Origin of the sequence: Kitasatospora sp. NPDC002965 (genome assembly GCF_040611255.1) — a bacterium.
Taxonomy (GTDB): domain Bacteria; phylum Actinomycetota; class Actinomycetes; order Streptomycetales; family Streptomycetaceae; genus Kitasatospora.
The window spans coordinates 1-52,776 of record NZ_JBEXNT010000060.1; the positions used below are offsets into that span (position 1 = coordinate 1).

Here is a 52,776-nt window from a genome sequence, read left to right on the forward strand (position 1 = left end):
AACGGCAACGGCAACGCACCCGTCCTGCTGCTCACCGGAGGCACCCCCACCCCGTCGGCCGCACTCGTCGGCCCGCTCGCCGACCAGGCCATCAGATCCCTGCACACGGACACCCTGATCCTCGGCGCCCACGGCGTCTCCGAACGCGCCGGCCTCACCACCCCCAACCTCGCGGAGGCCCAGACCAACCGGACCCTGATCGCCTCGGCCCGCAGGGTGGTCGTCGTCGCCGACCACAGCAAGTGGGACGTCGTCGGCCTCAGCGCCTTCGCCACGCTCCCCGAGATCGACTGCTTCGTCACCGACACCGAACTCGCCCCCGCCGCACAGGCGGTGCTGAGCGAGACCACCGGGCGGCTCGTCCTCGTACGGACCTCGCCCCCGGCCCCGGCAACCTGAACAGAAGCGCCACCGCGCCCTTGATCCTTCCCGCTGCCGACGCGGTGCTAGGGTGCCCTGAATGAGGCAGTACAGCCCGTCCCGTCCTCCGTGGAAACTGCCGGTTCGATGGGAGCTGGGTGTGCACGACCTCGGTGGTGAACCGGCCCTCCCCGGGGCACGGGAGTCCTCCTTCGCAGGACGCGCCGCGGAACTGCGGACGCTGCTCGGCGCGGTGTCCGACGTACGCCCGGCGGTGGTCCTGGTGGAGGGGGAGGCCGGGATCGGCAAGTCGCGGCTGGTCGCGGAGGCCACGTCGGTCCTCGCCGACCGCGGCCTGCGAGTCCTGACGGGCGGCTGCCATCCACTGCGCGAGCCGCTGGCGTACGGGCCGGTGATCGACGCGCTGCGCCGGGTCGGACCGTGGCTGCCGCCGGCCGAGCGACTGGGCGCGTCGACGGGCGCCCTCGCACCGCTGCTGCCGGACCTCGCCGGCGCCCTGCCCCCGGAGCCGCCACGAGTGGAGGCCGGGACCTCCGGAGCCGGTGTGCAGCGGTTCCGGGTGGTGTCGGGGGTACGGACCCTGCTGGAGGCGGTGGCACCGGCGGTCCTCGTGGTCGAGGACGTCCACTGGGCGGACGAGGCCACCCGGGAACTGCTGCTCCTCCTCGCGATGGACATGCCGACGGACTCGGCGCTGGTGATGACCTACCGGGCGGAGGAGCTCCCGGCCGGCCGGCCGGTGCTGGGGGCACCGTTCCGCCGCCCACCCGGGACGGGCGGCGCGGAGATCCGGCTCGGCCGACTGGGCGAGACCGAGCTGAGAACGATGGCCCGGGACCTGCTCGGCGGCGAGCCCGCGCCGGAGCTGGTGCGAACCCTGCTCGAACGCAGCGGCGGCCTGCCGCTGGTGATCGAGGAGGACCTGCTCACCCTCACGGACTCGCCGGCCGGCACCGACCCGGGCGCGCTGCGGGTGCCGCGAAGCCTCAACGAGGTACTCGCCGAACGACGAGCCCGGCTGGGCCCGGACGCGACCGCCCTGGTGGACGCCGCCGCGGTCCTGGCCGTTCCCGCCGGGGAGTCACTGCTCGCCCTGTCGGCGGGCCTGGACGAGGACCGCACCGCCGCCGCCCTGCAAGCCGCGACGGCCGCCGCCGTGCTGCGTCAGACCGGCCCGGACACCTACACGTTCGCGCACGTCCTCGCCCAGGAGGCGGTCTACGACTCCCTCCCCGGACCGGTCCGCCACCGGAACCACCGGCGGGTCCTGGCGGCACTGCAGACGCTCGACCCACCGCCGCTGGTGCAGATCTCCCACCACGCCCGCGCCCTGGGCGACCGGGCGGCCTGGCTGCCCCGGGCCCAGGAGGCCGCCGACCAGGCCCTCGCGGTCGGCGACCACGGCACCGCCGCCGCACTGCTCCAGGAGATCCTCGACCAGCCCGGCCTCACCCCCGAACAGCTCAGCCGCGCGGCGACCGCCCTGGCCTTCTCGGTCTCCGCCGGCACGCAGTACACCGCCACCACCGCCGCCCTGCGCCGGATCATGCGGCTGCCCGGCCTGAGCGCGCCGGTCCGCGCAACGATCCGGACGAGTCTGGGCGCCATCATGATCTACCGGGGCGGTGAATTCTCCGGCGAGGAGGAAGTGCTGGCCGCCCTGACGGAGGCGGGGGACAGCGATCCGATCGCCGCCGCCAGGCGGCTGGCCCTGCTGGCCCTGTCGGAGACGGGACGGTTCGCCCTCGCGGAACAGCGGGCCATGGTCGAACGGGGCCGCTCCCTCCTGGCCGCTCACGAGGACCGCCAGGCCCGGGCGATGCTCGACCTCGCGCAGATGTCCCTGCTGAGCACCGCCGCCGACCCCGCGGTCCCCGCGCTGCTGGCGGCGCTGCCCCGCGAGAGCACCGACCTGCAGGTACTCCAGAGCACCGCGATGATCGTCTGCGGCTCCGCCGGCCGCTCGATCGCGGTCGGGAACGACGCCCGGGCCGCCGCCGCCATCACCGGGGCGAGAGCCATGGCGCCGGGCAGTCGGCTACCCATGGTGGAGCTCTACCTGGACTGCCATCAGATCATGGCCGACTGGCAAGCCGGGCGCTGGGACGACGCGGAACGTGGCCTCACGGCCTTCCAGAAGCGCTACCCCCAGAGCCAGGTGGGCTCCGGCGGGCTGTCGGCCACCGTGCGCGGCCTCACCGCCGCCGCCCGTGGGCGCACCGCCCAGGCCGCCGCCGAGTTCGACGAGGTGCTCACCCGGGGTCTGCACCTGGACTCGCTCGCCGCCGCCGCCGGCGCCGCCCGCCTCCACCTCAACCGCAACGACCCCCACGCCGCCTGGCGGGCTCTGACCGACCCGCACGACTTCCTGACCTTCCTCGACCGCAAGGAGGCCTGGGCCCACGCCTGGGACCTCGTCCCCACCGCCGTCGAAACCCTCCTCGCCCTCGACCGCACCGACGAGGCCGAGGCCCTGACCGCGCGCCACACCACCGGGACCGAGGGCCGCGACGCGCCCGGCGCCGCCGCCGAACACCACCTGTGCCACGGCCTGCTCCTGCAAGCCCACGACCCCGACGCCGCGATGGCCGCCTTCGACCTCGCGGCCGCACGGTGGACCGCCATCGGCCGCCCCTACCCCGCCGCCCTCGCCGCCGAACGCGCCGCCCGCACCCGCACCGACCTCGACGACGTCTCCACCCACCTCACCGCACCGATCGCCACCTTCGAACACCTCGGCGCCACCTCCGACGCCGCCCGCTGCCACCGCACGCTGCGGGAACTCGGCAAAGTGACCTCCAACCCCCGCGGCCGGGCCGGCTACGGCGACCGCCTCTCCCCCCGCGAAGAACAGATCCGCGACCTCCTCACCACCGGCGCCACCAACAAGGACATCGCCGCCGCACTCTTCCTCTCCACCCGCACCGTCGAGAACCACGTCGCCCGCATCCTCGCCAAACTCCGCACCACCCGCGCCGACCTCACCCGGACGAGCGGCGAGAGGGACTGACGTCCGGTCCACCACCTGGGAGGTGGGCCCGGGTCGTCGAGGCGAGCGCTGCGGCGAGCCGGCCAGGACGTCCAGCGCCTGACGGCGGGCCGCTGTCCGCGGCGGAACCGATCGGGATCGACCCACCGGCCGGTGACCCGGCAGGGACGCCGGCTGTCCCGACGAGGGTGCCGGCCCGCGCGGCACCGGGCAGACCAACGGCAGCCCCGGCCCCGACCGGCCTGATCACGGTTGCGTAACGCGACGGGCTCCCGCCCCGGCTTCCGGCTCCTTTCCAGCGAAGCGGTGCACACCCGTGGAACACCCGGCGCAGCCACCCGCCCCGGGCCTCCGCCGTCCGTCGGGCCGCCGCCCGCCCGGCGGTCCGAACCGTTCACGAACCGCCCCGGAACGACGCACCGGCAGCGCAGCCGGCGGCAAGGAACCGTCAACCGTCCCGAAGGAACAGCATGCCGCTCCGCCCGAGTCCGACGACCGCCCGCAACGCCCGACGGCTGGCCGGCGCCGTGCCCCTTGCCCTCCTCACCCTCGGCGCGACCATCGCCCCGGCCGCCGCGGACGACTCCAGGTCGTACGACTTCGAGAGCATCGCCGCCAAGGAATGGCCGTTCAGGGCCGTCAACGGCTACGGCGCCGTGGCCACCGCTCCCGCGCCCGGGCGGGCCGGCACCGCGGCGAGGTTCAACGTGCCCGACGACGGGAAGTCGTTCCGCTCCGAACTCGCCCTCAAGGGCCTGAGTGCGGGGACTCACCGCTTCGGCTTCTCCCACTACCTTCCGAACGAGTGGAAGCAGGTCGACGACGACATCATCGTCGCCCAGTGGTTCAGCACCCAGCCGGACAGCGAAGGGGTCAAGCCGGTCGTCGCGCTGGCGGTCCACGGCGGCGAGTGGCGGCTCAAGGTGCACTGGCTCAAGGACCTGGCCACCTTCGAGGAGTACGAGTCGGTGCTCCCGCTCGGCACGGTGCAGCTCGGGCACTGGAACCGCTGGGCCCTGGACATCACCTGGTCCACCCCGTCCACGCCCGGCTCGATCACCGTCACCCGGGACGGTGTCCAGGTCGGCGCCCATCGCGGCGACAACAACTACCACCGCGGCGAGCCGCCGCACTTCAGGACCGGCGTCTACCGTCCGGCCTGGCGGCCGGAGAAGCCGAAGCACCCGACCGGCGGACCGGACATCGTGCTGTTCGTCGACGACATCGTCATCACCTCGGGGCCGGCGGGCGCCCCGGCCCCGGCGGTACCGACCCCGGCGGTCCCCGTGGCCCCCACGACACCGGCGGCGTCGGCTCCGGCCTCCGGCGCCGCGCGCACGAGCCCCGCCGCCCCCGTGTCCGGCCCCGCCTCGTCGGCACCCGCCGCAGCAACACCCACCGCGTCCGCACCGGCCGCGACCACGTCCGTGAGGTCCACGCCCCCCACCCCGACGGCCACCGGGACCACGGCCGCCGCGGCCCCGGCCGGCACCGCCTCGTCGGCTCCGGCGGACGCGGCCCCCGCAGGGCCGTCGACCGAGTCCGGCCCGGCGACCTCCTCCCCCGAGCTCTCCAGCACCGGGGCGAGTACGGACATCGCGCTCGTGGGGGGAAGCGTCGCCGTCGTCGTCGGCACCTTCCTGCTTCGCCGCCGCAAGCAGGCGGGCCGTCATCGGTGAGGCCCCACCGCCCCGATCGGCCGAGTGCGGGCCACCCAGGCACGGGGCCCGGGCGGCCGGCGGGACCGGCGGGACGCACTCCGGGCCCGCGGAGGGCCCGCTCATCCCGATGAACGGACCGGGAGAGATCGGCCGGCCGGCTCAGCCGTCGGGTCGAGCGCGTCGCGCAGCATGGTGCGTGAGGTAATGCCGAGCCGCTCGTAGATCTGGTACAGGTGCGCTCCGACGGTCCGGTGTGAGAGGAAGAGGCGCTCGGCGATCTGCTTGTTGGTGAGTCCGGACGCGGCGAGGCGGGCGATCTGCAGCTTCTGCGAGGTCAGTCCGTGGATGCCCGGGGCCGCGGGCCTCGACCTCCGGGAGCCCGTCGCCCGAAGCTCGTTCATCGCGCGTTCGGCCCACGGCCGCGCGCCCAGCTCCTCGAAGGTCGCCAGCGCGGCGCGCAGTTGGGTTCTGGACTCGGAGGTCGTGCGGGCGCGGCGCATCCGTTCGCCGTAGGCGAGTCGGACCCGGGCGTGGTCGAAGCGCCACCGGTCGCCCCCGGGGGTGTCCACCGCCAGGGCGAAGAGACGCAGGGCCTGCTCGTCGTCGTCGGTGCACAGGGCGGCCGAGGCCTCCGTCAGCATGGCGTGGCGGGAGGACACGGTGGTGATGCCGGCCTCGCGCATGGCCCGGACGTGTGCGGCGGCCTCCTCGCGCCGGTTGATCCGGACGGCGGCTTCCACGAGGTTGGCGGCCACCCACAGGGCGTGGGGGGTGTGCGAGGCCAGGGTTCCGGCCGGGCTCACCGCGTCGGCGTGGTCGTAGGCGAGCGTGAAGTCCCCGCGGCCCAGGGCCGCGACGGCGGCGGCGTGGTGGGCGTAGTGGGCGGCGCAGGGCGCACCGTGGTCCGTGGCCCAGCCGATGATGACGTCGGCCGTCGCGAGACTCTCGTCCGCGTGGCCCCGGGCGCCGAGGACGACGGACCTGATGTAGAGGAAGTACCAGGCGAAGGCGCTGTATCCGTGCTCCTCGCACGCCTGCAGGCCCTCGTCGGCGAGGTCCAGGGCCTCGTCCCACAGTCCGGTGAGGTAGTCGTCCAGGCACAGGTGGATGAGCGCGGAGATGTAGCGCCTGGCCGGGCCGCCCTCGCGTCCCGCCCGCACCACCTGCCAGGCCGGTTCGCGGACCTCGCCGAGGCGGTCGAGGTAGAGGGCGCCCGTGCCGACGCGGGTGATCCGCACCGGGTCGGGCTCACCGGCCAGGGAGGCCACGAGGACGTCGAGTTGTCCGTGCGCCGCAGCCCCGGTGCGGGCGGGGTCGGAGAACGTCCGTCCCAGGACGGCCAGGATGGGGGGCGGCTGGGGGGTGAGGCGTCCCACCGCCCGGTAGTAGACCTGCCACAGGTCGTGCCGGGCGCCGAAGAAGCAGACCACGGCCAGGACGTGCAGCGCGTCGACGAGCGCCTTGTCGCCGGCGCGGTACCGGTGGGTGCCGGCCGCGGACTCGATTGCCTCGCTCAGCAGCCGGTGGGCCGTGGCCACGTCGCCGTTCCCGTTGAGGAGGAGCAGGGCCGAGGCGGTGGCGGAGTGGAGGGAGTCCTCGCCCTCCGGGGCGGCCTGGCGGGCGTCGTCCAGGAGGCGTCGGGCGCTGGAGAGGGCTCCGGTGGACTCCGCTCCCAGGTAGGCGGCTTCGGCGAGGCGACGGCTGCGGTTCGGCCCTTCGGGAGAGAGCGAGGCCGAGCGGATCAGCGTCCGCATGGCCCCGGCGGCGTCCCCGCGACGCAGGGTGAGGCCCGCGGCGTGCTCCAGGAGCGCGGCGACCTCCTCGTCGGGCTCCAGGGTGGCCTCGCCCAGGTGCCAGGCTCGGCGCTCCGGCCGGTCGGCCAGCACGTGGGCCAGCGCCGCGTGCGCGGCGCGCCGTTCACCGCTCAGCGCCTGCCCGACCACGGCGGAGCGGATCAGCGGATGGCGGAACCCCAGCCGCTGCCCGCCCTCCTCGATGTGCACCAGCCGCTCGCGCTCGACCGGCGCGAGGTGCTCCAGGCCGTGCCCGGCCGTGGCCCGGCGGGCGGCTGCCTGCAGTACGCCGAGGTCGCCGGTCCCTTCCAGGGCCGCGAGCAGGAGGAGGCTCCGGGAGGGGGCCGGCAGCCCTGCGACCCGGGAACCGAACAGCGTCTCCAGTCGCCGGGTGAGGGGCAGCACGGCGGGCGAGTCGGCAGCCGCGGGCCGCAGCACGGCCGGCAGTTCCAGGAGCGCCAACGGATTGCCGCCCGCCTCGGCCAGCAGTCGGCGACGCGCACCGCGGGCGAGCCCCGGGAACCGGCTGCCGAGCAGCCGGGCCGCCGACTCGTCGTCGAGGGGCGGGAGGTCGTACGCGGGAAGGCCACCGGTCTCGTGCGGATGCGCGTCGCCGGTGCGCGCCGCCGCCACGAGGCTGACGCCCAGACCGCCCAGACCACTGAGCCGCCGGGCGACGAAGCCGAGCACCGCGGCACTGGCACGGTCGACCCAGGGAAGGTCGTCGACGACGATCAGCAGCGGCCTCCCGTCGGCCACCGTCTGAAGGAGCCGCACCACGGCGTTGGAGACGAGCAGCTGGTCCGGCGGATCCCCGTTCTCGAAGCCGAGCGCCACGCGCAGCGCGCGGCGCAGGTCCGCGTCCAGGTCCTCCAGTGCACCCAGGGCCGGGAAGAGGAGCTGGTTGAGGCACGAGTAGCCGCAGTCGGCCTCGAATTCCAGGCCCGCCGCCCTGAGCACCGCGACACCGTCCGCACCCGCGGAGCCGGCGAGCGCGTCCAGCACGGCGCTCTTCCCCACACCGGCCTCCCCGGCCAGCAGCAGCGCACCACCGCCCGCCCCGAGGCGCAGCCGCTCTCGCACCCGTCGCAGGTCGGCGTCCCGGCCGACCAGCGGATCCCCGACGCCGGGCGCGCCGGGCACATACCCATCCCCCATAACCGCCCCTCCCCAGGACCGACCCCGCCGCTCGTGCGCCGGAACGGATCTCCGTCGAGGAGCATCGTCCGCGCGGCCGTGAGCACCCGGGCCGCGTCCAGTATGCCGGACCAAGATCGCGGACGCGGCCGGGAGGACGCGGAGACGGACCCGGGGGTCCGGCCGCTCCCCGGGGTCTCCGACCGACGTCGTGCGCACTCACCGGCGGGCTTCCACCGGACTGTGGCACGTCATCGGCCGACAATCAACTCGCCCTCTGATCAGCATCTTTGGACTTGCCGGTCCATTTTCTGCCGCCTAACGTGCTGATCGATCCCCCGCGACGAACCCGCACTGGAAGGTGTCATCCCATGCACGCGATCCGTATCGAGGAACACGGTGGCCCCGAGGTCATGCGCTGGACCGAACTGCCGGACCCGGTGCCCGGCCCCGGCGAGGCACTGGTCCGGCTCGGTGCCGCCGGCGTGAACTACATGGACGTCGGCGCCCGGGCCGGGGGCGGCCCCGGCTGGGCGGCCCCCGCCGTCCTCGGCGCCGAGGGAATGGGCTACGTCACCGCCCTCGGGGACGGGGTGCGGGACCTGGCCGTCGGTGACCGGGTGGCCTGGTTCTACCACCCCGGCAGCTACGCCGAGCTGCTCGCCGTGCCCGCGGACACGCTCGTCAAGGTGCCCGACGGCATCGACGACGAGATCGCCGCCGCCGTGATGATGCAGGGCCTCACAGCCAGCCACCTGAGCACCGAGACCTACCCGATCGGCGCCGACGACACCGCCGTGGTGCACGCCGCGGCGGGCGGCGTCGGCCTGCTGCTCACGCAGATGATCAAGTCCCGTGGCGGCCGGGTGATCGGTCTGGTCTCCCGGGAGGAGAAGGTACCCGCCGCCGAGGAGGCCGGCGCCGACCACGTCCTCGTCCACTCCGGCGCCGGATTCGAGGACCGGATCAGGGAGCTCACCGGCGGGCGCGGCGCGGACGTCGTCTACGACGGCGGCGGCGCGGGAACGTTCCACTCCTCCCAGGCGGCCCTGCGCCCGCACGGCGTGCACGCCTACTACGGCCCCTTCATGGGCGTCCCGACACTGCGGCCCACCGACCTGCCCGACAGCATCCTGCTCACCTACCCCGTCGTGCACCACCACGTCGCCACGCGCGAGGCCCTGGTGCGGCGCACCGGCGAGGTGTTCGACCTGGTCCTGGACGGGCGGCTCACCCCCCGGATCACCGGCCGCTACCCGCTCGCGGACGCCGCCCGCGCCCACGCGGACATAGAGTCCCGCCGTACCACCGGCAAGCTTCTGCTCCTGCCCTGACCGCCCGCCACCCGCTCCGGCCCGCGCCCCGCGCCCTGTGCCCGCGCCGCCGCCGGCCCGCTTCGACGGAACACACCAGCCCGCCCCGGGAGGATCCATGACACTGACCCGCAAGGGCGCCGCGACCAGGCAGCGCATCGTCGACGGCGCGGCCGAGCAGATCCGCGAACAGGGAGTGTTCGCGGTGCGGTTGGAGGACGTCATGGCCCGTACCGCGACCAGCAAGAGCCAGCTCTTCCACTACTTCCCCGGCGGGAAGGACGACCTGCTCCTCGCCGTGGCGCGCCACGAGGCGGACCAGGTCATCACCGACCAGCAGCCCGAACTCGGCTCCCTCACCTCCTGGACCGCCTGGGACGAGTGGCGCGGCAAGGTCCTCGCCCGCTACCGCGGCCGGGGCAGTGACTGCCCCCTCCACACCGCGCTGGCGCAGCTCGGCGGCACCACGGACGCCGCCAGGGTCGTAGCCGGCGAACTGCTCGACCGGTGGCAGCACCAGCTCGCCACCGGCATCCGCCACATGCAGTCCCACGGCGGAATCGCGCCTGAACTGGACGCCGACCGGGAGGCGGCGGCTCTGCTCGCCGGCATTCAGGGCGGCGTACTGATCCTCATGACCACGGGCAGCTCCGCCCACCTTGAGGCGGCCCTCGACTCCGGCATCGCCCACCTGCGCGCCTCCGCCCGCCGGCACCGCTGACCACTCACCGCCCGGTGCCGCCACGGACCGGCCCACCTGCCCGGCTCACGCAGGCGCGGCCGGGGGTGGGCAGCCGCCGGGCCCGGGCAGGAGGGCCGAAGGTGCGGCGGGCGCACGGTGGGGGCACCGTGTACCCGCCGCGACGGGTCAGTCGATGGCGTCGAGGACCTTGCCGAGGTCGACGAACTTGAAGCCGGTCGCCTCACGGTCGCCGTCGGCAGGGGTCTCCTGGCCGTCCTGGACGACCAGCAGGCCGTGGGGGTAGCGCGCGCCGAGAGGTGCGTTGAGGGCGGCGGCGCCGTCGCAGACCTCGGAGCCGTCGAGGGTGGTGGAGGCCGCAGTGATGCGGAAGGCGCCCTCGAACTCGTTGTCGTCGTCACGCTCACGGTCGTAGGCGACGAAGGTGTTGTCACCCTGGCTGGAGGCGAGGAGATAGCCGTCGCCGTCCGGCTCGGTGATCAGGGTGAGCCCCTCGACGTCGGCCGTCAGGCGCTTGCCGCCGTAGCCCGGGTCGGCGCCCGGGGTGCACTCCTCGGTCTCCGCGTCGTACGTGCCGGGCACACCGTACTCGCGCACCTTGTCGATCAGCGTCGGCGTGCCGGTGAGGCCCGCGTCGATGCGCCAGATGCCGACGTCCTCCTGTCCCGCGTACAGGGTGCCGTCCGCGGGGTCGACGACCATGCCCTCGACCTGGGGCAGTTCGCCCGGCTCGGCACAGGGCGTCCAGGAGGTGCCGTTCGGCAGACGGAAGGAGGACGGCAGGTCGATGGTGCGCACCTGGCGGTAGTCCACCGTGCCGTTCGGGGTGGCGATCAGCTCCAGCAGGGCGAGGCGGGTGCGGTTGCGCTGGCTGACCACCGCGTAGGAGCGGCCGGTGTTGCGGTCCGTCCAGGTGGCCAGGCCGTAGGCGGTCTTCTGGTCGTTGATCTCGGCCTGGTCGGCGGAGAAGACCGGGCGTACGGCGGGGTCGGTGACGTCGGTGAGCGGGCCACCGGGCTTGTCCCGGTCGATGCGGTAGATCCGCAGCCGGTCGTTGCCGCGGTCGCTGACCACCGCGACGTCGGCGCGGCTGCCGGCCAGGCGCAGGCCCTGCACCAGGTCGACGTTGTTGAAGCGGCCGGGGGCGTCGTCGGCGCCCGGACCGGCGGGGGCGGGGATCGACTGCACCTGGCGGGCGTCCAGGTCGTAGACCCGCAGGCCGCCCTGCTTGGCGGTGGCGACGACCAGGCTGCGGCCCGGGTCGGCGTTGTTGCGCCAGATCGCCGGGTCGTCCGCGTTGGCGTCGCCGCCGGCCTCGTCGTCGTACAGCGGGGCGGTCTCGGCCTTGGGCCGGATGCTGCTGATCGAGGAGGCCTGCGCCGGGAGGGCGACGGAGACCGCGAGGGCTGTGCAGAGCACGAGCGTGGAAGCGCGAGCGGCCAGACGTATCGTCATGTTTCTTCCTTGATGAGGGGTTTGCCCTGACAAGGAAGACGCTCGCGGGCCCATCTGCCATCCCCGCGACCAAATGGTATCCGATAGCTGAACACGTTGCGAAGCCCTGGGAGTCACTCTCCGCCACCCTGCGGACCCCGGAGGCACCTCCCAGGTGACGAAGCATCAGAGCCTCAACCGACCAGGGGCTCCAGTACGAAGACGGGGATCACCCGGTCGGTCTTCTTCTGATAGTCGGCGTACGGCGGGTACGCGGCGACCGCGCGATCCCACCACTCGGCCTTCTCGTCGCCGGTGACCTCACGGACCGTCATGTCCCGTCGCACGGCGCCGTCCTGGAGCTCGACGTGCGGGTCGGACTTGACGTTGAAGTACCAGACCGGGTGACGCGGGAAGCCGCCGTTCGAGGCCACGGCCGCGTACCGCCCCTCGTGCTCCACGCGCATCAACGGGGTCTTGCGGATCTTGCCGCTCTTCGCGCCGCGCGTCGTCAGAATGACGACGGGCAGGCCCGTGTCCCAGAGCGTCGCTCCCTGCCTGCCGTCCGAACTCTCGTACAACTCGACCTGATCGGCCACCCACTGCACCGGACCCGGCTCGTACTCGCCTTCAAGAGGCATCGCGTTCACCCCATCGTCACGTCATGAAGTGCGGTGTCCGACAGGCGGTCAGGTACGACGCAAAGTGCCCACGACCAGCAAGAAGAAGAATTGTCGAGGCCGCTGCTTCCACCCCGGTCGGAGTCACCTCCCAGGTGGGGAAGCATATCGGGTACCACCCGCGTGTGGTATCGGGTGCTTACCCGTGTGTTCGCGGCGCCGGCCTCCGAAGTGCGTCCGGAGGTGGCGGTCCGCCGACTGCCGACCCGCGTCGAAGGCGACACCTCGCGTGACCGGTCCCGGGCCAAACCCGGTGACATGCGGGTGCTGTCCAGGGAGACTGGCGACAGACGTGTACGAGCAGTCGAAGGCCGAAGGGCAACGAGTGGCACTGGCGAAGAAGGGTTCCCGCCGCATCGTCGTCGACGGCGTCGAGTACCGCTGGCGAGTGAGCAGGAAGCCGTGCTGCGACTACGACGGCATCACCTTGGGCTACATGGTGGAGGACGCGGCCTGTCCCGGAACGACGCTCGTCGTGGAGACCGGGCGGCCGGCCGTGCTCGAACCGAACATGCTGCCGTCCGAGGTGGTCCTGCCGCGCGAAGTCGCCGCAGGCATTCGGGCCGCGCGGTCGAACGGCTGGACGCCCAGCTCCAACGGTTCGCCGTTCAAGCTGCACCTTTCCGCTGCCTGACCGGGCCGTGCCGAAAGAGGCACGGCAGCACGGGCGGGCAACCGGTCTCCCACGGGATCCCGGTGCGCCGGTCCACCAGCCGACAGATCACCACCTCCCGGGCGTCAGCCGACTACGCCGGGGCCCGGGCCCGTGCCCCGCTGCCGCTCAGGCACCCGTGGGGGCGTCAGACCCTCCCGGGGGTGCCACCGGCCGCGGCAGACAGGTGGGAGTTCCGGACGGGCCGGGTGTGGCGGTGGCGCACGGGTCCGGATACATCGGCCCGATCAGTGAGATGCGGCTGATCCGGTACGGCCCCTGCCCGTACCAGCCGTGGAAGTGGACGGTCACTTCGTGGGAGTTCCCGATGGCGACGTTGGCCCGCAGACCGGTCCAGTCCGCCGCCCCGTCGGCCCAGAGCTGGACCTCGCCCGTGCCCGTACCGGTGCCGGTGATGCGCACGAAGGCGTACGCGCCGGACACGTACGCGGAGAAGTCGTAGCTGGTACCGGCCACGACGGCGACCTTCTGGAAGCAGCCGGCGTAGTCGTGGCTGCCGGGCCGGCCCTCGACGCCCCGGGCGAGTTGGACGACGTCGCCGTCGCAGGACCAGCCCTGGGCCAGGGGGCTCCCGAAGTCACCGTTCCTCATCCACTCCAGGGGTGCCGGCTGGGCGGACGCGGAGCTGCCTGCGGCGAAGGCCGCCGCCCCGGCGAGGACGAGGGCGCCGAGGGCGGCGCCGATCGGGCTTCCGCCATGGGCGTGGCGACTGCGGCTACGACTACGGTTGCGACTGGACGAACGCATGGCGTCTCCGATGTGGGGGGTGTCCGGACGGTGCGGGAGCGGGAGCGGGGGTCCTCGGGCGGTCAGGGAATGTAGGTGCGCGAGCAACTCGCGCCGGGCGAGGGAGACCCCGGGCCGGGGCTCGCCGTCTGCGGGTCCGGCTCGCCGCACGGGCTCGGGGTGACGCCGGGACCGACGAAGGACACCCCGCGCACGCTGTAGGGGGCTTGCTCGTACCAGCCGTGGAAGTAGACCGTCAGCTCGGTGGTGTCCGGACCGGTGGCGACCTCCACCGTCAGGGTGTTCCACTCGCTCTCGTTCGACCAGGTGGCGGCGCTCTCGCCACCCGTGCCGGAGGCGCCCACGAAAGCGTACGATCCGCGCACCGAGGCGTTCAGGGTGTACCGGGAGTCGGGCTGGACCCGGACCTTCTGCGTACAGCCCGCGTAGCTGGTGGCGGTCGGCCGGCCGGTGATGTGGTGCTGGTGCGGGACGGTGCTCCGCGAGGCGTTCGGCTCGCAGTCCCAGATCCACGGGTAGGAGTCGAAACGCCCGTTGACGATCAGCTCGACGTTCGGCAGGGGCGACGCCGCCGAGGCGGCCGGCGCGAGGGTGGAGCCGCCGAGGGCGAGTGCGGCCGCGAGGCCGAGGAACAGGCCGACACGGCCGGTACGGCGGATCGGGCGGGTGGATGCGCGCATGCCGTCTCCGGATGGGGAGTGCCAATGGGGCGGCGGTGCGAGGGAGTTGCCCACACCCTGGTGGATTCCGACCACCTCCGTCAAGGGGAGGCAAAGAAGGCGAGGTTGTCCCCCTGCCCCGCCGCCGGGCGACAGTGCCTGCGAGACGGCCATGCGGACGCCGAAGCGCTCCGCCCTTCCACAGACGCGGGTATGCCGCCGGTCATTCCTGACCGGCGGCATACCCACCCACGGCGTCACCCGGCTCCCACCCCTACCGGGTACGCTCTCTCGGCCGCCGCGCGGAACCGGGCGCCCGGGGTGATCACCTGCCCGCGTGTCCGGGCCTCGCGTGAACCGCCCTACGCGCGGGAGACCGTGAAGCCCACCGCCGCATTGTTGCCGCTGCCACCGCTGCGGACACAGGAGTAGTAGACGGGGACGGTGCAGGAGTAGCTGTTGGAGCCCGCGTACGGGTTGTTCCAGTGCACCGTCACGGCGCCGACTCCGGCGAGGTTGTACTGGACCTCGCCCTCCGTGCCGGTCAGGAAGCCGTCCGACTCGCTCTGCCAGCTGCCGCTGTGCCACGCCGGGATGTCACCCGGAGGCAGCTGGTTGGCGCTCCAGATACCGCGGCTGAGGCTGTCGTACGTGCGGGTCAGCTGGTGGCCCGTGTTGTTGCCGAGCGTGACGTGCGTGCTGCGCGCGGCCTGGAGGGCGTCGGGTCCGTCGTCGTTCGCGTCGGCCGTCCCGGCGAGGGTGTTGCCGCCCTTGATCCGGAACGTGACCTCGGCGTTGTTGCCGCCGCCACCGGTGCGCTCGCAGGAGTAGCCGCCGGGGACGGTGCACGAGTAGCTGTTGGAGCCCAGGTACGGGTTGTTCCAGTGGATCGAGACACTTCCGCCGGCAACGACGTAGCCGACATCGCCCTCGGTGCCCGTCAGCGCCCCGCAGGACTCGCTGGCCCACGTGATGGACTGGCCGACGAACAGGTATGGGAGCGGAAGCTCCCCGTTGGTCCAGCACCCGTGGGAGAGGTTCTCCCAGCTCTGGACCATCTGGCTACCGCTCTGGTTCACCAACGTCACGCGGGTGCTGCGGGCCGCCTGCACCGCAGCCGGGGCGGCGGAAGGAGCAGCGGAAGGAGCAGCGGACGGGGCGGCTTCGGCGGCGTGCGCCGCCGGGACCGTGGCGAGGGTGCCGCCCAGCAGCAGGGCGGCACTCAGGACGGCCTTGGGGACGAAGGATCGGAGCGAGCGCTTCGTGGTCATCGGAACGGTCACCTTTCGGTCGGTGCGTACGAAATGACGGACGGGAGCAAGCGGTGTTCACGGCTCGCCGCGGCCGGAGGGCGTCCTCGTTGCCGAGAACTCCCGTACGAACGCGGCAGGCGAGCCGCCGCAGGCACGCTCGCGTACGCGGCCCCGGTCGCCGCGACGGGCGAGAGGAGGGACATCCGTCGGGACCCGTGCTCACCCGGCCCGGTGGAGGGCGGGTGTTCGGCATACCTGCACGAACCACTCTGCCGATCGACGGATTCGACAGCATCGTGGAAAACCACGAGTTGTCCCGAAGCCGTCAATTCGGACGCCCGCCGGCACCGTCCCGATCGCCCCCCGGCCGGCCCGTCAGCTGCGTGCTGCGGGTGCCGCCGAGGCGGCCCGGTGCGCGCCGGGTGCGACGGGCCTCCACCACAGCTCCGCTCCTCCGCACCTCCGATGTGGTCACGTCGTAAGAATCTTGGCCAGGCGGGCCGCCTCCGTTCGGACGCGGCCGGGTGCGGCGGGGCCGGCCAGGATGCCGAGGGCCGGGAGGGTCGTGCGGATGCCTTCGGCCGCCGCGCACTCGGCGGCGAGGGCGAGGACGTCGGCCAGCGCGCGCCGCCCGGGTTCGTCGACGGCCTCGGTGATCACGGCCACGAGCGTCGCCCATACCGCCGGACCCGCGCCGCTGCGCGCGGCATCGGCCAGCACCGGCAGGATCCGGTTCGGCTTCACCACGGACAGACGCCAGAGCGCCGCGAGCCATTCGCCGAGCACCTCCGGGCGGAGCCGACCGCGTGCGGTCGCCGTCAGCAGGAAGTCCAGCGCGGCGGTGCGGCTCTCCGCACGGGTGGCGGTCAGCCCGTAGGCGAGCAGGAGGTGACTCACCGGTCCGAACTCGCCCGGGGCCTCCGCGAACCGGGGCAACAGGGGGTCGGCTCCCCGCGGAGCGGACGGGTCCGCGCGGAACGCCACGGAGGGCAGGCCGTGCGCGGCGACGGCCTCCGGGTGCCAGGGTGCCAACCAGGCCAGGTGGAGGAGCTCGGCCGACGAGAGCGACGGCACGCCCACGAACCGGGCGTGCTCGGTGGGGTCCGGGACGGCCTGGAGGAGGTCGGTGACACCCTCGGGCACCGCCGCGTCGTCGGTGTGGGCAGGGGCGTCGGCGTCCGCCACGACGGCGCCGTCGACGGGCAACGGTGCGATGCGCGGGACGGTGGGAGGGCGCCGACCGTGCGGACCGACCGGTTCGGGCTGGAACGGGGACTGGACGTGGAACCGCTGCGGTGCGGGCGGCGCCGGGTCTGCGGGCAGATCGAAGCCGAGCCCGCCGGCGGCGGTGCGGACCGCCGCCAGCGCGTGCGGGGCCACCCGGAGCAGCGCTTGGGCCACGTCCTCGGGCCAGGGCCGGGCACCGGCGTTCCGGTACGCCGTGAGGCGCTCCACCAGCACGGCCCCGTCGATCGTGCCGTCGCCCGCGGTGGGCGTCGCGAGCAGGAACGGCACCGGCGCGGTGGTGATCCGGCGCGCCGCCTCGTGAATGCGCAACGCGGGCGCCACGGCCGGAGTCCTGACGTAGGCGGGCAGGCCCAGCAGGGTGGCGGTGTGCCGGTCCGACTCGTTCGCACGGCCGGTGAGGGCGTCGAGCAGGCAACCGAGCGCTGCCTCGATGCTGCGGATGCCCAACAGCCGGTTCGGGTCCCGGTCCCGCCGTTCGGCGAGGGGGGCGAGCGCGTCGCGAAGGGCGGCCTCGTCACGGTGGTGCTCCGCGACGAGGGCGGCGAGCACCGTCTCGAACTCCCCGAGATCGGGCAGGCGGGCGGCCATCACGGCACTCAGCCGCTCGGCGGCTTCCAGGGGGTCGGCGGGTGGGGCCGGCAGCGGGGCGGGACCCCCGTACGCCGCCACGACGGGCATGTCCTCGCTCGGCCCGGCGCTCGGGGCCGTGAGGGCCAGCAGACTGCGGGCGTCGCGCTGAAGGGCGGGGCCCAGGCCGTCGGCGGCGGCGCGCACGGCTTCGGCGGTGGCGGGCGTGACGTGCGGCAGGTAGCGCGCGACCAGGCGCAGGGCCTGCCCCTGGATCGCGGGCGCCGGGTGGGTGAAGGCGGTGACGGCGGCGGGCAGCAGGTCCTCGGCCTCGGCCGGGTCACGGCGCAGCGCGGCCTCGACCTGACCCAACTGGGCGGTCGCGAGGGCCTTTTCCGGTCGGGCCAGGACCCCGGCCGTGAGTTCGGCGAGCAGATCTCCCGGCAGCCGCGCGTTCACGGAGCCGAGTGCCGTCTGGGCGGCCTTCGCCGCACCCGGCGGACCGTCGACGGCCAGCTGGACGTGGTCACGGGCCCGGGCGAGGATCTCCTCCGCGTCGAGGGCCAGTGCCGTGTGGAGCTGGAGGAATCCGCGCAGGTTGCCGGGTCGGTCACCGCGCAGCAGCAGACCGAGGCACAGGTCGATCAACTCGGCGCGGTCGAACAGGCCCTCGCCCGCGAGTGCGGTGAGCGCCGTCGGCCACTGGTTCTGCGGGCCGTGAACGGCGGCGTACCGGTCGGCGAACTCGGTCCCGACGTCGGGGACTTCGAAGAGTCGACGGACGAACTCGCCGATCCGGGGCTGCGCACGCAGCCAGGAGAGCAGCGAGTCGTGGTGCGGCACCGGCTCGCGCAGGCCCTGGTCGGCGAACCACTCACCGACCTCGCGGTGGTGGTAGTGCATCAGGCCGCCCTCGCGCAGCCAGCCGATCACGTAGCCGTCGGTGGTGGGGACCTCGGCGCCGGACCAGACGGCGAGGCCGTGGGCGATGAGCCAGCGGTTGGCGTCGCCTCGCGCGGGCAGCCATTCGGCGAGCCGCACGGCGAGTTCACGGTGGAACGCCGCGTCGCGGTGCGGCACGAGCAGCGCCATCAGGACGACGTGGTGGTCGGGGCTGGTGGCGCCGCCGCCGGGCAGCGGCCAGGAGGCGTCGAGCAGGCGCCGGGAGGTAAGCCAGTCCAGGGCCTCGGCCGGGGTCGCGGCGGACAGGATCCCGGCGAACTGCAGGGCGGCGAGCTGGTCGTAGGCGGCACGGTACCGGCCGGGGTCGCCGGCCGTGAGCTCGCGCACCAGCTCGGTGCGGAGCTTGCGCAACGGCGCCCGCAGGTGACGCAGTTCGGCGGCGGGGACCGGGCCGAGCCGGTCGATCACCCCGTGCGGGAACCGGGCAGCCACGAGGGCGCGCACCTCGTCCCAGCTGATCGTCTCGTCTGCGCGGTCGGTCACGGCGCCCCCACTCGGTCCGGTTGATGATCACGAACCTAGCCCGCGCCACCGACAACCGCGTACGCGGGCGGACGTGCGACCAGCGGCGACGCTCCCGGGTGCCCGGGAGGGGCGGGGTGCCACGGGATCCGAGGACCACGTCGCCCACCGTCTCCGGCACGCCCACCGGGAAACGGACCGGCGGGCCGACCCCGTGAGGGGTCGGCCCGCCGATGGGTCGCGCTGCCGATGGGTCGCGCTGCCGAACGAGCCCGGACCGCCGGAGCGGTGCGGGCCCGGACGGCGGGAGGGGGGATTCTCGCCGTCCGGGCCCTGTCCTGACCGCCCCACCCCCTTCTCACCCCGATCCGGCGGGACAAACCCCCGACTCCGGGCAGCGACCAGCGACCGGCTTCGGCCAGGGCGCGGTGCGCCGGGGCCCGGCAGTCTCCGTGGTCGACCGCCGCGCGAACGGGCGGTCAGGATCGGCCGGTCAGGACGGGCCGGTACCGCGGCTCAGACGACGGCCCCGTTGGATTCGCGTGCGGGCGCGGCTCGGCCGGTACTCGGCCGAGCCGGGTCCTGCGGCCGGTCGGGGTACCGCTCCTGGAGCAGCACGGTCACCGGCATCGCGGTGAAGACCGTCGACGCGGTGCCCACCACCACCCCCGCCAGCAGCGCCACGGAGAAGTCGGTCAGCGAGTCCCCACCGAGGACCGCCAGGGCCACGAGGACGAACAGCGCGCCCATTCCGGTGTTCACCGTACGCGGCAGCGTCTGCGCCACCGCGCGGTCCGCGAGCTCCGGCCAGCTCGACGACCTGCCGCCGCGGCGCAGTTCACGCAGCCGGTCCAGGACCACGACCGTGTCGTTGACCGAGTACCCGACCACGGTGAGCAGCGCGGCGAGGAAGACACTGTCCACGGGCTTGCCCAGCCAGGCGAAGAGGCCGACGACGAGCAGCACGTCCTGCATCATCGCGGTCACCGCCGCCGCCGCGTACGTCCAGCGGAACCGGACGGTGAGGTAGAGGAGTTGGGCCGCGACCGCCACCCCGAGCGCGATCACGGCGTAGGTACGCAGTTCGCTGCCCAGACTCGGCCCGACCAGGTCGTCGCGTTCCACCGACACCTCCCCGGTGACGGCGGTCAGTGCCTCCCGGATCCGCTGCTGCTGGTCGTCGCCGGTCTCCTTGGTACGGACGGACACGCCCGTGTCGCCCGTGGTCTGCACCACCGCCTGTGGGAACCCGGCGTCGATCACCGCCGCACGGGCGGCGTCCGCGTCGATGTGCTTCGCGGCGGTGTACTGCGCCACCCGCCCGCCGGTGAACTCGACCCCGAACTCCAGGCCGCGCACGCCGATGCCGCTCAGGACCAGCAGCAGGAGCCCGGCGCAGACTCCGAGCCACCGCCGCCGGTGGCGCATCAGCCGCGGCGGTCGCCGGGTCAGGCGCACCCGCAGCCGGCCGACGGTCGCCAGTCCCGTCAGGGCCGGCCGCCGGGCGACGAAGGGCCGCCGTACGGCCCATTCGGCGAGCAACCGGGTGATCAGCATGGCCGAGACCATGGAGGCCAGCACGCCGATCGAGAGCGTCACTCCGAAGCCCTTGACCGGCCCGATCGCGAAGACGAAGAGCAGCCCGGCGGCCAGGAGCGTCGTCACGTTCGAGTCGGCCACGGCACTCCACGCCTTCGCGAACCCGGTCTGCAACGAGCGCCGCAGGTCGCGTTCCGGTCCGCGTTCCGGTCCGCGCTTCTGTCCACGGGACTGGGCGCCGAGCCTGGCGTACTCCTCCCTGGCCCTTTCGAAGACGAGCACGTTGGCGTCCACCGCGATGCCGACCGCGAGCACGAAGCCGGCCAGTCCCGGCAGCGTGAGGGTCGCGCCGAGCGCGACCACGGCGGCGTACGAGATCAGGCCGTAGAGGGCGAGCGCGATGGTGGCGAGTACGCCGAGCAGCCGGTAGACGGCAATGATGAAGATCGCGGTGCACAGCAGGCCGATGCCCGCGGCCAGAGCGCTGGCCCGGATCGCCTCGGCGCCGAGCGAGGGGCCGACGGTGCTCTGCTCGATCGCCTTCACCGGCACGGGCAGGGCGCCGCCCTCCACCAGCGCCGCGAGATCACGGGCCTCGTCGGCCGAGAACGCGCCGGTGATCTGTGCCGAACCGCCGGCGATCCCCCGGCCGCAGGGCACGCTGTCCTGCATGCCCGGCGCGGACACGATCCGGTCGTCGAGCACGATCGCCACCCGCCGGGCGGGGTCCGACGGCCCGGCGCAGGCCGCGTCACCGGTGAGGCGCGCCCAGGTGTCGGCGGCCGCCCCGCGGAAGGAGAGGTCGATGCCCCAGCCGCTGCCCGACCGGGTGTCGAGCACCGCCTGGGCGCTCTTGACCCCGTCGCCGGTCAGGGCCGGCGGGCCCAGGAGCAGTTGCCTGCCGGGTACGTCGGGATCGGCGAGGGCCCGCGAGCCGTCCGCCGCCGGGGCCCCGACCGGTCCGTCGGCGGCTGCGGTGGCGCCGGTGACGGCGTGGAAGGTGAGCTGCGCGGTGCGGCCGATGACCTCGGCGGCCTTGCGCGGGTCCTGGACTCCGGGAAGTTCGACGACGATACGGCGCTCCCCGGAGCGGGCGAGCGAGGGTTCGGCCACACCGAGGCCGTCGACCCGGCGGCGCAGCACCTCCAGCGCCCGGTCGGTGGCGGCGGCGTCGGCGCGCACGCCGGGCGCGTCCTGGGTCTCCAGGACGATACGGGTCCCGCCGCGCAGGTCGAGGCCGAGGCGGGCGGGTGTGGTCAGGGCGACGTAGAACGAGACGCCGACGACGGCGAGCGCGAGGAGCGCACGCCAGAACGTGGCACGACGAGAGGACATGGGTTCTCCACGGGCGGTCCGCGGGATCCGGGCATCGCCGACGGGCGGGTGCCGTTCCCGGGGACGGGCGGACGCAAGGGGACAACGCGCCGCAAGGAGCCTCCGGCGTCGAACGGCCGGATCCCTCTCGTTCCGGGCCGCGGGCATGCCGCGGCTCCCGGGACGGCGGGCGCGTGGAACGTCAGCTGCTCCGGGTGGAGGGAGGACCGCGGGTGAGCCGCGGGTCGTACGCGCCGTGGGGCGGTGCCCGTTCCTGTCGCGGCCCCGGGGCGGACGCCCCCGTCAGGGGCGCGGGACCGGCCGGGCACGCGCACGCGAGGACGGCCGGCGGCAGAACGGGCAACCGCGTGGCGGGTTCCGTGGCCGTCGTCCGTTGCAGGGCGGCGTCCGAGCCGCTGCGCTCCGGCCCGCGCCGGACCTCCGGACGTGCGGGGCCGACCGGCACGGGGGTGGCGGGTGCGGCCGAGGGGACCGCCGGCGCGGGGGCGGCCTGCGCGATCGGGGCCGTACCGAGCAGGACCAGGCACAGGGCCCAGACGGCGAGGAGTACGCACGGCAGCGCTACCGCCGTGCCCGGACGGACACGACGGCCCGACTCGGCCGCTCTCACCACCCGTTCCCTCACCACGCTCCTCCCGCGAGTGACTCACTGTAGGCGACGACGCCGTCCGACGGTGCAGCGGTCCGGTTCCTGTCCACCCGGCCGACGGTGAGTGCCCCTTCGGCCGGTGGCCGTGGGGGCCGCAGGGGCCATCACCGTGCGGGCCTGTTCCGCGGGCGCGTTCGGCGAACCCGAACCCGGCCGACACCGCCGTCCGTGACGAATGCCCCGCGTTGCAGCACGACGACCGCGCCGGACGGATCCCCGCACGTGGGGAGACTGCGTGCGCTCCGGAGCAGGCCCGGCACGTGCACGTCGGGGCGAGGACGACGGGTCCCCTCAGACGTGGGCCACCGTGCGGGCCCGGTACCAGGCGACCGTCGCAGCCGCGCCCTCCTGCGGCGTGGTGACCTCGGCGGGACCGAAGGTTCGGCGGTACAGCCCGTCGTCGACGGTCCAGGGGCGGTCGAACTGGTACCAGATGTCGACCAGTTCCCGGGCGGCGGGGTTGGACAGTCCGACCAGTCGCATGAGCGGCTTCGCGGTCGCGCGGACGCGGGCGCGGGTGCCGGCTGCCGCGGCGACCTCCTCGATGAACTGCCGCGGGGTGAGCGCCGGGGCGGCGGGGAGGACGAAGGCCCGCCCGTCCGCGGCGTCGCTCTCGCCGAGCCGGACCAGCGCGGCCGCGACGTCCGGCAGGTAGTGCAGGGTACGGGGGACGTCGAGGCGCCCGGGCCAGAGGACCGTCCGGTCCCCGAGTACGGCCGGCACCACTGCGGCGCCGATGACGCTGTTCGTGCCGCCGGGACCGTAGTAGTCGGCGGCCTGGCCGATGGTCACGCGAAGGCGTCCGCTGTCATGGGCCCGCAGGAGCCGGTCCGTCATCGCCTTGCGGACGGCGCCCTTGCGGCTGGTGGGTTGCTGGGGCGTCTCCTCGGACACCGGCCCGTCGATCGGTCCGTACCGGTAGAGGTTGTCGGCGAACACGAGCTTCGCGCCGGCCGCCGCGGCCCCTTCGACGATGGCGTCGGTGAGCCCGGGGAAGTCCTGCGGCCATCGGTGGTAGGCGGGTTGGGCGCAGTGGTACACGACGGCGGCGCCGGCGAAGGCGGCGCGGGCGCCCTCGGTGGTGGTCAGGTCGGCGGTGAGGGAGGTGACGCCGGCCGGCACGTCGATCGGCGTGCGCCCGACAGCGCGGGGGCGGTGGCCGCCGCGCACGAGTTCGCGGACGACGGCGGACCCGATGCCGCCGCCGGCGCCGAGGACGACGTGCAGAGGGGTGGGCATGGTGCGCTCCTTCGATGGGACGGCTGGGATACGACGGGTTCGGTGGTGGTGGCGTCGGCGGCGAGTTCGGCGGGGCGGGTCCCACCGCGCCGCCGGCCCCGAGGGGAGCCGCCGCCGGGGCTCCGAGGAGCGGCGAGGTCAGCGGGCCCGGCGCGCGAGAACGACGGCAGCGGCCAGGAACCACAGCTGGAGCAGGGCCGAACCGATCGAGGTGGCGGCGCCCGGATCGGCGCCGGCGAGTTCGACCAGCGGCAGGGCGAGACCTGCCGCGGTGAGGAGTGCCGCGATCAGCAGCCACCGCGGTGCGGTGCGGGCGCGCAGGGCGGCCACCGAGGCGCACACGAGCCAGCCCACCGCGAAGAGCGAGACGCCGAGGACTTCGCCGACGCCGCCGCCGAAGTCGTTCAGCACCTGGTACTGCACGGCGACCGCCTCGCGTGCGGCCGCGTCGGACGCTGCGCCGTAGGTCTCGGCGAGGCCGGGCATCGCCAGCAGCCAGCGCGAGATGCCGATCGTGCGGGCGAGGGTCGAGGCGACGGCGAACCCGACGGCCAGACGCGTGAGCAGGCTCTCCGTACCGCCGGTCAGGGCCCGGCCGGTCCACACCGCGACCGGCAGGAACAGGACCGAGTAGACCAGGTAGACGGCGTATCCGGCGCGGACGGCACCTTCGTTCTCCAGCAGCCGCGGCAGCGCGATGGCGGCAGGGTCGTCGAGGCTCGCGGGCCAACCGATCGCGGCTCCGAGCACCACGATCGGGACGATGAGGAGGAGGCCCTCGACGGCCAGCAGAACGGCGGCCGTGCGCCGGGGGTCGAAGGCGCGGGGCGGGACGCCGGACAGAGGGACCGGGTGATGGGTCACGGACATGGACACGAACTCCTTGCGAGTGGCGTTCACTGTGCGACTGGTGTTCGCACTTTAGCGAGCAGTGTTCGCAATGTAAACGGCAGTCGCACTTTGCTAGAGTGTTCGCATGCCCTCACCCACCCGCCGTGAACGGCTCCGCGCCGAGACCCTGGACGAGATCAAGGCCGTCGCCCTGCGCCAACTGCGCGAGGTCGGAGCCGCCCAGCTCTCCCTCCGCACGGTCGCGACCGACCTCGGCATGAGCCCCGCCGGGCTCTACCGCTACTTCGACAACCGCGACGCGCTGCTGACCACGCTGATCACCGACTCCTTCGACCGGCTCGGCGACGCCCTCGAACAGGCCCGCGACGCCGACCCGGACGCCGACGTGGCCGACCGGCTGCTCGCCGCACTCGCCGCCTACCGCCGATGGGCCGTCGAGCACCCCCAGGAGTTCGGCCTGATCTACGGCACCCCCGTCCCCGGCTACGCCGCCCCACCGGGCGGCCCGACCAGCACCGCCACCCGACGCGTCGGCGGGGCACTCGCGCCCCTGTTCGTCGAGGCCTGGCAGGAGGGCCGGCTACGCCTGCCCGACGACGTCGCACCCGACCCGGCCCTGGCCCGCTACGCCGCCGAACTGCACCCCGGCCTCCCGACCGCCGCCGCGGCCGCGATCCTCGGAGCCTGGACCCGGCTGCACGGGCTCGTCATCCTTGAGGCCTTCGGCCACCTCCGCTGGCTGAGGAACGAGACCTCCGATCTCGCCGAGCAGCAACTCCGGCTGCTCCTCGCCGAGATCGGGCTCTCCCCCGCATCCGCCCCCCGCTGAAGCACCGCCCCCACCGGGCCCACACGCCCACACCGGACCGGCCGGGTCGCCGAGGCCGCAACCGACCTCCTACGCCCACGAGTTCGCCTGCCACGACGACCGGAGGCAAGGTGCGCCCCCGTGCCGCTACGGGCGGAGGGCGTCCAGCAGTATCGGCAGGGCGAGGCGGAGTTCGCGGTACCCGTAGGTTCCGGTGTGGGTGCCGGGGAAGACGTGCGTGGTGACCGGTGCCCCCAGGCCCTTGAGCCTGCGGTCCAGCGCCCGGGCCTCGAAGCCGCAGGCGGCCTCGGTGACGGAGACGACGTCGTCGGGGAACAGGGCGATCCACTTCTCGGTGCCGGGGATGTGGACCTCCGGCTCGTCGGCGTCGAGCGGGCCGGGCGTGCCGTCGCCGGAGGAGAGGTAGACGGGCGTGTTCCGCAGCCCTTCGGCCCGGTAGTACGGGTCCCAGTCCAGCCAGACGTCCCACTGCTTCCAGGGGTCTCCCCAGATGGCGTAGCCGTCCAGGCCCACGTAGGCCGCGCCGGACAGCCACATCTCCGGGTGGCGGACGGGGTGGAAGGGGGCGCTGAAGGCGGCCACGGCGCCGAACAGGCCCGGGATTCGGGCGGCCATGCCCAGCACCCCGAAGCCGCCCTGGGACTCTCCGGCCGCAGCGCGGCAGGGTCCGGCGCCGTAGTCACGTTCGACCAGGGGAATGACTTCGCGGAGGAAGTAGGTGCGCACCAGAGGTCCGCCGGCCCGGCCGCGGTTCCACCAGTCGGTCCAGAAACCGAAGAGCGGCATGGCCGGCATGACCACGAGGACGTCGTGGAGTTCCGCCAGCTCCTGGACCTTGAACATGCTGGCCCAGGTGGTGTGGTCGCCGTCGCCGCCTGCCAGGAGGTAGAGCGTGGGCCACCGGTCGCCGGGCTTTCGGCGGTCCCAGCCGCGAGGGGTCAGGAGGGCGACGGGGACCGTGCGGCCCAGGGCCGCGGAGTCGACGGTCAGCTCGATCAGCCGGTCGTCCACCTGGCGTTCCCTGATGGCCCGGCCGGTCGCGCGGGCAGGCGAGGCGGCGGCCGGCACCGATGGCCCGCCGGCCGCGAGGAGGGCGGCACCGGTCAGCAGCGCACGGCGCGTCGATGAGTAGGTCACATCCGCCTTCTCGGCAGCGGGCCCCGACTTCTTGAGGGACGTACCGGCCTGTCGCGTCATGTCTCCTCCGCAGGGCGGACTCCTGCCCGGACCACCCGACCGCCGGCCGCTCCGGAGCTCGCCGGAGCGCCCGAGGGCCGAGGCCCTGTCCGGGGTCACGGTGCGGGTGGGTGCCAGGTGGTGCGGGCGTGGAGAAAGACCGCGGCGGTGCCCGCGACGGCGGCGACGGCGAGGACGGTCAGCGCGGTGACGGTTGCGGCGTCGGGAGAGAGCAGGGGCTGAGCACGATGGGTCTGCCAGGTGAGGATGCCGGTCAGGGCCAGGCACACGGCTGCGGCGATCCAGACCAGGGCGGTGCGGTGGCGCGGGCCGAGGATACGGGGACCGACGGTGAGGAGCAGGCCCAGCAGAACCAGCGCCTGGAGCGAGTGGAGGCCGGCGAAGTGCGGGACGCGCCAGTCCCCGCCGACGGTGCTGAAGTTGGTGACGGGCATCCCGGGTCCACCGTCGGGTGGGCCCACGGTGTGAGCCCCGATGACCGGCATGCCCCGCCCGAGTTCGGCCGCGGCCCTCTGCGCGGGTGTGGGCTGGACCATGAGGTAGGCGGCGACCATGCCCGCCATGGCCACGACCAGTCCCAGGCGCAGAGCCCAGGCGAGCGCGGGCGGCTCGATCCGTTCACGCGACAGCAGGACCGCGGCCGCTGCCCCCATCAGGACCAGCACCAGCGAGGCCACCAGCATGACCAGGATCCTCGCGCCGGTGGTGACAGTGCTGAAGTTGAAGTGGCTGGTGGTCCCCTGAGCCGCCGCCCATGAGGCGCCCGCGCCCTCGACGGCCACGCAGACCACTGCCGTCCAGGACATCGCCCGCACCAGGCGGTCGTGACCCCGGACGAAGGTCAGCAGCCAGATGAGGGTGACGGCGTAGAGACCGAAGGAGAACGCGAACCGGGCGGGCTTGGCCCACGCCGGTTGCCCGGTGATCTCCCGTGGGTCCACGACCAGTCCCGCCAGGGAGGCCACCGTGATCAGGCCCGCGACGGCCGCGACGGCGACCAGCGGCCGTTTGACCGCCCGTGCCCTCCCCGCCAGGGCCATCGGTCCGGAAGCGTCCACGACAACCCCGCCATCTCTCGCCGACCGGAATTCCCGCCCATGGTCCCGACGGGAGGCCGCAGCCGACCGTACGACCGGCGGACCGGTCACCCGAGCGGTCCGCGAACAACAGCCGCCCGGCGCAACCGGACACAGACGCCGGCACCCGGCCCGGGCGCACCTCGCCGCCTTCCCCGTCCGTCCCTTCACCCGGGCGCCGCCGCCGCGCTGCTGCACCGCCCCGGCCTGTCCGACCGCATCTCGACGCCCTACCGGGAGCGCGGCGCCTGCCTCGGATCGAACCCGGCCGAGGTGGTGCGGTCGGCGATGTCGGCGGTAGCTTGACCCTTTATGACGGCCTTTCGTATCGGTGTGATGTACGACCGCTCCTGGGACCCGGCCGGGCTGCCCGCCTTCGCGCGCGAGGTCGAGGCGCTGGGGGTGGACGACCTGTGGGTCGTCGAGGATCTGGGGTGGAACGGCGGGATCTCGGCGGCGGCGGTGGCTCTGGGCGCGACCGAGCGGCTGCGCGTCGGCATCGGGATCGCGCCCGCGCCCTTGCGCAGCCCCGCGTTGCTGGCGATGGAGGTGGCCACCCTGGCCAGGGTCTTCCCCGGCCGGCTGGTGGCCGGGATCGGTCACGGTGCGCGGGAGTGGATGCAGCAGGTCGGTGTGGCCCCGCGGTCGCCGCTGGCGCTGCTGGAGGAGACCCTGAACGCGGTGCGCGGCCTGCTGCGTGGCGAGCGCGTCACCGTGGACGGGCGTGAACTGCGAATCGAAGGGGTGGAGTTGGTCCACCCGCCGGCGAAGGATGCGGTGCCACCGGTGATTGCGGGCGTCGTCTCGCCCAAGTCCCTGGAGCTGGCCGGCCGCGCCGCGCAGGGCACGCTCGTGGCCGAGGGCCACGGCCCGGCGGACCTGCGTGCGGTCCGCGCCGCCGCGGAGCGCGGCGGCGCGGGCGCGGACTACACGATCACCGCCTTCACCTTCGCGGGCGTGGGAGGCGCGGCGGCGCCGGCCCTGCGGGACGCCGTCGCGGGACACGCGCAGTGGCTGGGGCGCGAGGAGTCGGCGACGTTCGCGGCCGGGGGCACGGCGGCCGAGGTCACCGCAGCGCTCCACACGCTCGCGGACGCCGGCGCGCAGACGGTGGTGGTGCGGATCTGTGGTCCCGAACCGCTCGCGCAGCTCCGCGAGGTGATGGCAGCCCTCGGCAGCTGAGGACCGCAGTGCCCGCCGGGAAGCGCTGATGGGTTGACGCCTCAAAGAATGAGTGGTTGATTACTCACAAGCAAACGGAACGGCGACGCCAATCCCCTACTTCTACCGCTTCAATCGTCCGGCAAGACGGCGGCCCGCAGACGGCCATCCAACCGGGCAAGGGAGTGAGTGATTGACCACACCTAGCCTGCTGCATGATCGGTCAGACATGACCCCTCACCACCGAACGCACCACCGAACGCACCACTGACACCGCCGTCGACAGGAGCACCCCGGCGTCGCCCGATTCACGGCCCCTGGATCGCGAGCACCGACACCCCGAGGCCCCACTCCCCAACCGCAGCACCGCATCCCAGATCACGACCATTCGATGGAGGACCCGATGTTCGACAACCGAGACGAGCTGGCGCAGCCGTTCGAGAAGCACGACAAGACGCACGACGAGACGCACGCCGAGAAGCGCGACGGAAAGCTGGACCGGAAGGCCGACAAGAAGGCCGCGAAGAAGCGCCGGAGCACCCGGCAGCGGGCCGCGGAGATCGCGGCCTACTCCGGCCTGGGAGTGGTCGTCCTGGCCGAACCCTGGCTACTCCTGCTCGTCGCCCCGGCCCTGGTGCTCGCCCTGCGGGACTGACCCGCTTCACGGATCCACCCCTGACAGCCCGTCACCCGAACCGCGGGGTGGCGGGCTCCCGGCCTGCCACCGGGAGCGGGCGGCGCGGGCATCGCCGTTCGACCTGCGGTCCGCAGACCGGACGGGCGGTCACAGGCAGGCAGGGAACGGCCACCCCGGGTGACCTTGATCACAACACCGTGTCATCCGCGAGGGGCGAGCCATTAGTGAGAACATGATCCCGATTCCCGGCACCCGCAGTGCCGACGCCGAACCCGGCACGCCCGACCCCGCCGTCACGGAGCTGCGCCATCTCCTCTTCGGGGCCGACCGGGCCCAGGTGCACGGCCCCTGGCAGGAGTTGGCCACCGACCCGTCGATGCACCGTCAGCACGAGACCGATCTCTCCGACCAGCTCGACGCCTCCTACCGGCGTCTGCGTCGTCTGAACCGAATCGCCGATCCCTTCGAACTCTCCCGCGACCCCTACCGGCTGACGGCCCTTCACGAGTGGACCGGCCCACTGGACGGCGCACTCACCGTCCTCGCGGGCATTCACTACAACCTCTTCCTCGGCAGCCTGCTCGACCACGATCCCCACCCCAAGCGGCCGTTGACCGAGTACGCCGCCATGGACCGGATCGGCACCTTCCTCTGCACCGAGCTCGCGCACGGCAACGACGCCACCGCCCTGGAGACCACCGCCGCCTACGACCAGGCCGACCGCACGTTCACCCTGCACACCCCGCACGTCGGCGCCCAGAAGTTCATGCCCAACACCAGCCTGGCCGGCGGCCCCAAGTCCGCCGTGGTGGCCGCGCGGCTGCTGGTCGAGGGCCGCGACCACGGTGTGTTCCTCTTCCTCGTCCCGCTCACCGACCACCGGGGCACCCTGCCCGGGATCACCGTGCGCCCGCTGCCGCTGCGCCCGGGAAGTCCGGTGGACCACTGCCTGACCTCCTTCGACCAGGTCCGCCTGCCGTACGAGGCGCTGCTGACCGGCGAGCACGGCCGGCTCGCGGACGACGGCACCTTCACCAGCGCGGTGGGCAGCAAGCGGAAACGGTTCCTCACCGGAATCGGCCGGGTCACCCTCGGCAAGCTCTGCATGAGCGCCAGCGGGATCGGCGTCGCCCGGGCCGCGCTGGCCACCGCCGTCCGCTATGCCCACCACCGCCGGGTGACCGGTGCCCGGCCGGACCGCCGGGTACCCGTGTGGGCGCACCGCACCCACCACGGTCCGCTGGTCGAAGGGCTCGCCACCGCCTACGCGATGACGGCACTGCACCGGGTGGCCACCGCCCGGTGGGCCGAGCGCGACCGCACGGACCCGGAGGCCGTCACCGTCGCGGAACGCCAGGTCGCCGTGGCGAAGGGCTGGATCACCTGGCAGGCGCGTGCCCTGCTGATCGAGTGCCGTGAGCGCTGCGGGGCCCAGGGGCTCCTCCCCGTCAACGGAATCGTTTCCGCGGCCATCGACGTCGAAGGGACGATCACCGCCGAAGGTGACAACCTCGCGCTCTGGGCGAAGACCGGGGCCGAACTGCTGCTCGACCGGGATCCGCCGCCGGCCGGCGCCACCGAGGGCAGCCTGAGCGACCCGGCCGTCCGTCAGAGACTGCTGCAGACCGCCGAGCACCTCCTGCTGGTCCGCGCGCGGGCCCGGCTGCGCGAGGCACCCGCCGGCGACGGCCTGCGCCGCTGGAACGCCGCCGCTCCCGCCGCCCTGGACGCCGTCACCGCCCGGGCCGAGCACCAGGCCGGGGCCGCCCTGCTGGCCTGGGCGGTGCGCGCCACCGATCCGCAGGCCCGCGCGGCGCTCCTGGACCTGCACCTCGTGTTCACCCTGCGGCGCCTCCAGGCCCGCAGCGGCACGCTGCACGGTGAGCGGCACCTGACGGCCACCCGGCTCGACGAGTTGCCCGACCTGATCGAGCAGGCCATCGCCCGGCTCGCCGACCAGTCCCTCACCCTGGTCGCCGCCTTCGATCTGCCGGAACGATTCTTCGCCCTGCGTCCGATCGCCAACGCCGACTACCAGGAGGCCTTCGAGGACGCACCTACCCGCGGGGACCTCACCGTGGGCGCCTGACGGAGGATGTCTGACGGAGGGCTTTGACGGCACGCGGCCGTCCGACAGCGGAACGGCCCTGGCCCGGCGCCCCTGGGAGGGCGCCGGGCGAGGGCCTCGCGCGTCCACCGTCCGGCATCGTGGGGACCGGTGGAGGGGAAAGCCCCGGGCGCTCAACCGACCGGGCTCGGCCGTCGAGCGGGCGTCGAGCGGGCGGCGGCCGGGCGACCGCTCGTCCGTCAGACGGAGGTGGAGAGTGCTATGTGGCGCCACTGGTCGAGTTCGCGCCGTACAAGATCCAGTTTCGCCTCGACACGCTCGACCGCGTCTGCGCCCAACTGCAGGCGCAGCGGAGGCTCGGCGGTCTCGGTGACGTCCACAATGGCTCTGGCGGCCTTCGCCGGGTCGCCCGGCTGCCGGCCGTCGTTGTGGACCAGCGCCTCGCGCACCGGTCCCGCGGCCGTGCTGTAGTCGGCGATGGTGGCCGGCTCGATCCGGAGGCTGGCGCTGCCCAGGAAGTCCGTGCGAAAGCCGCCCGGCTCGATGATCGTGACCCGGACTCCGAGGGGGGCGAGTTCGCCGTGGAGTGCTTCGGAGATGCCTTCGAGGGCGAACTTCGACGCGCCGTAGAGGCCCGTCGCCGGTGCGGTGGCGAAACCGGCCACGGAGCTGATGTTCAGGACATGTCCGGATCGCTGGGCGCGCAACGTCGGCAGGGTCGCCCGCAGCGCGTTGAGCACGCCGAACACGTTGACGTCGAACAGTGCCCGAGCGGCCTTGTCCGAGGTCTCCTCGATCGCGCCGACGAGTCCGTACCCGGCGTTGTTGGCCACGACGTCGATCCGGCCGAACCGGGCGAGCCCGGCCTCCACAGCGGCCGTCAGCTGCTCCGGTTCGGTCACGTCCGCGTTCACCGCCAGCAGTCCGTCCGGCTGGTGCGGGTACGCATCGAGCACCGCCGACACGTCCCTCGCTGTAGCGATCACGCGGTGTCCCCGGTCCAGTGCCTCGCGGGTGATCTCCGCGCCGAGCCCCCGCGATGCCCCGGTGACAAACCAGATACTCATGCTTCTCCCCTGTTCCGTCGACCCGACGGGCCGACGGCTCGACGCTAGACCCTAGAGTCGGGTCTAGATCAACAGCTGGGTGAGGGGGCGCTCATGGACCTGAGCATCGGTGAGGTGGCGCAGCGCAGTGGGCTGAGCGTGCACGCGTTGCGGTTCTACGAGCGGGAGGGCCTGTTCGCCAACCCGGTACGCCGTCTGTCCAACGGCCGCCGGATCTATCACGAGGAGGATCTGGGATGGCTGGCGATCTGCACGAAGCTGCGTTCCTCCGGCATGTCGCTGGCGATGATCCGGCAGTACATCGAGCTGGTCCGCCAGGGCCCGGGCAACGAGCGAGAACGGCTCGAACTGCTGCGCCGGCACCAGGACCACGTGGAGGCCCAGGTCCGGGAGCTTCAGGAGACCCTGGACGTGATGCGGCACAAGGTGCGGATCTACGAGGACCATGTCGCCCGGGGCGAAGCCGACCGGCTCTGGAACCCGTCCCACCCGGATGCCGGGGCCTGCTCGGAACCGGTGGATCGGCTCTGTGAGGTCGCACCCTCCTGAGCGATCTTCCCCGCCCGCCCCTGGCGTGGGACCGGGCGGGAAGCCCGGGCCGATCGGGAACGTGATCGCCGGTGCCCTGGGAGGAATGGTTCGCCGGGATCATCCGGGCAGGCCGTTGAGTGGCCTCCTGCGTGGTCAGGACACTAGGTTCGACGTTGATCAAGGGGGTGGGACCGGGCATGACGGTCGACGGCAGATGGTTCGTGTTGGTCGAGGAGAGCTACGAGGGCAGGACCGACGACGGCGGTACCTCCTGGCGGCTCGGCCGCCAGGAGGAGGCGGGTACCTTCGAGCAGGCCCGGGAGGCGGCCGTGGAGACCGCCCGGACCTTCCGGCCCGGGGGCTGGCTGGGAGACCACTGGAACCCGCACCACGGGCGTCGTATCTACCAGTTGACGGACCGGTCCTGGCTGGTGGAGGTCACGCAGGGCCACCAGAGGAGAACGTTCCGGGTCACCCTGGGCAACCTCGTCGAGGTGGTGGCCGAGACCGGGCCCGCGCCGGTGGCCGCTCCGAGGAAGAAGGGCCTCTTCGGCCGCGCTCAGGACTCCTGACAGAGGTGGTGGGCCTGAGCCGGTCAGCGGTCGGTGTCGTGCGCGAGGCCGCCGGGTGGAAGGACCTGGTCGGCCGCGTAGTCGCGCGCGACAAACCTGGCGACGTCGGCGATCGTCCCCGGAATACTGGTCGCCCATGGATGAGGTCAAAGTCGTTGTCGCCCATCCCGAGCGCGCCACCCTGCGCGTCGGCGACGTGTTCCTGAAGGTGGACGCCGATCAGGCGCGCGTCGACGTCGAGGTCGAGGCGATGTCCCTCGCGCCGGTTCCGACCCCCGAGGTCCTGTGGCGCAAACCGCCCGTACTCGCGATCGCCGCGCTCCCGGGGACGACGCTCGGGCGCCTCGGTGGGCCGTCGACCGGGTCGTCGGCGGCGTGGGCCGCGGCGGGCGCCGCCATCCGGAAGCTGCACGACGCACCGCTGCCGCCCTGGCCCGGCCGGGCCGGCCGCGGCACCGCCGCGCTGGCGGCCGAACTCGACGACGAGTGCGAGCTGCTCGTGACGAACGGTCTCCTGTCCGCTGACCTGGTCACCCGCAACCGCCAGGTCGCCGAGGCCGCGCTCCGGCCGTGGACTGCGGCGTTCACCCACGGCGACCTGCAGATCGCGCACGTCTTCGTCGACGGCGACGAGGTCACGGGCATCATCGACTGGTCCGAAGCGGGCCAGGGTGATGCCCTGTACGACCTCGCCACCTTCACGCTCGGACACGAGGAGCACCTCGACGACGTCGTCGCCGGCTACGGCACCGACGTCGACCTCGACGTGATCCACGGGTGGTGGTCGTTGCGAAGCCTGCTGGTGGTTCGCTGGCTGATCGAGCACGGCTTCGACCCGTTCGCGCCGGGATGTGAGGTCGACGTCCTGAGATCCCGGATGTGAGGCGGCGCGGACCCGACTACTGCGCAGGCGTTCCGACGCATGCGCAGGCCCCCCCGGGGGGCGCATCGCCTGCCCGTACTGACGACGCCGGGCGCTGACGTAGAGCGGGGCGCCGTCGCACCGGGGCCGGCCGTCCGAAAGCCGACCAGGTCCGGAGACGGTGGGGTACGGCGTACCTCCCGCGGTGTCAGTCCTACCGGTCGACCGTCACTGGTGCGGGATTTCGATGCCGGCGGCGCGCAGGTGCGCCTCGACCAGGGTGTTCAGCCGGGCGATGGCCGGCTCCTGGTCCTCCCGGTGGTGGTTGATCAGTCCGTACCGGGCGGAGGCGTCGGACCGGCGCCGGGAGCCCACCGGCACCTCCAGCAGCGCGCGGCCGGCCAGCAGCTTGTCGGCCAGCGAGGTCGCCAGCTCCTCGATCCGCGGGTCGTCGGGGTGCCAGGACGCCGCCTCCAGGCCGCGCTTGGTCAGTTCGACGAACTCGGGATCGCCCAGTCCGCGTTCGAGCCTGGTCAGGAAGGTGTCGAAGACCTCCGGGGCCAGCGCCCGGGCCAGCACCAGGGCCTCCCGTTGCGTGGCGACGTAGTCGGGGCCGAACCCGAGGGCGGCGAGCCGGTCCAGGACCGCGCAGGCCCGGTCGGGCAGGAGGGCGCGGTCGCCGTGGGCGAGCCGGTGCAGCGTGTCGCGTCGCGCGATCAGGTCCTCGACCTGTGCGGTGAGCCGACGGTGGACATCGTCCAGGGCGGCGGCGAACCGCTCGGGATCGGCATCGAGCAGCTCGCCGATCTCGGCCAGCGGGACGCCCGCTCCGGCCAGGGTCCGGGCCTGGACCAGCCGGAGGAGGTCGGCCGACCCGTAACGCCGGTAGCCGGAACCGTCACGTTCCGGCTCGGCGACCAGGCCGAGCCGGTGGTAGTGCCGCACGGTCTTGATCGTGACGCCGACGAACGCCGCTGCCTGACCGATCGTGAGCCCGCCTGCCATCGGCTCAACGCACCCGCAGATCGTGGGCGGCCGTGTCCCCGCGCGCCGCGCCCTCGCGAGCCGCGTCGGCGCGGACGTCCTCGGGCGCGGTCGAGCGGTGGCCGCAGGCGGCCTTCGCGCTCACTGCGAGCTGGGGGTTGCGGATGATCACAGAGGTGAGGGTAGCGCGCGTCCGCTCCCGTTCGTCTCCCGCCCGCCCCCTCGGTGTCGCGTTGACCTTGACCTTGGGTCAAGGTGCACGCTCCTTCCCAGGCCGCCACGAAGGGGCCGGGCAGCCACCGGGGCCGCCGTGGAATCGCACACCGTGGACAAGGGGATTCATGATGGCAAGGAACGACAGCGGCTTCTCCGAGGCAGGGCTGCGCCGGCTGCACGACGTGCTGGCACGGCACGTCGAGTCCGGGAGGATTCCCGGGCTCGTCGCGCTGGTCAGCCGCGACGGCCGGACGCACGTCGAAGCGCTCGGGACCATGCGGCACGACGGGGGCGCGCCGATGCGCCGGGACACGATCTTCCGGATGGCGTCCACCTCCAAGCCGGTCACGACGGCGGCAGCGATGATCCTGCTCGACGAGTGCCGGCTTCGGCTGGACGAGCCGGTGGACCCGTGGCTCCCCGAGCTCGCCGACCGCCGGGTCCTGAAGCGGCCCGACGGCCCGCTGGAGGACACCGTGCCCGCGCGGCGGCCGATCACCGTACGGGATCTGCTGACCTCCACGTTCGGGCTCGGACTGGACTTCGATCTGCTGGAGTCCCCGATCCGGGCCGCCACCTTCGAACGCCTCGACTACAGCGTGGCGTCCGGCCCGGCACCGGACCCGGACGAGTGGATGCGCCGCCTCGGGGAACTGCCGCTGTCGTACCAGCCCGGAGAGCGGTGGCAGTACGACCTCGGCAACGAGGTACTCGGCGTGCTGGTCTCCAGGGTCACGGGTCGGCCGTTGGAGACGTTCCTGCGCGAACGCGTCCTCGAACCGCTCGGGATGAAGGACACCGCCTTCCACGTGCCCGCCGAAAAGATCGACCGGCTGCCGCCCCTGTACGGGCCCGACCCGCAGACCGGGGAGTTCCACGTCTGGGACGAGGCGGAGGGCGGAAGGTCCGGCCGGCCCCCGGTCTTCCAAGGTGCCGGCGGCGGGCTGGTCTCCACCGTCGACGACTACCACGCCTACTTCCGGATGCTGCTCGATCACGGGGTGCACGGCAGCGAACGGGTCCTGTCCCGGTCCGCCGTCGAGCTGATGACCACCAACCGCCTCACACCCGGGCAGCAGGCCTCCCGGGACGCCATGTACAGGAGCATCGCCCACATGACGGTCGGCCAGGGGCAGCAGGGCGGCTGGGGTTTCGGGATGGCGGTGCGCACCCACCGCAGCGACTACGCACCCGTCGGTCAGTTCGGCTGGGACGGCGGTACGGGCACCACCGTCCACGCCGACCCCGACAACCGGCTCACCGGAATCCTGCTCACCCAGGTCGGGATGTCCACCCCGGACTCGGCGCGGCTCATCCACGACTTCTGGACCACGCTCTACCAGGCCACCGATTCCTCCTGAGGACCGGTGGCGTTCGTCGGCGGGGCACTCGACGTGGCCAGGCGGCGGCTCGACCGCTGACCCAGCTGTCCGGCCGGGGATGTCGCACACGGTGCGGCAGCCCCGGCTCCCTGTGCTGCGGCCGTGACCTCGGCGGGCGGGGCGACCTTGACGGGCAGGCACTGCGACCGGGCGCGGCGGAGGAGACGCCTCGACCGGATGAGTCCGGACACGACGACCGCGCCCGTTCCGCACAGACCCGCACCGACACCGGGGTTGCCGACGGGAGCGCCCCGGTACCCCGGCCGGAGCCGAATCCGTCGCGCCGCTCCCCGCAGCGGCCACGGGCTCGGCGGATCAGCTGCGGGAGCCCGGCCCGGGGTCCTACGGTGTTCGCATCGGCGTGACCGTGCGTCAGGTACACAGGACGGGTTCGGTCGGGGTGGAAGAGGAACGGGTGGCCGCCGTGACCGGGCCGAGGGGGCCCGGTCACGGATCGGGATCGGGATCGGGATCGGGATCGGGATCGGGATCGGGGTCGGGGTCGGGATACGCGGTCGGTGGCCGGCTCGTCCTGACCTCCGCCCACGTCACCGGACCTGTCGGCACGAGGGTGGAGGTGTTCCACCCGGGCGGTACCGGCAGCGCGGGCGGGCGCGTGGTGTGGGCCGGCACACCGAAGGGGCGTGACGACGCCGCACTGGTCCTGGTCGACGACTCCGAGCACTGGCAGCCGCCGACCGCGCCCGTCCGGTGGGGGCGCACGGTCACCAGACGCCCTGGCGCGCGGTGCGAGACCTGGGGCGTACCGGACGAGGCCCAGCGCCACGGCCGTCCGATCGAGGCCTCTCAGCTACGCGGGGAGGTGAATCCGGGCAGCGGCTTCGTCGGTAACCAGTACGTCATGGACCTGCGCACGCCCGTGTCCGGGTGGCGCGGCGGCGGGACGTCGCCGTGGGGCGGTCTGTCCGGCGCCGCGATGTTCTGCGACCGCTACCTGACCGGCGTCGTGGCCGCGGATCGGGACCACTCCGCCCACGGCCGGCTGAACGTCGTCCCGGCCTACGTCCTCCACCACGACCCGGCGTTCCGCGCCGCCCTGGCCGAGCACGGCGCCGGCCCGGTCGGGGGTCTGGAGCCGGTGGAGTTCCAGGACCTCACCGACCGCGCCGACTCTCCTGCCGGCCGGCCCGTTCCTGCAACACCGGCGGCGCTGCTGGAGGCCGGGCGGCAGACCGTTCCCTTCCACGGCCGCGAGGACCTGCTCGCCGAGATGACCGCATGGTGCGCGCTGGGCGGGTTCGGGGTGTGGCTGCTGCACGGTCCGGGCGGTCAGGGCAAGACCCGCCTCGCCCACCACCTCGCCCATCTGCTGACTGCCGACGGCTGGGCGGTGCTGTGGCCGCGGGCCGCCGCCACGACAGCCCAGCTGCTGGACGTGCGGCGGGCGGCGAAGCCGGTGCTGGTCGTCCTCGACTACGCCGAGACCCGCCCCGAGCAGCTCGGGGCCCTGATCGAAGCCGCCGCCGAACACCCGGGGACCAGCCCCCTCAGGCTGCTCCTGCTGGCCCGGACCGCCGGCGACTGGTGGCAACAGGCCATCACCGCCACCCGCCAGGCCGAGGACCACCTCGCCACGGCCCGCACCCACCGCCTCACCCCCCTCGAAGACGACCCCGGCCGGCGGACCGGCCACTACCGCGAAGCCGTCCACGCCCTCGCCACGGCCCTCCCCCTCGTCCACGGCCTCGCCGGACACGACTGGACCGCGGCCGCCGACTCCCTGCCCGTGCCCCGGCACCTCGGCCACGATGCCTACGGCAACGCCCTCACCCTCCACATGACCGCCCTCGCCGACCTCCTCGACGCCACCGGGCCCGAACCCCGAATCGGCGGCCCCGGACCGGCGGGAAACGGCGGGACACACGGGCGTGCACAGGACGTCGAGGACCGGCTGCTCGGCCACGAGAGCCGGTACTGGCGCGACAGCGCCACCGCCCGGGGCCTCAGCCCCGCCTTGAGCACGGCAACCCTGAAGACCGCACTCGCCGCCGCCCACCTCGTCGGCGCCGCCGACCGCGAACACGCCGACCGGCTCTGGCGACGACTCCCGGCACTCGCCGACCAGCCCCGCGACCGCCGCGACCAGGTCACCGCCTGGCTCGCCACCCTCTACCCCGCCGACGCCGCCCCCGGCGGGCCGCCCTGGGGATCACTGCAGCCCGACCGCCTCGCCGAGCGCCACATCGGCCGCACCCTCGACACCGACCCCCGCCTCGCCGACCACCTCCTCACCGACGCCGACGAAGGCCGGGCCGTACAGCTCCTCACCGTCTACAGCCGCGCCGCCGCCCACCCCGTCTTCCACCGGCGCCTTGAGAACCACCTCACCGATCTCTGTCTGCGCCACGACCGGCAGATGGCCCGACACATCGTCACCACCGCCATCCGCACCGACCACCCGGGGCCCCTGATCGCCGCCCTCGACGCCATCACCGGTGATTCCAGCACCCCACCCCACCGTCTCGCCGGGCTCTACGGCCTACTCCCCCACGCCAGCCAGCGTCTTGCCTCCACCGCGGCCCGCCTCTGCCACGAACTCGTCGAACACCACCGCACCCTGGCGGCAACGGACCCCGGCGTCCACCTCCCCGACCTCGCCATGACCCTCAACAACCTCTCCGTCCGACTGACGGAGGTGGGTCGGCGGGGCGAAGGGCTGGCCGCGATCGAGGAAGCCGCCACCCACTACCGCACCCTCGCGACGGCCGACCCCGGTGCCCACCTGGCCAACCTCGCCATGGCCCTCAACAATCTCGCCATCGAACTGGGTGGTGTGGGCCGGCTGCGCGCCGGACTGGCCGCGATCGAGGAAGCCACCGCCCACTACCGCACCCTCGCCGCAGCGAATCCGACCGCCCATCTGCCCGACCTCGCCATGGCCCTCACCAACCTCTCCACCCGGCTGGCGGGCGTGGGTCGGCGGGGCGAAGGGCTGGCCGCCGCCGCGGAGGCCACCGCCCACTACCGCACCCTGGAAGCAACCGACCCCGGTGCCCACCTGGCCAACCTCGCCAAGGCCCTCAACAACCTCTCCGCCCGGCTGGGAGCCGTGGGCCGACGGAACGAAGGGCTGGCCGCCGCCGCGGAGGCCACCGCCATCCGCCGCGCGCTGGTCGCGACGAATCCCGACGCCCACCTGCCCGACCTCGCCAAATCCCTCACCAACCTCTCGGTCGGGCTGGGCGAGGTCGGGCGCGGAAGCGAGGGACTGACCGTCGCTGCGGAGGCCGTCGGCCACTACCGTGCCCTCACCAGCAGCAACCCGGGCGCCCACCTGCCCGACCTCGCCATGGCCCTCACCAACCTCTCCGTCCGGTTGGGCGAGGTGGGTCGGTGGGACGAAGGGCTGGCCGCGATCGAGGAAGCCACCGCCCGCTACCGCACCCTTTCAGCGGCCAACCCGAGCGCCCACCTACCCGACCTGGCGATGGCGCTCAACAACCTCTCCATCCAGTTGGGCGAGATGGGTCGGCGGGACGAAGGACTGGCCGCGATCGAGGAAGCCGCCACCAACTACCGCACCCTCGCAACGGCCAACCCCGACGCGTATCTCCCCTACCTCGCCCTGGCCCTCATCACCCTCTCCGCCCGGCTGGAGGACGTCGGCCGCCAGGACGAAGGCCTGGCCGCCGCCGCAGAGGCCACCGCCCACTTCCGCGCCCTCGCCACGGCCGACCCCGACGCCTACCGGCCCCACCTCGCCAAGGCCCTCAACAACCTCTCCGTCGGGCTGGGTGGTGCGGGCCGGCGGGCCGAAGGGCTGGCCGCGGCCGAGGAGTCCACCGCCCACTACCGCACCCTGGCAGCGGCCGACCCCGACGCCCACCTCCCCGACCTGGCGATGGCCCTCAACAACCTCTCCGTCGAACTGGGTCGTGCGGGCCGGCGGGCCGAGGGCCTGGCCGCGATCGAGGAGTCCACCGCCCACTACCGCACCCTGGCAGCGGCCAACCCCGACGCCCATCTGCCCCTCCTCGCCCTGACCCTCACCAACCTCTCTCTCCGTCTGGGAGAGGCGGGCCGCCTCGACGAAGGCCTGGCCGCCGTCCGAGAAGCCGTCGCCCTCCGCCGAGCCCTCGCTCAGGTCTATCCCGCCCGCTTCGACATCCCTCTGCAGCAGTCCCTGGACGTGGCCGAGCGGCTCGAAGGGCTCGAACCGTAGCGCCGAGGAGCAGCACACGCTCGGGGCAGCACTCCCCGCCGGTCGGAGCCACCTGTCGGCCGTCGCCCGCTGACGCCATCGTCACCACTCGGTCAGCCACGAGACCGGCGGCGTTGCGACGATCACGCGAATCCGCCGCCGCCCTCGTCATCACCTCGACCGCGTGACCGGGGCTACCGGGCCCCCGGCTGGGCCCGGGGGCCGGCTGTGCGGGCCGGGCCCCCGGGTGGTGTGGGGCCGTCAGCCGGCAAGGTGCTCCAGGGTGAAGACGGTTGCCCGGTAGGAGTACTGGGCCACGGGCGAACCTGCGGAGCCGGCCGGGTCGGCGACGGTGGCGAAGCTCCCGCTGTGCGCGATCCGGAGAAGTACCTCGCTGGAGCCGGGCGAGGTGTGGACCAGTGTGAAGAGCTGGTTGAGGTAGATCCACCCCGAGCAGTCGAACACGTTGAAGTTGGCGCCGTCGGCCAGTCCCTCGGTCGTGTCGTTCGGGTTCTGCTTCCAGACGCCCAGGCAGGTGTTCTCGTTCTGCCGGCTGCGGAAGATGAAGATCTGGTTGTCGGCGTTGTAGTGGCACATCTTCCACTGCTGGTGGTAGCCACCGCTGTCGGGGCTCTGAATGGCCTGCCCCCAGGGGCTGGCCTGGTTCCTCTCCACGAGCTGTCCGAAGGGCGTCTTGATCCGGTAGTAGCCGTCGTCGCAGACGTAGCCGTGCCACTCGCTCGACGCCGGACCCCGGGGCGCGGCCGACGCGGGGCCGGCGAGCAGGGTGAGGCCGGCCAGTGAGGCGAGGGCGGCGGCGCCGAGGGCGCGCAGCGCCGTGCCCCGGCGGGTGGTGGGGTGGCGCAGTGGGTTCGTCACGAGGTCCTCCGTCGTCAGGTCGGTGAGCACGGTCAGCAGCTGCTGATGAGGAGTTGGGCCGCCCGGCGCACGGTGCCGGCCGGTTGGGCGGGGGCGCAGCCGACCGAGCCGATCTCCGGGGACTCGTAGGTGGTGAAGGTCCCGGGGCTCGACGAGGTGGTGACCCAGATGCCGGTGGTGGGGCCGGTCTGGGCGCAGATGCGGTTGACGTACTGGCCGGTGACGACGCGGGTCCCGCGGTAGAGGCCGTACCGTCCGGGCGAAATGAGGTTCCAGGTGTCGCTGACGGTCTGGGTGGTGGTGCTGGAGGTGGTCTTCTGGACCGAGAAGCCGATCTTGACCTCGACCTTGGCGAACAGCGCGCTCGCGCTGGCGGTGATCTCGGTCCTGTTGTCGACGGTGGTGGTCACCGAGCTGACCCGGCTCAGGGTGTCGCTGTGCTGTCCGGTGGTGCCCGCGGTGACGTTGTAGATGAGGAAGTCGGTGACGAGGGGCGTGACTTGCAGGTTCAAGGGCTCCGTGGTGGCGTGGTCCACGGCGGGGTTGCAAAGGGTCGGGAGGGGGTCGGCATGGGCGGCGGGAGCGGTGCCCAGGCCCAGCAGGCCCACCGCGACGGCGGTAATGGCCGAGGCGGCGACGGTGCGCAGGCGCGCCTTGCGGGTGGTGGTCATCTGTGTTTCTCCAGCGGTCGCGGAAGCAGGGATGAGACGTGCGCGCGACGACGCGTGCGCGCACACGCCTCGTACAGGGGCAGGAAGGTCATGCGCGTGCGTATGCGTCCTTGGCGATGCTTCAGGCCTCGCGGCAGTGCCGCTGCCGTGGTGAGGCACGCGACGGCAGCGGCGCTCCGCGTGAGGCGGGCCTCTGTGTCCAGAAGCTTGAGGACCCTGGTCAGGATCGGTTCCTCGGAGATCGCATGCGCGGGACAGGAACCGGGGTCGGGGTCCGTACCGGCCGGCGGTCGGTACGCGCCCGGACCGTGGACCTCCGCGGTCCGGGTGAGGAAAAGTCTCGTCGTGGCGCACCGGGCGCCGGTAGTGTCCGATGCCATGAGCCGGGCGGGCCGTGTCATGGTCGGCCGGTGACAACTGTCATGACGTTTGGCTGGTTCGGCCACAGACAGACGGCGACGGCGGACTCTAGGCTGACCGGAAATGATCATCTCACCTGCGGGGCCCAGGACGGCCGAGCCGGGGCGGCTGGGCCGCCTGACCTGCTGGACGCTGCTCGCCCTGGGCCCCCTCTGGCTGCTGCTGGCCGCGAACGACCTCGCGTTCAACCTGGGCACCAGGACCCAGGTCATGGCTGCTCCGGTGCTGATCGCCGTCGCGGTCCAGCACACGCGTCTCATCCGCCGGGCGGTCCCCGTCGGCCGCGCGGGCCGGGCCACCCTCCACGGCTCCGCGACCGCCGGGGGGCGGTGGAGCTTCCTGCTGCTGGCCGCGGCGATCGCGATGTGGGGCGAGATGGCGGACCGCCCGTACACCGCCCTCGACTGGGCCATGCTGCCCGGGGCCATGGCGGCGGCGCTGGCCCTGTCCCTGCCCGCCCGGGCGCGCCGCCGGCTGCTGACGGCGGTCGCGGTGGGCTGCGCGGTGCTGGGCGAGGCAGTGGCGCAGTGGCGTCACGACCACCCCGAACTACTGCCCGGGGTGCCGGCGGCGACCGGCGCGGGGATGGTGCTGTTCATCGCCGGGGTGGAGTTGATGCTGGTCCGGCTGTGGCGGGCGGTACTGGAGGCCGAACACCTCCGCGAGACCACGGCCACCCTCGCCGTGGCCGAGGAGAGGCTGCGGTTCGCCGCCGATCTGCACGACCTCCAGGGCCACCGGCTCCAGGTCATCACGCTCAAGGGCGAGCTGGCCGAGCGGCTGATCGGCCGCAGCGACCACGAGGCACGCACACAGGTCCGGGAGATCTCCGAACTGGCCCGCAGCGCACTCGAGGAGTCCCGGGCCGTCGTCCACGGCTACCGGCGAGCCAGCCTGAGTACCGAACTGGCCAACGCCGCGGGAATCCTGGAAGCCGCCGGGATCGCCACCACCATCGACGGCGACGCCGCACGCATCCCCCACCAGCTCCAGCCGGCCTTCGCCGCCCTGGTCCGCGAGGGCGTCACCAACATCCTCCGCCACAGCCGCGCCCGCCACTGCCGCATCACCATCACCGCCGACCCGGGCCGGGCCCGCGTCCTGCTGCGCAACGACGGAGCCCCCTCACGCCCCGCGGAGCCCGGCAGCGGCCTGGCCGGACTGCAGGAACGCTTCCACGCCGTCGGCGGGTACGTACGCATCGCCACCCAGCCCGACGGCCACTTCGAACTGACCGGCCACAGCCACCGGGAGACCCCCGAGTGATCCGCATCCTGCTCGCCGACGACGAGGACCTCACCCGCGGCGCCCTCGCCGCACTCCTCGGCCTCGAACCCGACCTCACCGTCGTCGCCCAGGCCCCTGACGGCCCCACAGCGGTCGAAGCCGCCACCCGCCACCCGATCGACATCGCTCTCCTGGACCTGGAGATGCCCCACCTCGACGGCATCTCCGCCGCCCAGGCCATCCACCGCCACCGTCCCGTCCCCACCGTCCTCGTCACCCGCCACGCCCGGCCCGGGGTGCTGCGCCGCGCTCTGGCCGCGGGCATCCACGGCTTCGTCCCCAAGACCACCCCCGCCACCCGCCTGGCCGCGATCCTGCGCGACGTCCACGACGGCGGCCGCTACATCGACCACCAGCTCGCCACCCACGCCCTCACCGAAACCCCCTGCCCCCTCACCCCCCGCGAACTGGACGTGCTGCGCGCCGTCCACCACGGCCAGGCCATCAGCGCCCTCGCCACGGAGCACCATCTCGCTCCCGGCACCGTCCGCAACTACCTCTCCGGTGCCATCACCAAACTCGCCGTCCGCACCCGCCACGAAGCGGCCCGCCGCGCCTGGGAGGAGGGGTGGATCTGAGCGCGTGCGGGGTGCCTCCGTCCGATGCGACGTGCTGTCGGTGCGGGTGACTACGGTGGCACCGGGAGCGCGGCCCGCACTCCCGGCCTGTACGTGTCCCCGCCCGCCGGGCGAGGCCGCGCGCGCCGTCGACTGCCCGACCCCTGGGACACCCCGTGCGCCTGATCTTCGCCCACCCGGATGACTTCCCCCACTACGAGCACGTCGAGGAACTCCTCAACGACGGGTTCGAGACCACCCTGCTCCGTACGGACGTGTCCGACGGCCTGTGGATCGAGCTGATCAGCTACGACGCCGGACAGGGCGTCATCGTCTACGGCGCCGCCCGGTTCGGGCCGTACTCCCGCTACGTCGAGGAGGCCGACACCCGCGAGGAGGCCGAAGCGCGGTACGAGGAGATGGTCCGCGAGGCCGCCGACGAGGAGGCTGCCGCGCAACCGGGCTGAGCCGCGTTCCGCTGCCTGGTCCGCGGGCGTGTTGGACATGCGGTTCGTAGGCGAATGTCCACTAGTCTGCGTCGACGAAGTGACTGGTGACGTCACAGCGACGAGAGGACCGACCATGGTGAAGAACTACGCGGATCTGCCGACGCCGGAGTCCGTGCGCATCATCGACTTCGACGAGGCGAAGGCCGTCCCGGGGATCGTTCCGGGCACCTTCATCCTGGTCGTCAACGGCGTCATGCCCTACGTGAACATGACGGTTCGTCTCTCGCCGCTGGTCTACATCGAGCGTCCGGAGTACTGGGGCATCGAGGTCATCGGCTCGCTGCCCGGCATCGGGCTCCCCGCCACCACCCCGTACACGGTCTCCCTGCCGCTGGACGGCATCCTGGGGACCAGGGGAATCGAGGTGATCGGGGCGAACAGGACCGAGCAGATCGCCGTCCCGTAGCAGGCCGGGCACCGAAGGCGTTCTCCGCCGGGCTCGCCTCCGCGCCCTCGGCCGTGCGTTCGTGACCGCTCCCGGGCCTGGTGCCGGGGCAGCGCGCCGTACCGGTTCCCCGCCCCGCCGCCGGGACCGGTGCCCCGTCCGACCGCTCCGCACCCGACAACGATCCGCACACGTCCGGCGGTTCGGAAGCGCCCGATCAGTCGATGACGGCCGTGGCCTCGATCTCGACCAGATGCTCGGGGACGTCCAGCGCCGCGACACCCAGCAGCGTGCCCGGCGGCACGGGCGTGACGCCCAGCTTCGCGGCCGCCCGGGCGATCCCTTCCAGGAGCAGGGGCATCTTGTCGGGGGTCCAGTCGACGACGTAGACCGTCAGCTTCGCCACGTCGTCGAAGGAAGCACCGACCCCGGCCAGGGCCGTGCCGATGTTGAGGTAGCACCGCTCGACCTGAGCGGCGAGGTCGCCGTCGCCGACCGTGACCCCGTCGGAGTCCCACGCGACCTGTCCGGCGACGAAGACGAGCTTCGAGCCGGTCGCGATCGACACCTGCCGGTAGACGTCGATCTCCGGCAGTCCACCGGGGTTCACCAGGGTGATGGCCATGCTGCTGTCTCCCTCGCCAGGAGCGCCCGCGGTCCGAGGCCGTCGAGCCACGATGCGTCCGCTCTCTTGTGGTTACTTGGGAACCGTAGGAGAGTGTGCGCTGACATGGAAGAACGCACTTTTCGGTGACTGAGGAACCTCATGGTGACCAAGCAGTTCACGGGCTCGACCGACAACGCAGACCTGCGGCGGGCCGACTCCCTGGCGCGGGAGATCTTCTCGGACGTCGCCAACAAGTGGGCGCTCCTGATCATCGAGTCCCTCGGGGAGCGCACCCTGCGCTTCGGTGAGCTGCGGGACGCGGTCGAGGGGATCAGTCACAAGATGCTCACCCAGAACCTGCGCATGCTGGAGCGCAACGGCCTGGTCGAGCGGACGGTTCACCCCGTCGTGCCGCCACGGGTCGAGTACACCCTCACCGAGCCGGGCCAGGCCCTGCGAGTGACGATCGACGGGCTGTGCGACTGGACCCACCGCTACCTCGGACACATCGAAGCCGCCCGGCACCGCTCCGCCGGCTGACGCGCGACCTGCCGGTCGCCGTCGCGCGGCCTGCGGCCGCTCGGCCGGTACGACTCGGCCGGGCGGGTCACGGCAGGGGCCCGACCGTTTCCCCGGCCCGCGAACGGGTGATCCCTCTCCGGCCAGAGCGGCGGGCGTTCCCGTCGCCGCGACGCCCTCCGGAGGCCCCGCCGTGCCACTGCGCTCCCGCCGTTCGCCGCTCACCGCCCGACCGCGGCCCACCCGCCGTCCCGGGCACGCGGTCACCGCACTGCTCGCCGCCTCGATGGCCCTGGCACCGGCCGCTCCCGCCGCGGCGGAGCCCCGCGGCGACGACCGCGAGCTTCGGGCCCGCCTGCAAGAGCTGGTCGACCGTCCGGACGGCCCGCCCGGCGCCATCGCCGTACTGCGCGAGGACGGGCACGTGCGGGTGCTCCGGGCCGGAGTGGCCGAGGTCGGCACCGGCCGCCCGCCCCGCTCCACCGACCACATGCGGCTGGCCAGCGCGGCGAAGGCGTTCAGCGGCGCGGTCGCGCTGCGCCTGGTCGACTGCGGGCTCCTCGGACTGGACGACACGATCGCCGACCGGCTGCCCTCGCTGCCGAGCGACTGGGGCGCGGTGACGCTGCGTCAGCTGCTCCACCACACCAGCGGGCTGCCGGACTACAGCATGGCGCAGGGCTTCGTCGACCTGATCGTCGCCGACCCGCACCACGTGTTCGACTCCCAGCACCTGCTGGACTTCGTCGCCGACGAGGACCTGGAGTTCACCCCCGGCTCCCGCTACCAGTACTCCAACTCCGACAACATCGCCGTCGCCCTGATGGCCGAGGCCGCGACCGGGCAGCGCTACGAGGACCTGCTGGCCTCCCAGGTCTACCGGCCGCTGGGGCTCACGCAGACCAGCCTCCCCTCCGGGTACGAGCTGCCCGAGCCCTACCTGCACGGCTACGCCGTCCAGCCGCCCGACCCGCCGGAGGACGTCAGCACGCAGTTCGGCGCCTCGGGCGCCTGGGCCTCGGGCGGCCTGGTGTCCACTCCGAGGGACTTCAACACGTTCGCGGCCGGGTACGCGGGCGGCCCGCTGATCAGCGACGAGACCCGGCAGCAGCAGCGGGCCTTCATCGAGGGCGCCTCCGAGCCGGCCGGCCCGGGCGCCAACCGTGCCGGGCTGGCGATCTTCGAGTACACCACCCGCTGCGGCGTCGTGCTCGGGCACACGGGCAACACCGCGGGCTACACGCAGTTCGGCGCGGGCACCCCGGACGGGCGCCGAAGCGTCACCGTCTCCGTCAGCAGCCAGGTGAACCAGCGGGGCAACCCGGACCTGCTGGCCCACCTGCGCGCCGTAGAGGAGGACTTCGTGTGCGCGCTGCTGGCCGACTAGAAGCTGCCCTGCGGCTCATGTGACCGGCTACTCATCCACCCATCGTTCCGATCACGAGCGGGGCCCTGCGCGTGAGCTGCTGGTGCTGTTCCTTCTGTGCCCGGTCGGGCTCTCGATCGCGGCGGGCGACCAGGGCGGGCCAGTCCAGGTGGTCCTGGGGTGGTTCTGCGGCTGGCTGATCGCGGGGTTCGGTGCTGCCGTGCTGTTCGCGGCGCGGTCGGCGCGGCGGGAGCGTCGGCTGCACCTGCGGGGCATCTCGGTGGTGGCCGAGCTGACCGAGCAGGAGCTGGTCGACGTCCCGGACCGGGAGCCGCCGCATCACCAACGGATACGTCTGGCCTACGAGTTCACCGACCTCACCGGCCACGGCGGCCGGAGTCGGCCTGATCGGGCTCGCGGTGGCCGCTCCGTTCGCCGCCCTGTTGTGATCGGATGCCTCGATACCTCCTCCTCGCCGGCCCGCGCGGCTCGACGAGGACGCCTCGACCATGACGCCCCCGCGCGCGGGCCGGCCGGGGAACTTCGGCGCTGCCCGTCCGGGCAGTGGGCGCTTCGCGGGCGGCCGAACCAGCCTGGTTGGGCACGGGTACTGCGGAGCCGGGGCCGGTGGGGCTCCGACCGCAGGTCGCCGCAGGCGCGGGCAGCCCCGGTTGTACGCCGGGGCAGCCGAACGGGGCTGCGCGGCCGTTACTCACCGGTGTTCAGTGACGTTGCGTCAATTGGACTGTGAGCCTTCCGGAGAGGGGCTCCTGCCCGCGGAGGTCGGAGAGCAGCCGTCTGCCGACAGTCGGCGGTGGGGCCCACGCGCAGCCTGCCGTCCGGCAGGTGGGCAGGTCGGTGATCCGGAGGTCAGTGATGGCGATGAAGAAGCTCGGGAGGACCGCTGCGGCGGCAGCGGCCCTGGCGGCCACGACGACGGGCATGGTCGTCGGACCCGCAGGCACCGCCAGCGCGGCTTCGGCGGATCAGATCATGCTACGGCAGTGCCTCAAATCGACCGCCTCGGTCGAGTACCCCTTCCACGAGGGCTCCGATCTCCTCTGCGGCGGGGGTTTCGGGCGGGTGATCCCTGTCTACAACTTCGACGACGGTACGCGACAGATCTTCTTCGTCGGGCCGGAGCGCGGAGTGTGGACCACCTGGACCAACCCGAACGGGTCGTTCGGCGGCCGGGTCTGGCTCGGCGGCCAGGTCACGAGCGACATCGATTTCGCCGGCTACCACGGCAACTTCCTGCAGCTGAAGGCGAGGGGGACGGACGGCGCGACGTGGTACAACACCCGCTACGAGGACGGCCATTGGGGTGGATGGTTCCGGTAGCCGGAGGGCCCGGGTCGCGACCGGAAGAGGCCCTGGCGTGGGACGTCGGACCGGCCGACTTCCCACGCCAGGGGTGGGGCCGGCATCAGCAGGTACGTCGGCGGCCCCGATAACGCGGTCATCGCCGGGCCCCTCCGTCCGCGGCACCCGGTGGCCCGTTCCGAACGAGGTCACGGCCCTCCCGACGGGGGTGCGCCCCAGCGCGGGAGTGCCCTGCGAGGCGGCGGCCGAGACCGTCAGCGGACCGGCACCGGGTCCCGCCAGATGTCCATAGGGACGGCGCGGACCGCGCGTCCGTCCGCGTCGAGGATCCGGCCCATCCGTTTCACGGTACGCAGCGACACCCGGCGATCTGCCACCCGCAGGTCGGGGAACCGGCGGGTGAGCGCGGCCTCCAGCCGCTGGACGTCGGCGAGGGAGCGCTGCCAGACGGAGAGGACGAGGTTGTGCGCGCCGGTGACGGACACGCACAGCCGGACCTCGGGGAGTCTGGCGAGCTGGGGGCCGACCTCGTCGAGCCGGTCCGGGGGAAGGTCCGCCCGAAAGGTCGTCATGACCGGTCGTCCGGCGTCGCGGGCGGCGATCTCACAGCGGAAGCGGATCGCGTCGGAGGCGGCCAGCCGGTCGAGGCGGCGGCGCAGCGTGGACGGGCTGAGCCCGGTGGCGGCGGCCAGCTCGGCTTGGTCGAGGCGGCCGTCGACGCCCAGTCTGATGAGCAACTCCCGGTCTTCCTGACGGACTTCAGCTCGTACGGCGGGTGGTGGCCCGTTGGCCGCCGGGTGATCGTCGTGCAGTTCCACGCGCTGGGCGGGGTCCAGCGAGTCCAGCCTCCAGCGGATCCCCTCGGCGTAGAAGCCGGTCGCCAGGTGGGTGCGGACGGCGTTGACCCCGGGGAGGCGGCCGAGCCGTTCGGCGGTGTACCGGGAGACCGCCGCCAGGTCGGTGAAGGCCGCGGTGACGACGAGGTCGCAGCCCTGGGAGAGATGGTCGATGCTCATCACGTGCGGGTCCTCGGCCAGGTCGTCGGCGATCTGGCCGAGCCGGTCGGGAGCGCAGTCGAGGTCGAGGTAGGCGACGCACCCGGGGTCCTCGGGGTGCGGCAGTCCGTAGGCGGTGACCCAGGCGATCCCGGCCTCCGAGAGCCGGCGCCAGCGGCGGGCGGCGGTGACCGGACTGATCCCGAGGGTCTGGCCGAGCAGCGACCAGGGGGCCCGGGGCCGCAGCTGCATCGCGTTCACCAGGGCGAGGTCGAGCTCGTCCGCGGTCACGTCGGAGCGGGTCACCGTCGACTGCCGGTGGATTCGTGCATCGAAGGGCCTCTCGTGGCGTGATCCTGCGAAATTACGGGAAACTCCCGCCGAAAGAACCAGAATCACGGAACAGATCGCTCTGCACAAACTCCCGCCACGCGCGGGCTCGATGGAGGTACCTGTGTCCCTGCACGACGATGCTCTCGGTCTGGCCCCGGACCTGGTCCGGCTCCGCCACGACCTCCACCGGTTCCCCGAGTTGGGCCTCGCCCTCCCCCGCACCCAGGAGCGGGTGCTGAGGGCCCTGGACGGACTGCCGCTGGAGGTGAGCCTGGGCACCTCGCTGAGTTCGGTCACCGCGGTGCTGCGCGGCGGACGGCCGGGACCGGCGGTGCTGTTGCGCGCCGACATGGACGGTCTGCCGGTCACCGAGAAGGCCCCGCTGCCGTTCGCCGCCGACAACGGCGCCATGCACGCCTGCGGACACGACCTGCATACCACCATGCTCGCGGGCGCCGCACACCTTCTGGCGGCACGGCGGGAGCAGCTCCACGGCGACGTGGTCTTCATGTTCCAACCCGGTGAGGAGGGCTGGGACGGCGCCGGAGCCATGCTGGCCGAGGGCGTGCTGGACGCGGCGGGCAGGCTCCCGGTCGCCGCGTACGCGCTGCACGTGGCATCGGCCCTGCCGCACGGGGAGTTCAGCTCCCGGCGCGGTCCTATCCTGGCCGCCTCCGACGCGCTGAACGTCACCGTCCACGGTGCGGGCGGCCACGGCTCGGCGCCGCATCGGGCCAAGGACCCCATCCCGGCGGCCTGCGAGATGGTCACCGCCCTGCAGACCATGGTGACCCGCCGTTTCGACGTGTTCGATCCGGTGGTGATCACCGTCGGGCTCCTCCGGGCCGGCACCCAGCGCAACATCATCCCCGAGACCGCCCGCTTCGAGGCGACCGTGCGGACCTTCTCCGCCGAAACGCGGTCGAAGGTGGCCGACGTCGTGGTGGAGCTGGTGGAGTCCATCGCGGCCGCCCACGGTCTGCGGGCGGAGGTCGAGCACCGCTTCGAGTACCCGGTGACCGTGACCGACGGAGCCGAGACCGACTTCCTGGCGGACACCGTCCGGGAGGTCTTCGGCGAGGAGCGCTTCCAGACGATGGCGAACCCGATGACCGGGGCGGAGGACTTCTCCCGGATACTCGCCGCCGTTCCGGGATCGTTCGCGTGGCTCGGCGCCGCCCCGAAGGGGATTGACGACCCCGCCGACCTGCCGCTCAACCACTCGCCCTACGCGGAGTTCGACGACGCGGTGCTCCCCGACGGGGCCGCGCTCTACGCCGAACTCGCCACCCGCCGTCTCGCGGCCTGAACCCGTTCGCCCAGGAAGGAAGGAACGATCACGCACATGTCCGACCCGCGCGACGTGGTCGAGCAGCAGCTCGCCGCCTACAACAACCACGACATCGACGCCTTCGTCGCCACCTACGCCGAGGACGTCACGGTCCACCGGGCCGACGGAAGCCGGCTGCAGGGCCGGCAGGCCCTGCGGGACAAGTACGCCGGACAGTTCGCCGAAGGCCGCTGCCGGGCGGAGATCGTGGGGCGGCTCGTCGAAGGCGACCGGGTGGTGGACCACGAGATCGCCCACGGGCTGGCCGACGGGCCGGTCCGCGTCCTGGTGGCCTACCGGGTGCGCGGAGGCCTGATCGACCGCGTCGACTTCCTCAACTGAGCAGCATCGACCCGCACCGGTGGCCCGGCGCAGCACCCCCGCCGGCCCACCCACCCACGAACCCGACCTGATCCGACCGGCCAGAAGGTCACCGGCTCCGCGCAACCGAGCCGGCGGCCGGACGTACGCCCGGTCGGCAGAACCGCCGGGGGGCGCCGGCGGGGCGCCCGGCCCCCCCGCGGCCCCGGGGGGGGGGCCCCCCGCCGGGCCCCCCGGACCCGGGGCCCCCCGGGGC

The 52,776-nt window shown here is 73.3% G+C and carries 43 protein-coding genes and 1 pseudogene; 24 read left to right on the top strand and 20 right to left on the bottom strand.

Features of this window, described 5'->3' with window-relative positions; genetic code table 11:
* The 3 genes and pseudogenes from ABZY91_RS22685 to ABZY91_RS22695 form a co-directional block, all read left to right on the top strand.
* Nucleotides 1-399, top strand: a pseudogene (locus ABZY91_RS22685) (DeoR family transcriptional regulator); the annotation flags it as partial.
* Nucleotides 400-460: 61 nt separating this feature from the next.
* On the top strand, nt 461-3,391 hold the full coding sequence (locus ABZY91_RS22690; RefSeq protein WP_355404809.1) for an AAA family ATPase: 2,931 nt from the start codon (nt 461-463) through the stop codon (nt 3,389-3,391).
* Nucleotides 3,392-3,840: 449 nt separating this feature from the next.
* Entirely contained in the window at nt 3,841-5,049 is a 1,209-nt protein-coding gene (locus ABZY91_RS22695; protein ID WP_355404811.1) for a polysaccharide lyase, read from the top strand.
* Between the two features lie 101 nt (nt 5,050-5,150).
* Here the strand turns inward: ABZY91_RS22695 and ABZY91_RS22700 are convergent, their stop codons facing one another.
* Nucleotides 5,151-7,967: an AAA family ATPase gene (locus ABZY91_RS22700; RefSeq protein WP_355404813.1), complete on the bottom strand. Its 2,817-nt coding sequence runs from the start codon at nt 7,965-7,967 to the stop codon at nt 5,151-5,153.
* Nucleotides 7,968-8,332: 365 nt separating this feature from the next.
* On the opposite strand from ABZY91_RS22700, the gene ABZY91_RS22705 reads away from it, so the two are divergent.
* Together ABZY91_RS22705 and ABZY91_RS22710 are read left to right on the top strand one after the other, a co-directional pair.
* On the top strand, nt 8,333-9,295 hold the full coding sequence (locus tag ABZY91_RS22705; protein WP_329877239.1) for a quinone oxidoreductase: 963 nt from the start codon (nt 8,333-8,335) through the stop codon (nt 9,293-9,295).
* A 97-nt stretch (nt 9,296-9,392) separates the two neighbouring features.
* Nucleotides 9,393-9,995 carry a TetR/AcrR family transcriptional regulator gene (locus tag ABZY91_RS22710; RefSeq protein WP_355404815.1) on the top strand — a complete coding sequence of 201 codons (603 nt, stop codon included), beginning with the start codon at nt 9,393-9,395 and terminating at the stop codon, nt 9,993-9,995.
* Between the two features lie 147 nt (nt 9,996-10,142).
* On the opposite strand, the gene ABZY91_RS22715 is transcribed toward ABZY91_RS22710, so the two are convergent.
* Together ABZY91_RS22715 and ABZY91_RS22720 are read right to left on the bottom strand one after the other, a co-directional pair.
* The gene (locus ABZY91_RS22715; protein WP_355404817.1) at nt 10,143-11,429 is read right to left on the bottom strand and encodes a phytase; all 1,287 of its coding nucleotides are present in this window, start codon (nt 11,427-11,429) and stop codon (nt 10,143-10,145) included.
* A 173-nt stretch (nt 11,430-11,602) separates the two neighbouring features.
* Entirely contained in the window at nt 11,603-12,049 is a 447-nt protein-coding gene (locus ABZY91_RS22720) for a nitroreductase family deazaflavin-dependent oxidoreductase (RefSeq protein ID WP_355404819.1), read from the bottom strand.
* A 331-nt stretch (nt 12,050-12,380) separates the two neighbouring features.
* Between ABZY91_RS22720 and ABZY91_RS22725 the strand changes: the two genes are divergently transcribed.
* Complete coding sequence (locus ABZY91_RS22725) at nt 12,381-12,722, top strand: hypothetical protein (protein WP_355404821.1); 342 nt, start codon at nt 12,381-12,383, stop codon at nt 12,720-12,722.
* Between the two features lie 147 nt (nt 12,723-12,869).
* On the opposite strand, the gene ABZY91_RS22730 is transcribed toward ABZY91_RS22725, so the two are convergent.
* The 7 genes from ABZY91_RS22730 to ABZY91_RS22760 all read right to left on the bottom strand — a co-directional run bounded on the left by ABZY91_RS22730 (nt 12,870) and on the right by ABZY91_RS22760 (nt 24,292).
* The gene (locus ABZY91_RS22730) at nt 12,870-13,508 is read right to left on the bottom strand and encodes a hypothetical protein (RefSeq protein WP_355404823.1); all 639 of its coding nucleotides are present in this window, start codon (nt 13,506-13,508) and stop codon (nt 12,870-12,872) included.
* A 62-nt stretch (nt 13,509-13,570) separates the two neighbouring features.
* Nucleotides 13,571-14,188, bottom strand: coding sequence for a hypothetical protein (locus ABZY91_RS22735; RefSeq protein WP_355404825.1), 618 nt, complete (start codon nt 14,186-14,188; stop codon nt 13,571-13,573).
* 341 nt (nt 14,189-14,529) lie between these two features.
* Nucleotides 14,530-15,438, bottom strand: a complete 909-nt coding sequence (locus ABZY91_RS22740) for a Crystal protein ET79 (RefSeq protein WP_355404827.1) — start codon at nt 15,436-15,438, stop codon at nt 14,530-14,532.
* Between the two features lie 453 nt (nt 15,439-15,891).
* Complete coding sequence (locus tag ABZY91_RS22745) at nt 15,892-18,681, bottom strand: DUF6493 family protein (protein WP_355404829.1); 2,790 nt, start codon at nt 18,679-18,681, stop codon at nt 15,892-15,894.
* A gap of 495 nt (nt 18,682-19,176) precedes the next feature.
* Complete coding sequence (gene secD, locus ABZY91_RS22750; protein WP_355404831.1) at nt 19,177-21,534, bottom strand: protein translocase subunit SecD; 2,358 nt, start codon at nt 21,532-21,534, stop codon at nt 19,177-19,179.
* Between the two features lie 940 nt (nt 21,535-22,474).
* On the bottom strand, nt 22,475-23,422 hold the full coding sequence (locus tag ABZY91_RS22755; RefSeq protein ID WP_355404832.1) for an NAD-dependent epimerase/dehydratase family protein: 948 nt from the start codon (nt 23,420-23,422) through the stop codon (nt 22,475-22,477).
* Between the two features lie 138 nt (nt 23,423-23,560).
* A complete protein-coding gene (locus tag ABZY91_RS22760) occupies nt 23,561-24,292 on the bottom strand; it encodes a DUF4386 family protein (protein ID WP_329877219.1) in 732 nt (243 codons plus the stop codon).
* 106 nt (nt 24,293-24,398) lie between these two features.
* On the opposite strand from ABZY91_RS22760, the gene ABZY91_RS22765 reads away from it, so the two are divergent.
* Nucleotides 24,399-25,103, top strand: coding sequence for a TetR/AcrR family transcriptional regulator (locus tag ABZY91_RS22765; RefSeq protein WP_355404834.1), 705 nt, complete (start codon nt 24,399-24,401; stop codon nt 25,101-25,103).
* 126 nt (nt 25,104-25,229) lie between these two features.
* On the opposite strand, the gene ABZY91_RS22770 is transcribed toward ABZY91_RS22765, so the two are convergent.
* Complete coding sequence (locus tag ABZY91_RS22770) at nt 25,230-26,300, bottom strand: alpha/beta hydrolase-fold protein (protein WP_355404836.1); 1,071 nt, start codon at nt 26,298-26,300, stop codon at nt 25,230-25,232.
* A gap of 95 nt (nt 26,301-26,395) precedes the next feature.
* Complete coding sequence (locus tag ABZY91_RS22775) at nt 26,396-27,358, bottom strand: hypothetical protein (RefSeq protein ID WP_355404838.1); 963 nt, start codon at nt 27,356-27,358, stop codon at nt 26,396-26,398.
* A gap of 330 nt (nt 27,359-27,688) precedes the next feature.
* On the opposite strand from ABZY91_RS22775, the gene ABZY91_RS22780 reads away from it, so the two are divergent.
* From ABZY91_RS22780 to ABZY91_RS22790, 3 genes are all read left to right on the top strand, one after another.
* Nucleotides 27,689-28,558: an LLM class flavin-dependent oxidoreductase gene (locus ABZY91_RS22780; RefSeq protein WP_355404840.1), complete on the top strand. Its 870-nt coding sequence runs from the start codon at nt 27,689-27,691 to the stop codon at nt 28,556-28,558.
* 382 nt (nt 28,559-28,940) lie between these two features.
* A complete protein-coding gene (locus ABZY91_RS22785) occupies nt 28,941-29,192 on the top strand; it encodes a hypothetical protein (RefSeq protein WP_355404842.1) in 252 nt (83 codons plus the stop codon).
* A gap of 214 nt (nt 29,193-29,406) precedes the next feature.
* On the top strand, nt 29,407-31,263 hold the full coding sequence (locus ABZY91_RS22790) for an acyl-CoA dehydrogenase (RefSeq protein WP_355404844.1): 1,857 nt from the start codon (nt 29,407-29,409) through the stop codon (nt 31,261-31,263).
* 218 nt (nt 31,264-31,481) lie between these two features.
* Here the strand turns inward: ABZY91_RS22790 and ABZY91_RS22795 are convergent, their stop codons facing one another.
* Nucleotides 31,482-32,309, bottom strand: coding sequence for an oxidoreductase (locus ABZY91_RS22795; RefSeq protein ID WP_355404846.1), 828 nt, complete (start codon nt 32,307-32,309; stop codon nt 31,482-31,484).
* 93 nt (nt 32,310-32,402) lie between these two features.
* Between ABZY91_RS22795 and ABZY91_RS22800 the strand changes: the two genes are divergently transcribed.
* The 3 genes from ABZY91_RS22800 (at nt 32,403) to ABZY91_RS22810 (ending at nt 34,295) form a co-directional block, all read left to right on the top strand.
* On the top strand, nt 32,403-32,858 hold the full coding sequence (locus ABZY91_RS22800; protein WP_355404848.1) for a MerR family transcriptional regulator: 456 nt from the start codon (nt 32,403-32,405) through the stop codon (nt 32,856-32,858).
* 179 nt (nt 32,859-33,037) lie between these two features.
* Nucleotides 33,038-33,412 (top strand): hypothetical protein, encoded by a 375-nt coding sequence (locus tag ABZY91_RS22805; protein ID WP_355404849.1) that lies wholly within the window; start codon nt 33,038-33,040, stop codon nt 33,410-33,412.
* Nucleotides 33,413-33,548: 136 nt separating this feature from the next.
* The gene (locus ABZY91_RS22810) at nt 33,549-34,295 is read left to right on the top strand and encodes a phosphotransferase (protein ID WP_355404851.1); all 747 of its coding nucleotides are present in this window, start codon (nt 33,549-33,551) and stop codon (nt 34,293-34,295) included.
* Between the two features lie 207 nt (nt 34,296-34,502).
* On the opposite strand, the gene ABZY91_RS22815 is transcribed toward ABZY91_RS22810, so the two are convergent.
* A complete protein-coding gene (locus ABZY91_RS22815) occupies nt 34,503-35,279 on the bottom strand; it encodes a MerR family transcriptional regulator (RefSeq protein WP_355404853.1) in 777 nt (258 codons plus the stop codon).
* Nucleotides 35,280-35,283: 4 nt separating this feature from the next.
* A complete protein-coding gene (locus tag ABZY91_RS22820; protein ID WP_355404855.1) occupies nt 35,284-35,430 on the bottom strand; it encodes a hypothetical protein in 147 nt (48 codons plus the stop codon).
* Between the two features lie 172 nt (nt 35,431-35,602).
* Between ABZY91_RS22820 and ABZY91_RS22825 the strand changes: the two genes are divergently transcribed.
* Nucleotides 35,603-36,835 carry a serine hydrolase domain-containing protein gene (locus tag ABZY91_RS22825; protein ID WP_355404880.1) on the top strand — a complete coding sequence of 411 codons (1,233 nt, stop codon included), beginning with the start codon at nt 35,603-35,605 and terminating at the stop codon, nt 36,833-36,835.
* Between the two features lie 598 nt (nt 36,836-37,433).
* Nucleotides 37,434-41,039 (top strand): hypothetical protein, encoded by a 3,606-nt coding sequence (locus tag ABZY91_RS22830; protein ID WP_355404857.1) that lies wholly within the window; start codon nt 37,434-37,436, stop codon nt 41,037-41,039.
* 240 nt (nt 41,040-41,279) lie between these two features.
* Here ABZY91_RS22830 and ABZY91_RS22835 read toward each other — a convergent pair whose 3' ends face one another.
* Both ABZY91_RS22835 and ABZY91_RS22840 read right to left on the bottom strand, forming a co-directional pair.
* Nucleotides 41,280-41,897 carry a hypothetical protein gene (locus tag ABZY91_RS22835; protein ID WP_355404859.1) on the bottom strand — a complete coding sequence of 206 codons (618 nt, stop codon included), beginning with the start codon at nt 41,895-41,897 and terminating at the stop codon, nt 41,280-41,282.
* Between the two features lie 32 nt (nt 41,898-41,929).
* Nucleotides 41,930-42,568: a hypothetical protein gene (locus ABZY91_RS22840; protein ID WP_355404861.1), complete on the bottom strand. Its 639-nt coding sequence runs from the start codon at nt 42,566-42,568 to the stop codon at nt 41,930-41,932.
* 483 nt (nt 42,569-43,051) lie between these two features.
* Here ABZY91_RS22840 and ABZY91_RS22845 point away from each other — a divergent pair, with 483 nt between their 5' ends.
* From ABZY91_RS22845 to ABZY91_RS22860, 4 genes are all read left to right on the top strand, one after another.
* On the top strand, nt 43,052-44,254 hold the full coding sequence (locus ABZY91_RS22845) for a histidine kinase (protein WP_355404863.1): 1,203 nt from the start codon (nt 43,052-43,054) through the stop codon (nt 44,252-44,254).
* The gene (locus ABZY91_RS22850; protein WP_329875976.1) at nt 44,251-44,853 is read left to right on the top strand and encodes a response regulator transcription factor; all 603 of its coding nucleotides are present in this window, start codon (nt 44,251-44,253) and stop codon (nt 44,851-44,853) included. The genes ABZY91_RS22845 and ABZY91_RS22850 overlap by 4 nt, the downstream gene beginning before the upstream one ends.
* 155 nt (nt 44,854-45,008) lie before the next feature.
* Nucleotides 45,009-45,299, top strand: a complete 291-nt coding sequence (locus ABZY91_RS22855; protein ID WP_355404865.1) for a hypothetical protein — start codon at nt 45,009-45,011, stop codon at nt 45,297-45,299.
* A gap of 115 nt (nt 45,300-45,414) precedes the next feature.
* Nucleotides 45,415-45,747, top strand: coding sequence for a hypothetical protein (locus ABZY91_RS22860; protein ID WP_355404867.1), 333 nt, complete (start codon nt 45,415-45,417; stop codon nt 45,745-45,747).
* 196 nt (nt 45,748-45,943) lie between these two features.
* On the opposite strand, the gene ABZY91_RS22865 is transcribed toward ABZY91_RS22860, so the two are convergent.
* Nucleotides 45,944-46,351, bottom strand: a complete 408-nt coding sequence (locus tag ABZY91_RS22865) for a RidA family protein (RefSeq protein ID WP_355404869.1) — start codon at nt 46,349-46,351, stop codon at nt 45,944-45,946.
* A gap of 141 nt (nt 46,352-46,492) precedes the next feature.
* Between ABZY91_RS22865 and ABZY91_RS22870 the strand changes: the two genes are divergently transcribed.
* Complete coding sequence (locus ABZY91_RS22870) at nt 46,493-46,873, top strand: helix-turn-helix domain-containing protein (protein WP_355404871.1); 381 nt, start codon at nt 46,493-46,495, stop codon at nt 46,871-46,873.
* A 265-nt stretch (nt 46,874-47,138) separates the two neighbouring features.
* Nucleotides 47,139-48,239 carry a serine hydrolase domain-containing protein gene (locus ABZY91_RS22875; protein WP_355404882.1) on the top strand — a complete coding sequence of 367 codons (1,101 nt, stop codon included), beginning with the start codon at nt 47,139-47,141 and terminating at the stop codon, nt 48,237-48,239.
* A gap of 31 nt (nt 48,240-48,270) precedes the next feature.
* Here ABZY91_RS22875 and ABZY91_RS22880 read toward each other — a convergent pair whose 3' ends face one another.
* Nucleotides 48,271-48,558, bottom strand: a complete 288-nt coding sequence (locus ABZY91_RS22880) for a hypothetical protein (RefSeq protein ID WP_355404872.1) — start codon at nt 48,556-48,558, stop codon at nt 48,271-48,273.
* A gap of 536 nt (nt 48,559-49,094) precedes the next feature.
* Here ABZY91_RS22880 and ABZY91_RS22885 point away from each other — a divergent pair.
* Nucleotides 49,095-49,559 carry a hypothetical protein gene (locus tag ABZY91_RS22885; protein WP_355404874.1) on the top strand — a complete coding sequence of 155 codons (465 nt, stop codon included), beginning with the start codon at nt 49,095-49,097 and terminating at the stop codon, nt 49,557-49,559.
* 236 nt (nt 49,560-49,795) lie between these two features.
* Here ABZY91_RS22885 and ABZY91_RS22890 read toward each other — a convergent pair whose 3' ends face one another.
* On the bottom strand, nt 49,796-50,827 hold the full coding sequence (locus ABZY91_RS22890) for an Lrp/AsnC family transcriptional regulator (RefSeq protein ID WP_355404876.1): 1,032 nt from the start codon (nt 50,825-50,827) through the stop codon (nt 49,796-49,798).
* 163 nt (nt 50,828-50,990) lie between these two features.
* On the opposite strand from ABZY91_RS22890, the gene ABZY91_RS22895 reads away from it, so the two are divergent.
* Nucleotides 50,991-52,178 carry a M20 family metallopeptidase gene (locus tag ABZY91_RS22895; RefSeq protein WP_329875968.1) on the top strand — a complete coding sequence of 396 codons (1,188 nt, stop codon included), beginning with the start codon at nt 50,991-50,993 and terminating at the stop codon, nt 52,176-52,178.
* A 36-nt stretch (nt 52,179-52,214) separates the two neighbouring features.
* Nucleotides 52,215-52,541 carry a nuclear transport factor 2 family protein gene (locus ABZY91_RS22900; RefSeq protein ID WP_355404878.1) on the top strand — a complete coding sequence of 109 codons (327 nt, stop codon included), beginning with the start codon at nt 52,215-52,217 and terminating at the stop codon, nt 52,539-52,541.
* Nucleotides 52,542-52,776: the final 235 nt, after the last annotated feature.

What these genes read in the sequence shown, in the direction of transcription:
- ABZY91_RS22690 (WP_355404809.1), top strand. Translation starts at nt 461, where the DNA reads ATGAGGCAGTACAGCCCGTCCCGTCCTCCGTGGAAACTGCCGGTTCGA.
- ABZY91_RS22695 (WP_355404811.1), top strand. Translation starts at nt 3,841, where the DNA reads ATGCCGCTCCGCCCGAGTCCGACGACCGCCCGCAACGCCCGACGGCTG.
- ABZY91_RS22705 (WP_329877239.1), top strand. Translation starts at nt 8,333, where the DNA reads ATGCACGCGATCCGTATCGAGGAACACGGTGGCCCCGAGGTCATGCGC.
- ABZY91_RS22710 (WP_355404815.1), top strand. Translation starts at nt 9,393, where the DNA reads ATGACACTGACCCGCAAGGGCGCCGCGACCAGGCAGCGCATCGTCGAC.
- ABZY91_RS22715 (WP_355404817.1), bottom strand. Translation starts at nt 11,429, where the DNA reads ATGACGATACGTCTGGCCGCTCGCGCTTCCACGCTCGTGCTCTGCACA.
- ABZY91_RS22720 (WP_355404819.1), bottom strand. Translation starts at nt 12,049, where the DNA reads ATGCCTCTTGAAGGCGAGTACGAGCCGGGTCCGGTGCAGTGGGTGGCC.
- ABZY91_RS22730 (WP_355404823.1), bottom strand. Translation starts at nt 13,508, where the DNA reads ATGCGTTCGTCCAGTCGCAACCGTAGTCGTAGCCGCAGTCGCCACGCC.
- ABZY91_RS22735 (WP_355404825.1), bottom strand. Translation starts at nt 14,188, where the DNA reads ATGCGCGCATCCACCCGCCCGATCCGCCGTACCGGCCGTGTCGGCCTG.
- ABZY91_RS22740 (WP_355404827.1), bottom strand. Translation starts at nt 15,438, where the DNA reads ATGACCACGAAGCGCTCGCTCCGATCCTTCGTCCCCAAGGCCGTCCTG.
- secD (WP_355404831.1), bottom strand. Translation starts at nt 21,534, where the DNA reads ATGTCCTCTCGTCGTGCCACGTTCTGGCGTGCGCTCCTCGCGCTCGCC.
- ABZY91_RS22755 (WP_355404832.1), bottom strand. Translation starts at nt 23,422, where the DNA reads ATGCCCACCCCTCTGCACGTCGTCCTCGGCGCCGGCGGCGGCATCGGG.
- ABZY91_RS22760 (WP_329877219.1), bottom strand. Translation starts at nt 24,292, where the DNA reads ATGTCCGTGACCCATCACCCGGTCCCTCTGTCCGGCGTCCCGCCCCGC.
- ABZY91_RS22765 (WP_355404834.1), top strand. Translation starts at nt 24,399, where the DNA reads ATGCCCTCACCCACCCGCCGTGAACGGCTCCGCGCCGAGACCCTGGAC.
- ABZY91_RS22770 (WP_355404836.1), bottom strand. Translation starts at nt 26,300, where the DNA reads ATGACGCGACAGGCCGGTACGTCCCTCAAGAAGTCGGGGCCCGCTGCC.
- ABZY91_RS22780 (WP_355404840.1), top strand. Translation starts at nt 27,689, where the DNA reads ATGACGGCCTTTCGTATCGGTGTGATGTACGACCGCTCCTGGGACCCG.
- ABZY91_RS22785 (WP_355404842.1), top strand. Translation starts at nt 28,941, where the DNA reads ATGTTCGACAACCGAGACGAGCTGGCGCAGCCGTTCGAGAAGCACGAC.
- ABZY91_RS22790 (WP_355404844.1), top strand. Translation starts at nt 29,407, where the DNA reads ATGATCCCGATTCCCGGCACCCGCAGTGCCGACGCCGAACCCGGCACG.
- ABZY91_RS22795 (WP_355404846.1), bottom strand. Translation starts at nt 32,309, where the DNA reads ATGAGTATCTGGTTTGTCACCGGGGCATCGCGGGGGCTCGGCGCGGAG.
- ABZY91_RS22800 (WP_355404848.1), top strand. Translation starts at nt 32,403, where the DNA reads ATGGACCTGAGCATCGGTGAGGTGGCGCAGCGCAGTGGGCTGAGCGTG.
- ABZY91_RS22805 (WP_355404849.1), top strand. Translation starts at nt 33,038, where the DNA reads ATGACGGTCGACGGCAGATGGTTCGTGTTGGTCGAGGAGAGCTACGAG.
- ABZY91_RS22810 (WP_355404851.1), top strand. Translation starts at nt 33,549, where the DNA reads ATGGATGAGGTCAAAGTCGTTGTCGCCCATCCCGAGCGCGCCACCCTG.
- ABZY91_RS22815 (WP_355404853.1), bottom strand. Translation starts at nt 35,279, where the DNA reads ATGGCAGGCGGGCTCACGATCGGTCAGGCAGCGGCGTTCGTCGGCGTC.
- ABZY91_RS22825 (WP_355404880.1), top strand. Translation starts at nt 35,603, where the DNA reads ATGGCAAGGAACGACAGCGGCTTCTCCGAGGCAGGGCTGCGCCGGCTG.
- ABZY91_RS22840 (WP_355404861.1), bottom strand. Translation starts at nt 42,568, where the DNA reads ATGACCACCACCCGCAAGGCGCGCCTGCGCACCGTCGCCGCCTCGGCC.
- ABZY91_RS22845 (WP_355404863.1), top strand. Translation starts at nt 43,052, where the DNA reads ATGATCATCTCACCTGCGGGGCCCAGGACGGCCGAGCCGGGGCGGCTG.
- ABZY91_RS22860 (WP_355404867.1), top strand. Translation starts at nt 45,415, where the DNA reads ATGGTGAAGAACTACGCGGATCTGCCGACGCCGGAGTCCGTGCGCATC.
- ABZY91_RS22865 (WP_355404869.1), bottom strand. Translation starts at nt 46,351, where the DNA reads ATGGCCATCACCCTGGTGAACCCCGGTGGACTGCCGGAGATCGACGTC.
- ABZY91_RS22870 (WP_355404871.1), top strand. Translation starts at nt 46,493, where the DNA reads ATGGTGACCAAGCAGTTCACGGGCTCGACCGACAACGCAGACCTGCGG.
- ABZY91_RS22875 (WP_355404882.1), top strand. Translation starts at nt 47,139, where the DNA reads ATGGCCCTGGCACCGGCCGCTCCCGCCGCGGCGGAGCCCCGCGGCGAC.
- ABZY91_RS22880 (WP_355404872.1), bottom strand. Translation starts at nt 48,558, where the DNA reads ATGCGGCGGCTCCCGGTCCGGGACGTCGACCAGCTCCTGCTCGGTCAG.
- ABZY91_RS22885 (WP_355404874.1), top strand. Translation starts at nt 49,095, where the DNA reads ATGGCGATGAAGAAGCTCGGGAGGACCGCTGCGGCGGCAGCGGCCCTG.
- ABZY91_RS22900 (WP_355404878.1), top strand. Translation starts at nt 52,215, where the DNA reads ATGTCCGACCCGCGCGACGTGGTCGAGCAGCAGCTCGCCGCCTACAAC.